The following is a 57,036-nucleotide window of genomic DNA, read 5'->3' on the forward strand; positions in this document are numbered from 1 at the left end:
CAGGAGTTCCTGCAGGCATCCTGGGCGGCCACCGCGAGCGGCGGCGAGGCCCCCATCGACCTCGACGCGGCCTCCCTGTGGTCCATCGCCGACGTCCGCGACCGCGCGCGCGAGCTGGACATGATGTGGTGGTCGGTGTCGCCGTTCGCGGCAGACCTCGAAACGGACGCCGACACCCTCAAGCTCGGCATGCACGCGCCCGAGACCTACCGCGGCGACATCGCGCGTGCCCTCGCCGACACCAAGGGCTGGCTCGCCGACGGCTGGCGCACGGTGTTCGTCACCGAGGGCCACGGACCGGCCGCCCGCACGGTCGAGGTGCTCGGCAACGAGGGCATCGCCGCCCGCCTGGACGTCGACCTCGACGACCTGAGCCCCTCCCTGGTCCACGTCTCCTGCGGTTGCATCGACTACGGCTTCATCGACCCGGCGCTCAGACTCGCCGTCCTCACCGAGACCGACCTCACCGGCCAGAAGGCCGCCGGCCGGGACGGCGCCCGCATGCCGGCCCGCCGCCGCAAGACCATCGACCCGCTCACCCTGGAGCCGGGCGACTACATCGTCCACGAGCAGCACGGCGTCGGCCGCTACATCGAGATGGTGCAGCGCACCGTGCAGGGCGCCACCCGCGAGTACCTGGTCGTCGAGTACGCGCCCGCCAAGCGCGGCCAGCCCGGCGACCGGCTGTACATCCCGACCGACCAGCTGGAGCAGATCACCAAGTACGTCGGCGGCGAGGCACCCACCCTGCACCGGCTCGGCGGCGCCGACTGGACGAAGACCAAGGCCCGCGCGAAGAAGGCCGTCAAGGAGATCGCCGCCGACCTGATCAAGCTCTACAGCGCGCGCATGGCCGCCCCCGGCCACGCCTTCGGCACCGACACGCCGTGGCAGCGCGAGCTGGAGGACGCCTTCCCGTACGCGGAGACCCCCGACCAGCTCACCACCATCGCCGAGGTCAAGGAGGACATGGAGAAGTCGATCCCCATGGACCGCCTGATCTGCGGCGACGTCGGCTACGGCAAGACCGAGATCGCCGTACGGGCCGCCTTCAAGGCCGTACAGGACGGCAAGCAGGTCGCCGTCCTCGTTCCCACCACCCTGCTGGTGCAGCAGCACTTCGGCACGTTCTCCGAGCGGTACGCGCAGTTCCCCGTGAGCGTGAAGGCGCTCTCCCGCTTCCAGACCGACACCCAGGCCAAGGCCGTACTGGAGGGCCTGCAGGACGGCGCGGTGGACATCGTCATCGGCACGCACCGCCTGTTCTCCTCGGAGACCAAGTTCAAGGACCTCGGTCTGGTCATCGTCGACGAGGAGCAGCGGTTCGGCGTCGAGCACAAGGAGCAGCTGAAGAAGCTCCGCGCCAACGTGGACGTGCTGACGATGTCCGCGACCCCGATCCCGCGCACCCTGGAGATGGCGGTCACCGGCATCCGCGAGATGTCCACGATCACCACGCCGCCGGAGGAGCGGCACCCGGTGCTGACCTTCGTCGGGCCGTACGAGGAGCGGCAGATCGGCGCCGCCATCCGCCGCGAACTGCTGCGCGAGGGCCAGGTCTTCTACATCCACAACCGGGTCGAGTCCATCGACCGCGCGGCGGCCCGGCTGCGCGAGATCGTCCCCGAGGCGCGCATCGCCACCGCCCACGGCCAGATGTCGGAGACGGCGCTGGAGCAGGTCGTCGTCGACTTCTGGGAGAAGAAGTTCGACGTTCTGGTGTCGACCACGATCGTCGAGTCCGGCATCGACATCTCCAACGCCAACACCCTCATCGTGGAACGCGGCGACACCTTCGGCCTGTCCCAGCTGCACCAGCTGCGCGGCCGCGTCGGCCGGGGCAGGGAGCGGGGCTACGCCTACTTCCTCTACCCCCCGGAGAAGCCGCTCACCGAGACCGCGCACGAGCGCCTGGCGACCATCGCCCAGCACACCGAGATGGGCGCGGGCATGTACGTCGCCATGAAGGACCTGGAGATCCGCGGCGCCGGAAACCTGCTCGGTGGCGAGCAGTCCGGCCACATCGCGGGCGTCGGCTTCGACCTGTACGTCCGCATGGTCGGCGAGGCCGTCGCCGACTACCGGCGCCAGCTGCAGACCGGCGAGATCGAGGAGGAGCCGCCGCTCGAGGTCAAGATCGAGCTGCCCGTCGACGCGCACGTCCCGCACGACTACGCGCCCGGCGAGCGGCTGCGTCTGCAGGCCTACCGGGCCATCGCCTCCGCCAACTCCGAGGAGGACATCAGGGCCGTCCGTGAGGAACTCACCGACCGCTACGGCAAGCTGCCCGAGCCGGTGGAGAACCTGCTGCTGGTGGCCGGACTCCGGATGCTCGCACGCGCGTGCGGCGTCGGCGAGATCGTGCTGCAGGGCACCAACATCCGTTTCGCACCGGTGGAGTTGCGCGAGTCGCAGGAGCTGCGGGTCAAGCGGCTGTACCCGGGCACGGTCATCAAGCCGGCCGCGCACCAGCTGCTGGTCCCGCGCCCGAAGACCGCGAAGGTCGGCGGCAAGCCGCTGGTCGGCCGGGAACTGCTGGGCTGGGTGGGCGAGTTCCTCGCCTCGATCCTGGGGTCGTAGGAAGTCCGGTACGGGGACGGGGGCGCGCGTGCGGATCGGTGAACTGGCAACGGCGACCGGGGCGACACCGCGCGCCCTGCGCCACTACGAGCAGGCGGGGCTGATCACCTCCGGCCGCGCCGCCAACGGCTATCGCGAGTACGACGCCCGTACGGCCGTACGCGTCCGCAACATCCGCCGGCTGCTGGAGGCGGGCCTCACCCTGGACGACGTACGGGTGTTCCTGCCGTGCCTGGACGGCGATGTCACCGCCGGGCCCGCCTCCGCCAGGGGCCTCGGGGTCGCCCGGGACCGGCTCGCGGTGCTGGACGCGCGGATCGCGGCGCAGACGGCGGTACGGGACCGGCTCGCGGCGGCGCTGCGGGAGGCGGGGGACGCGGCTCTTTGAGCGGGCCGGCTCAGGCGACGACCGCCCCGCCGTCCACCGGCAGCACCACCCCCGTCACGAACGACGCCTGCGGGGAGGCGAGCCGGGTGATGGCCCAGGCGACCTCCTCGGGGCGGCCGATCCGGCCGAGCGGCGTGTGCTCGAGCTGCCACCCGCGGATGGCGGCGCGCTGCTCGGGGGTGTAGCCGGAGTGATCGGCGATCGGGGTGTCGATCGCGCCCGGGGCCACGGCGACCACCCGGATGCCGTGCGGCGCCAGTTCCACCGCCCAGCTGCGGGTCAGCACCTCCAGGGCCGCCTTGCCCGCGGCGTACAGGGAGTTGCCCGGCCAGCCCCGCTGGCCCACCGACGTCGTCACGTTCACCACGACACCCCGGCTCTCCGCCAGCGCGGGGAGCGCGGCCTGGGTGAGCAGGACGGGCGCGAGGAGGTTCGTCTCCAGCAGCGGCCGTACGGAGGCGCGGGTGTACGTGCGCAGGGACTCGGTGCTGACGACCGCCGCGTTGTGGACGAGCACGTCGATCCGGCCGTACCGCTCCACCGTGGCGCGTACGACGGTCCCGGGCCCGTCCTCGGCGGTGATGTCGGCGGACAGGGGCGTGATTCCGGGATGTCCGTCGGCGGTCTCGGCCAGCGGTGCCGTCCGGCGGCCGACGGCGACGACCTGTGCGCCTTCGGCGGCGAACGCGCGTGCGGTGGCGCGGCCGATGCCGGTGCCGGCGCCGGTGACGAGGACGGTACGAGGACGCTGGGTGCGGTGGGTCTCGCTCATGCCGGGATCGTCGGACCCTGACGCCGGTGACAAGGTCAAGTCCCCTAGCGGGCCGAACACCTCTTCGGGGCCGGCCCACTTGCCCCTGTATCACCCCTTTACCGCCCATCTGTTGGGAAAGGAAAGGCGGTTACCGTGGGAAGCGGAACGATCCGCCCGCACCCGGGGGCGGACCAGGGTGAGCGAGGGGGACGGCATCGTGACGCGTCTGAGGGGCGGGGCGGTCACCGCGGTGGCCGTGCTGGTCGCCGTGGCCGGCTGCAAGTCCGAGCAGAGCAAGGGAGCCACCGGGCCCGAGGGGAGCGGCAACGGGGGCGCGGCCCTGACCGCCGCGAACGCACTGACCGTCAAGGGTCGCGCACCCAAGACCGGTTACTCCCGCACCCGTTTCGGAACCGCCTGGGCGGACACCGACTCCAACTCCTGCGACACCCGTGACGACATACTCAAACGCGATCTGCGGGAGGTGAGGTTCAGCGGCGGCACCTGCAAGGTCTCCTACGGCCGGCTCGATCCGGACCCGTACTCCGGCAAGGACATCACCTACCGGCGCGGCCGCAGCCAGGTCGACATCGACCACGTCGTCGCCCTCTCGGACGCCTGGCAGAAGGGCGCCAAGTACTGGGACCCCGGCAAGCGCATAGCGCTGGCCAACGACCCCCTCAACCTCATCGCCGTCGACGCGAGCACCAACCGCGGCAAGGGAGACGGAGACGCGGCCACGTGGCTCCCGCCCAGCAAGGCCTACCGCTGCACCTATGTCGCCGCGCAGGTGGCGGTCAAGAAGAAGTACGGCCTGTGGGTCACCGCCGCGGAGAAGGCCGCGATGAAGAAGGTCCTCGCCACCTGCCCGGACCAGAAACTTCCCTCGGGCGGCAACCCCACCAAGGCACCGGAGCGCTTCCGGGCCCACTGAACGGCCGGACGACCGGTCGATTCCCAACCCCCGCACGGTGCGCGCCGCCTGCCGTGGTGCGCATGAACGTCAGCGTGAGCAGCATCGCCGAGCGGCCCGACCGGCTGCCGGCGGTGCTGGAGATGGCCGACACCTGGCCGGAGTTCGCGGCACCGCCAACAACCGGCAGGCCAGCAGCTACGCCTCCACCGCGACCCGGCTGGACGTGCGCCGTCTGCAGTTGCCCCGGCTCCCGCTGGAGGAACAACGGCGCTTCGGCGCGCGCTTCCGCGCACTCGACGAGTTCGAGCGGGCGCTGCGCCAGGCGAGCCGGCTCGGGGAGCAACTCGTGCGCGGGATGTACGACGGACTCACCGACGGCACGGTCGCGCCCGGCTGATCCCTGACCGCCCGGTGACCGACCGCCGGGCGACCGTGGCGCCGGACAACGGTTCGGTACAGCCCGGGCCGCTTGTCCGTGCCGGGCCATATGCTCGAAGCGACAATGGCCCGACCGGCGTTGCCCGCACCGCCGCGCACGTCGGGCGGACACGTACGCCCACCTCAGGCAACAGGAGCAGCCATGCACGGCCACGGCTACGGACAGCCGGTGAAGCAGCCGCCGCACACCGGGTGGCTGGTCTTGCTGCGCGTGCTGTTCGTGGTGCTCGGGTTCTTCAGCATCGGTTTCCTCGCCTGGGCGATGCTGCTGCGGCTGGCGGCCGTCACGCGCCGGTCGCTGGACTGGGGCCTGTTCGTCGCGGTGCTCGCGGCCGACATCCTCAGCATCGCGCTGATAGCGAACGAGCCCGGCGACGAGATCCACACCACCGGCGGCTATGTGGGCATCCTGCTGCTGTTCGGCACGCTCGTGTGCGCGACGGCGTACTACCTGGCCGCGGACATCCGCCACTTCATGGTGCGGCAGCAGGCGTACGCGGCCCAGCGGCCGGCTCCGGCGTACGGCTACCCCGGCCCCGCGAGCCCGTACACCGCGACGACCGCGCCGAGCGTCCCCTTCCGTCCCACCACGCCGACGGCCCCGGCCGTCCCGCACACCCTGCCGCCGATGCCGCACACGCCCGTGCCCCAGCCCCCGCTGCCCGCCCCGCCGTCCCAGCGCCCGGCGCCCGCCCGGATCGACCAGGTACGGGCCGAACTGGACGAGCTGAGCGACTACCTGCGCCAGCACGACAGCCGGCACGACAGCGACGGCGGCCGGCACGGCGGCCGGCCGGGCGACCGGCCCGACGGCCATGACAACGGCAGGCAGGACGCCGGGCACGAGGGCGGCCGGTGACCGTGGCGGCAGGACGTGTCGTCGCCGGCCGGTACGAACTGTCCACGCTCATCGGACAGGGCGGCATGGGCCAGGTCTGGACGGCCTACGACCAGCGGCTCGACCGGCGCGTGGCGGTGAAACTGCTGCGTCCCGACAAGGTGGCGGGCCAGGAGGCCGACGAGCTGCGCCGCCGGTTCGTGCGCGAGTGCCGGGTGACCGCGCAGGTCGACCACCCCGGCCTGGTCACGGTGCACGACGCGGGCAGCGAGGGCGAGGAGTTGTTCCTCGTCATGCAGTACGTGGACGGCGCCGACCTCTCCGACCACCTCGCCGAGCACGCCCCGTACCCGTGGCAGTGGGCGGTCGCGGTGGCCGCGCAACTGTGCGCCGTGCTGAGCGCCGTGCACGCCGTGCCGATCGTCCACCGCGATCTCAAGCCGCGGAACGTGATGGTGAAGCAGGACGGCATGGTCACTGTCCTCGACCTGGGCGTCGCCTCGGTCATGGACACCGACACCACCCGCCTGACCCACACCGGCTCACCGATCGGCTCGCCCGCCTACATGGCGCCCGAGCAGGCGATGGGCGGCGCGGTCGGCCCGTACACCGACCTGTACGCGCTGGGCGTGCTGCTGCACGAACTGCTCAGCGGTGACGTGCCGTTCGCCGGTTCCACGGCGCTCGGAGTGCTGCACCGGCACCTGTACGAGCCGCCCCTGCCGGTGCGCCGTATCCGCCCCGAGGTCCCTGAGGCGCTCGAGACCCTCGTCCTGCGGCTGCTCGCCAAGGACCCGCAGCACCGGCCGGCGTCCGCACAGGAGGTGTACGAGGACCTGGCCCTGCTCCTGCCCGCGCGGGGGATGCCCACCGGGGCGCCCTTGGACCCCATGCGCCCCTTCCTGCGCCCGCACGCGCCCTGGCCGGACCGCGCACGGACCCCCGCGCCCCAGCCCGCCTCCGTGGCGCCCGCGCCGCCGGTGGCCGACAAACCCGATGTCGCCGCGGCCGTGGACGAGGTCAAACGCCTGCTGGGGGAGGGACGCATCACCCAGGCCGTCGACATCCTCGGCACGATCCTGCCCGCCGCCGCCGAGCAGCACGGTGAGCACTCCCCGGTGGTGCGCACCCTGCGCAAGCAGTACGCGGCCACGCTCATGGACGACGGCCAGTACCGGCGCGCGCTGCCCGAACTGCGCCGTCTCGCCGACGAACGCGCGGCCGAGGCCGGCCAGGCCGATCCGCAGTCACTGCGCTTCCGCTACGAGGCCGCGCAGTGCCTGGAACAGCTCGGCGAACCGGCGGCGGCGCTCGCCGAGTACCGCGCGCTGCTGCCGTACTACGAGAACCGGTACGTCTCCGGCGACCCTCAGCTCGCCCACGAGGTCCGGCGGCGCATCGGCCACCTGCTGCTCGCCCTCGGCGACCGGTCGGCCGCGCACGACACGCTCGCCCGGCTGGTGATGGACGTGGAGCGGGTGCACGGTCCCGGCCATCCGATGGCCGTGGAGATCCGGCGCACCCTGCAATGGCTCGGACAGGTGCGCGGGTAGATTTCGCTCTTGCCCGGGAGATCGTGAACTCCCGGCGCACGACATCAGACACACAGCAGGGGTGGGGTTCATGGCCGGCCATCGGCAGTCGAAGAAGCACAGACACATCACATGGGCGGTGGCCGGCGCGGCCGTCGTGGCAGGGGGCGGCATAGCCGCGCAGACGTCCATGGCCGCCACCACGTGGCCCGCCCAGAAGACCTTCACGGGGCGCGCGTTCGACACCTGCACCGCGCCCTCCCTGTCGGCGATGAAGGCCTGGCACACCGGTTTCTACGGCGCCGCCGCCGTCTACGTGGGCGGCAAGAACCGCGGTTGCGGCCAGCCCAACCTCACCGCCTCCTGGGTGAAGTCGGTCAGCTCCCTCGGCTGGAAGCTCATCCCGATCTACGTCGGCGCCCAGCCGCCCTGCCAGTCCGGTTCCAGCCCGGAGAAGCTGACCGCCTCCACCGCCGCCTCCCTGGGGGCGAAGGACGCCGGCGACGCCGTGGCCAAGGCGTCCGCGCTGGGGATGAAGGCGGGCAGCCCGATCTACCTGGACATGGAGGCGTACGACATCACGAACAGGGCGTGCAACGACGCCGTGCTGACGTACGTACGCGCCTTCGGCAAGGGGCTGCGCGCCAAGACCTACCGGGCCGGCTACTACGGCTTCAGCAGCTCCAGCGCCAAGGCCATCGCCACCGCCAAGGACAAGACGGACCTTCCGGGCAATCTCTGGTACGCGCTGTGGGACAAGCAGAACACGACCACCGCGGACTGGCCGTGGGGCTCCACCCAGTTCACCGGCCACAGCCGTGGCCACCAGTACCTGGTCAACAGCAAGGAGACGCACGGCGGCGTCACGCTCACCGTCGACCGTGACGCCTGGGACGCCCCGGTGGCCGTCACCGGCTGACCCGGAACGCCTTCCGGCCGGGCGCGGCGGTGCCCGAAGCGCGCGCGAATCGTTGGTCGAATGGGTTGGCCACAGCCTGCCCACTGCCTAACATCGATCACCGCAAGACCTTGTGCCCCGCCGCACAATCTCCCCCTGGAGGTTTCCTTGCACCGCCGCCGTCGCACCGCGCTCGTCCTCACCGCCGCGATCGCCGCCGCGGCGCCCGTCCTCACCGCCTGCGGAAACGATGCGCACCCGGGCGCGGCGGCCGTCGTCGGCGGGCAGCGGATCACCGTCTCCCAGCTGGAGAGCCGGGTCAACGAGGTCCGCAAGGCCCAGCGGGCCGCGGTACCGGACGAGACCCAGTACCAGCAGGTCGTCGCCTCCACCGGCAGCCTCACCCGCGACACCCTGCACAACATGGTCCTCGATCAGGTGCTGCACCGTGCCGCGCGGGACGAGGGCATCTCGGTCACCCGCAAGGAGATCCAGCAGATGCGCGCGGGTCTGCAGCAGCAGGCCGGCGGCGCCAAGGGGCTGGAGACGGCCTGGCTGCAGAAGTACGGCATCGCCCCGGCCCGCCTCGACGACAACCTCCGCCTCCAGCTGGAGGCGCAGAAGCTCGCGGCCAAGCTCGGCACCGACACCACCCAGCCCGCCTTCTGGAAGACCCTGTCCAAGGCCTCCGAGGAACTCCACGTCGACCTCAACCCGCGCTACGGCTCCTGGGACGTGCAGAAGAGCAGCCGGGTGGACGCCAGGACGCCATGGGTGCGGGAGGTCACGGCAGCCGGCGACCAGCCGCTGACGGCATAGCCGCAGCACCGGGGCGCTCGCTGCCGGAACGGCGTGGCTGCCGGAACGGCGTGGCTGCCGGACGGTACGGCAGCCGGAACGGCCTGGTGGGGAGCGGCAGGGCGGCGTGCGTCGGTCATACGATCACATGAACCCCTCGGTCCTGTGGACAACGGAATCCGCTCCCTTCCGCCGTGGGTTACGTTCGGATCGTGAACGCATCCAGCCCCGAAGCCACCGCCCCCGGCCCCACGGGTCACGAAGCCCCCGGCCGCGTCGTCCTGCTCACCACCAGCCACCGCGTCGCCCCCGGCCTGCTGTCCTGGCCCGCCTGGCAGGCCCTGCACGCCGCGGATGCCGTGCTGTGCGCGGACGGCGCGCACCCGCAGCTGCCGTATCTGCGGGAGGCCGGGATAGTCGTGGAGAACACGTCCCCCACCGCGCAGGAACTGGTCGACGCCTGCGCCGGCGGGCGGACGGTGGTGGTCGTGGCGGCCGGCGAGGGCGAGCCCGCGCTCACCGACGGCCTGGCCCGGCTCGCCGGTTCCGGGCGGGTCTCCATGCCGGAGCTGGAGCTGCTGCCCGCCTCCTACGACCTCCCCGGCGCCCGCCTCCTGGACCTCGTCCAGGTCATGGACCGCATCCGCGCCGAATGCCCGTGGTCCTCCCGGCAGACCCACCAGGGCCTGGCCAAGTACGGCATCGAGGAGGCGTACGAACTGGTCGAGGCGATCGAGGCCGGTGACCGCGAGGAACTGCGCGAGGAACTGGGCGACGTCCTCCTCCAGGTCGTCTTCCACTCCCGCATCGCCGAGGAGCACCCGGACACGCCGTTCTCCATCGACGACGTGGCCGGTGGCATCGTCGCCAAGCTCATCCACCGCCACCCGCACGTGTTCGGCGACGAGAAGGCCGAGACCCCGGAGGACGTCAAGGCGCACTGGCTGCGCACCAAGGCCGAGGAGAAGCGGCGCACCTCGGTCACGGAGGGCGTCCCCCTCGGCCAGCCCGGCCTCGCCCTCGCCGCCAAGCTCGCGTCCCGCGCTCGCACGGCGGACCTGGACGTGCCTCTCCCCCAGGGAGAGGGCGTCGGTTACGAGCTGCTCGCACTGGCGGTCCGCGCCGAGGCGGCCGGCGTCGATCCGGAAGCGGCGCTGCGGGCGGCGGCACGGGTGTACCGGGACGCGATACGGGCGACGGAGGGAACGGCACCGGAGAAGGGGAACGGCTAGCACGGCCGGCCCTGCGAGGCCGCCCACCGGTGCCCCGCCCACCGGGGCCCGGCCCGCCGGCCACGCCCGCCAAAGCCCCGCGGGCTGTGGCCGGATACCGTCGAGGGGTGACCGACCAGCCCCCTCACCCGACCGCCGCGGACTCCGAGCCCGACCTCTTCACCTGGGAGTTCGCAGCCGATCCCTATCCCGCCTACGCCTGGCTGCGCGAGCACGCGCCCGTGCGCCGGACGCGGTTGCCCAGCGGGGTCGAGGCCTGGCTGGTCACCCGGTACGCCGATGCCAAGCAGGCCCTGGCCGACCAGCGGCTGAGCAAGAACCCGGCGCATCACGACGAGCCCGCGCACGCCAAGGGCAAGACCGGCATCCCCGGCGAGCGCAAGGCCGAGCTGATGACGCATCTGCTGAACATCGACCCGCCGGACCACACCCGGTTGCGCAGGCTCGTCAGCAAGGCGTTCACACCCCGCCGGGTCGCCGAGTTCGCGTCCCGGGTGCAGGAGCTGACCGACCACCTCATCGACCAGTTCGCGCAGCGGGGTTCCGCCGACCTCATCCACGAGTTCGCCTTCCCGCTGCCCATCTACGCCATCTGCGACATGCTCGGCGTCCCCCGCGAGGACCAGGACGAGTTCCGGGACTGGGCGGGCATGATGATCCGGCACGGTGGCGGGCCCCGGGGCGGGGTCGCCCGGTCGGTGAAGAAGATGCGCGGTTACCTGGCCGAGCTGATCCACCGGAAGCGCGCGGCCCTGCCCGCCGAGCCCGCGCCCGGCGAGGACCTCATCTCCGCCCTCATCCGCGCCTCCGACCACGGCGAGCACCTCACCGAGAACGAGGCCGCCGCCATGGCCTTCATCCTCCTGTTCGCCGGCTTCGAGACGACCGTCAACCTCATCGGCAACGGCACCTACGCCCTGCTCACCCACCCCGAGCAGCGCCGCCGGCTGCAGGAGTCCCTGGCGATGGGGGAATGGGGCCTGCTGGAGACCGGCGTGGAGGAACTGCTCCGTTTCGACGGGCCGGTGGAGCTGGCCACCTGGCGGTTCGCCACCGAACCGCTCACCATCGGCGGGCAGGACATCGCGCCGGGCGACCCGGTGCTCGTCGTGCTCGCCGCCGCGGACCGGGACCCGGAGCGGTTCGCCGACCCGGACGTGCTGGACCTTGCCCGCCGCGACAACCAGCACCTCGGCTACGGCCACGGCATCCACTACTGCCTGGGCGCGCCGCTCGCCCGCCTGGAGGGCCAGACCGCGCTCGCCACCCTGCTCAGCCGCCTGCCCGACCTGCGGCTCGCCGCGGACCCGGACGAGCTGCGCTGGCGCGGCGGGCTCATCATGCGCGGTCTGCGCACCCTGCCGGTGGAGTTCACTCCGCTCCCCGGCGAGGCCGTAGAACGGTAAACATGACAGGCGTTCAACTTCGTGATCTTCACGTGATCTGCGCGGCATGAACTTGTGACAAGTGATCGTCTGCCTATACGTTCACCCATCAGCGCGGCGACAGGCTTCATCCGCCGCGCCGGTCCTGCTGTCGCACGAAAGGCTTCCGCATGCTCTCCGGGAACGGTCGTCACCGTCGCCCCCGTCAGGCTCCGGCCCTCCTCGTCGCGGCCGGCGTGACAGGCTCCGCCATCGCCATCCCCCTGCTCGGCGCCGCGAGTGCCAACGCGGCCGACGGCACCACGTGGGACAAGGTGGCCGAGTGCGAGAGCGGCGGTTCCTGGAGCGCGAACACCGGCAACGGGTACTACGGCGGCCTGCAGATCCCGCAGGACGACTGGGACAAGTACGGCGGTGGCCAGTACGCCGACAGTGCCGACGAGGCCAGCCGTTCGCAGCAGATCGCCGTGGCCGAGAAGATTCTCGCCGACCGGGGCACCACCCCCTGGGCCACCTGTGCGCTGCTGTCCGGCCTGACCTCGAACTCCGGCTCCGTGGACGTCGACACGGGGGTCGGCGGCTCCGGTGACGCCAACGGTTCGGGCGACTCGTCCGGTTCGGCCGACAACTCCGACTCGTCCGGTCTGCCGGATTCAGCCTCGCCCTCCGGCTCTGGTTCCGGCTCCGACTCCGCTGCCGACGCCGGCTCCGGCTCGGCTTCGGGCTCGGATTCCTCCACGGGTTCGGCCACCACGCCGACGCCCGGTCCGGGCAAGGACGTCACCGCGGATCCCGGTGCGGACACCGGTTCCACCGGTTCCACCGGTACCAACGCTCCGAAGTCCGACAGGTCGGTCTCGCCCGAAACCGGAAACTCGCAGGGGGACGGCAGCACGCCTGCGGCCACCCCCAGTGTCGGAAACTCGGACAATTCCCAGCAGAGTGCCGGTTCCTGGAGCCTCGTCGACACCGGCGCCCTCATCAGTGGTGGACGTCACCGTGGCGGGAGCGCGGACGAAAACGTGACAAACAGTCAGGATGCCGCGACGTCCGGCCGTCACGCCTCCCGTGAACCGGGCACCTACACCGTCCGCGAGGGCGACTCCCTCGTCTCCATCGCCGACTCGCTCGAGGTCGACGGCGGATGGCGCGCGCTCTATGCCGGAAACAAGAAGGACATCGGCGCCGATCCAAACCACATCACCGCCGGTCAGACCCTGGAAGTCGGTGCCTAAACGGGCGAAAAGCGGCGGGAGTTGACGCCCTGTTTCGTGGCTGATGTCCGGTTTGGCGAAAGTGTGGGATGAGTCTCAGAAGCCCTGATCGTCTTTGAAATTCCGTCGATCGCCTGTCTACGGTCGAGATCGCTCGTCACCACGAGCCCCGGCAGTCGCAACGCCGAATCCTGCCAGCGGATGCCCGGGAACAGTCGTCGCGTCAAGCGCCGTAGGCAGGAGCGGGGGACCCAAGGTAAGTGCCGGAACCAGCAGTTGAGCTGGCGCCGGCTGGGGGTGAAGCCGCACCTCGCGCAAGCGGGAGTGCGGCCGGGCAACTCAACCGGCCCGAACCCGACAGCTCACCTCGCAGGCGTCGGTGAGGGGATCGATCCATGCTGTTTTCCGGCAAGGGCAAGCACCGTCGTCCGTCCAAGGCCACTCGTGTCATCGCGCTCGCCGGTGTCACCGGTGCCGCCGTCGCCGCCCCGCTGATGGCGGCCGGCAACGCCTCCGCCGCCACCGCCTCCGAGTGGGACGCGGTCGCCCAGTGCGAGTCCGGCGGCAACTGGTCCATCAACACCGGCAACGGCTACTACGGCGGCCTGCAGTTCTCGGCCTCCACCTGGGCCGCGTACGGCGGCACCCAGTACGCCGCCCAGGCCAACCAGGCCGGCAAGGCGCAGCAGATCGCCGTCGCCGAGAAGGTCCTCGCCGCCCAGGGCAAGGGTGCCTGGCCGGTCTGCGGCACGGGCCTGTCCGGCGCCGCCTACAACGGCTCCGCCCCGAGCAGCAGCTCCTCGAACAGCAGCTCCTCCAGCAGCTCCTCGAACAGCACCTCGTCGAGCAGCACCACCACCCGCTCCACCGGCCGGCAGGCCGCCTCCCGCTCCGCCGAGCGTCCGGCCGCGACCAAGACCGTCACCACCCCGACCGGCAAGAAGGTCAAGAAGGGCGACGGCGAGTACAAGGTCGCCGCGGGTGACACCCTCAGCTCCATCGCCGAGAAGCACGGCGTCAAGGGTGGCTGGAAGAAGCTGTTCGACCTGAACAAGGACATCGTCGAGGACGCCGACCTCATCTACCCGGGCCAGCAGCTGCACCTGAAGTGACGCCCGGCTCCCACGCGAACCACAGCGCCCTCACCTCCCCGGTCCGCACGCTGAAGGCCTCGTGAGGGCCACCCCCCGTCCCCACGGGCTCCCCGCCCCGGTGCGTATTCCCCCGTACGCACCGGGGCGGGGTTTTCTGTTTTCCCGTTCTTCGGCCAGGTCTCACCCGCACCCCCCTTTGTTCCCAGCCTGAACAATGGGTACCGTCTGCGTGTCCCTCCTGTCCACGGGACGGTCGGTCGGTGGCCGACGCCCCTGGGACGGTTAGGCTCTAGTCGCAAGGCCCAGCCGCAAGGCGGCCGGCCCCGCACTTCCAGCGTCACATCCAAGAAGGAGATGCTCGTGCCGTCCATCGACGTCGTCGTAGCCCGGGAAATCCTCGACTCGCGAGGGAACCCCACCGTCGAGGTCGAGGTCGGCCTCGACGACGGCAGCACGGGTCGTGCCGCCGTCCCGTCCGGCGCCTCCACCGGTGCCTTCGAGGCCATCGAGCTGCGTGACGGTGACCCCAACCGCTACCAGGGCAAGGGTGTCGAGAAGGCCGTCCTCGCGGTCATCGAGCAGATCGGCCCGGAGCTGGTCGGCTACGACGCCACCGAGCAGCGCCTGATCGACCAGGCCATGTTCGACCTGGACGCCACCGACAACAAGGGCTCGCTCGGCGCCAACGCCATCCTCGGCGTTTCCCTCGCCGTCGCCCACGCCGCCTCCGAGGCCAGCGACCTCCCCCTCTTCCGCTACCTGGGCGGCCCGAACGCGCACCTGCTGCCGGTGCCGATGATGAACATCCTGAACGGCGGCTCGCACGCCGACTCCAACGTGGACATCCAGGAGTTCATGATCGCCCCGATCGGCGCGGAGTCCTTCTCCGAGGCGCTGCGCTGGGGCACCGAGGTCTACCACACGCTGAAGAAGGTCCTGAAGAGCAAGGGCCTGTCCACCGGCCTCGGCGACGAGGGCGGCTTCGCCCCGAACCTCGGCTCCAACCGCGAGGCCCTCGACCTCATCCTCGAGGCCGTCAAGGAGGCCGGCTACACCCCCGGCGAGCAGATCGCCCTCGCGCTCGACGTGGCCGCCTCCGAGTTCTACAAGGACGGCAAGTACCTCTTCGAGGGCAAGGAGCGCTCCGCCGCCGAGATGACGGAGTACTACGAGGAGCTGGTCGCGGCCTACCCGCTCGTCTCCATCGAGGACCCGCTGTTCGAGGACGACTGGGACGGCTGGAAGATCATCACCGACAAGCTCGGTGACAAGGTCCAGCTCGTCGGCGACGACCTGTTCGTCACCAACCCCGAGCGCCTCGCCCGCGGCATCGAGGAGGGCGCCGCCAACGCCCTGCTGGTCAAGGTCAACCAGATCGGCTCGCTGACCGAGACCCTGGACGCCGTCGAGCTGGCTCAGCGCAACGGCTTCAAGTGCATGATGTCCCACCGCTCCGGTGAGACCGAGGACGTCACCATCGCCGACCTGGCCGTCGCCACCAACTGCGGCCAGATCAAGACCGGCGCCCCGGCCCGCTCCGAGCGCGTCGCCAAGTACAACCAGCTGCTGCGCATCGAGGAGATCCTCGACGACGCCGCGGTGTACGCCGGTCGCAGCGCGTTCCCGCGCTTCAAGGGCAACCTCGAGATCTCCGAGGGCTGAGCCAACCCGGGCTGTCCTAGCCAGTCGTACGTACGTCCCCGTACCCGGTCCCGTACCGTGTCCGGGGACGTACGCGCGTGTGTGATCGGGAGGCGGGGAAGATGGCCGTGAAGGACCGTGACCGGTTCTCCACCGCGACCAGGCTGCGGCTGCTCGGCGAGCAGACGGCGGCCCGGGTCTACCGCTCCCAGACCAAGCGGCAGGCCCGCCGCTCCCGGCTCACCGGCCGCGCGGCGCTGCTCGCGCTGGTGCTGTGCACGATGATCGTCGCGCTCGCCTATCCCATGCGGCAGTACGTCTCGCAGCGCGCCGAGATCGCCGACCTCCGGCGGCAGCAGGAGCAGGCACGCCACCGTGTCGAACAGCTGCGCGACCTCAAGGCGCGCTGGCAGGACGACGCCTACGCCAAGCAGCAGATCCGGCGCCGGCTGCACTATGTGATGCCCGGGGAGACCGGGTACGTCGTCATCGACCCGGGCGCGGCCAAGCAGTCCCGCGCCGACGTCGGGGCCGCCCACCGGCCCTGGTACGCGAACGTCTGGGACGGGGTCGACAAGTCCGACGCCTCCGACCAGTAAGCCGGCCGCCCGGCCGGTGTCCGACAGAAAGCCACCCTGAAAGCAGTCATGGAAACGCCTCCGCCGCCCACTCCGCGCACCGAGCCCACCGACGCGGACGTCGAGGCCTTCAAGCAGCAGCTCGGCCGCCCGCCGCGGGGCCTGAGGGCCATCGCGCACCGCTGCCCGTGCGGCCAGCCGGACGTCGTGGAGACGGCGCCCCGGCTGCCCGACGGCACGCCCTTCCCGACGACGTACTACCTGACGTGCCCGCGCGCCGCCTCGGCGATCGGCACGCTGGAGGCGAACGGCGTCATGAAGGAGATGACGGAGCGGCTGCGGACCGACCCGGAACTGGCCGCCGCCTACCGGGCCGCCCATGAGGACTACATCCGGCGCCGGGACGAGATCGAGGTCCTGGAGGGTTTCCCGAGCGCGGGTGGTATGCCGGACCGGGTGAAGTGCCTGCACGTCCTGGTGGGCCACTCCCTGGCCGCGGGGCCGGGTGTGAACCCGCTCGGCGACGAGGCGATCGCGATGCTGCCGGAGTGGTGGAGCAAGGGCCCGTGCGTCGTGCCCGACGCCGACGCCGCCGAGGAGTGACCGCCGGACCGCTCCCGCCCCAGGGGCTCCGCCCCCTCGGCCCCCCGTCCTCGCCCACCACCACCCGACCCGGTCGGCTGCCCAGAGCGCTGTGAAAGAAGGACCTGCCCATGCCCCGCGTCGCCGCCATCGACTGCGGTACGAACTCCATCCGGCTCCTCGTCGCCGACGCCGACCCCGAGACCGGTGAACTGGTCGATCTGGACCGGCGGATGACGATCGTTCGGCTCGGCCAGGGCGTCGACCGCACCGGCCGGCTCGCGCCCGAGGCCCTGGAGCGCACGTTCGCCGCATGCCGCGAGTACGCGCGGGTCATCAAGGATCACGGCGCCGAGAAGCTCCGCTTCGTCGCCACCTCCGCCTCCCGCGACGCCGAGAACCGGGACGACTTCGTGCGGGGGGTCGTCGACATCCTCGGCGTCGAGCCGGAGGTCATCACCGGTGACCAGGAGGCCGAGTTCTCCTTCACCGGGGCGACCAGGGAACTGAAGGGCCGCGACGACCTCGCCAAGCCCTATCTCGTCGTGGACATCGGTGGTGGTTCGACCGAGTTCGTCGTCGGTGAGGACCACGTGCGCGCCGCGCGCTCCGTGGACGTCGGCTGTGTGCGGATGACCGAGCGGCATCTGGTGCACGACGGCAAGGTGAGCGACCCGCCCGGTGAGGAGCGGATCGCCGCCATGAGGGCCGACATCGAGGCCGCCCTGGACCTCGCCGAGCAGACGGTCCCGTTGCGCGAGGCGCGCACCCTGGTCGGCCTCGCCGGCTCGGTCACCACCGTGTCCGCGATCGCCCAGAACCTCCCCGAGTACGACTCCGCGCGCATCCACCACTCCCGCATCTCCCACGACCGGGTCCGCGAGATCACCGAGTGGCTGCTGCGTTCCACGCACGCCGAGCGCGCCGCGGTGCCGTCCATGCACCCGGGCCGGGTCGACGTCATCGGCGCGGGCGCCCTGGTCCTCCTCGCGATCATGGAGCGCATCGGCGCCGAGGAGGTCGTGGTGAGCGAGCACGACATCCTGGACGGCATCGCGTGGTCCGTAGTACGCGAGTCGTGTTGAGGTCCTGCGGGGTGCGGTAGACGTCCCGCCGGTCGCCCACCCGGAGAGACAGGGGCGTTTTCCGGCCCGTTTGCTACTGGTCGGTAGTCTCCGGTGAGCAGGTTGGATAACGTGTGAGCGGGCCGTCCGGAGGTGCCGATGACGTCCCGTCGGAAAAGTTCGTGAAGTTCTTCACAAGGAATTCGGCCCTGGCGAGGGATCAAAGGGCTCTCATTGACCCGTGGGAGGGCCGAACAGCCCTCGGGAGGCGCTCGCGAGGGTGTCCGGCGGGTCTTCCCGGGGGGTCGGCCAGGACGCTGGCCGGGGTGCCTCACAGGGACCCGAAAGGGCCGGAGAGGCAGCTCACGCGGCATTGGCAACGGGTCGAACCGACTCGCGGTTCCCTTTCGGCCGCATGACCTGCGTCACGCGGGCCGCGGAGTTTAGCACAGTGCCTGTCGGACCTTGTGAAGGGGCGCACGAGCAGCCCCCCTCAGGCGGGTGGATACTCGATGGCATGAGCACCACGGAGCGTCCCAGGATCCTCGTAGTAGGCGGTGGGTACGTAGGCCTGTACGCAGCTCGGCGCATTCTCAAGAAGATGCGCTACGGCGAGGCGACCGTCACGGTCGTCGACCCCCGGTCGTACATGACCTACCAGCCCTTCCTCCCCGAAGCCGCCGCCGGCAGCATCTCCCCTCGCCACGTCGTCGTCCCGCTGCGACGCGTGCTGCCGAAGGCGGAGGTCCTCACCGGCCGGGTCACCACCATCGACCAGGACCGCAAGGTCGCCACGATCGCCCCCCTGGTGGGCGAGGCGTACGAGCTGCCCTTCGACTACCTGGTCATCGCGATGGGCGCGGTCTCCCGCACCTTCCCGATCCCCGGCCTCGCCGAGCAGGGCATCGGCATGAAGGGCATCGAGGAGTCCATCGGCCTGCGCAACCACGTCCTCGAGCAGCTGGACAAGGCCGACTCGACGAACGACGAGGAGATCCGCCGCAAGGCGCTCACCTTCGTCTTCATCGGCGGTGGCTTCGCGGGTGCGGAGACCATCGGCGAGGTCGAGGACATGGCCCGGGACGCGGCCAAGTACTACAAGAACGTGTCCCGTGAGGACATGCGCTTCGTTCTCGTCGATGCCGCCGACAAGATCCTTCCCGAGGTCGGCCCCAAGCTCGGCCAGTACGGCAGGGAGCACCTGGAGAGCCGGGGCGTGGAGATCTACCTCTCCACCTCCATGGACTCCTGCGTCGACGGTCACGTCGTGCTGAAGAACGGCCTCGAGGTCGACTCCAACACCATCGTGTGGACCGCCGGCGTCAAGCCGAACCCGGCTCTCTCCCGCTTCGGCCTGCCCCTCGGCCCGCGCGGCCACGTCGACTGCGAGCCCACGCTCCAGGTCAAGGGCACGGACTACATCTGGGCCGCCGGTGACAACGCACAGGTCCCGGACCTCGTCGGCCGCAAGGCGGGCAACGAGAACGCCTGGTGCCCGCCGAACGCCCAGCACGCGCTGCGCCAGGCGCGCGTCCTCGGTGACAACGTGATCTCCGGTATGCGGGGCTTCCCGCAGAAGGAGTACGAGCACGCCAACAAGGGCGCGGTCGCCGGTCTCGGCCTGCACAAGGGCGTGGCGATGATCGTCATGGGCAAGGTGAAGATCAAGCTCAAGGGCCGCCTCGCCTGGTACATGCACCGTGGCTACCACGGCATGGCGATGCCGACCTGGAACCGTAAGATCCGTGTCTTCGCCGACTGGACGCTCGCCATGTTCCTCAAGCGCGAGGTCGTTTCCCTCGGCGCCATGGAGAACCCGCGCGAGGAGTTCTACGAGGCCGCCAAGCCCGCCCCGGTCGCCGCCGCGAAGACCGAGGAGAAGGCCAAGGCCTCCTGACCTCCGGTCACTGAAACACCCTCGAAGGACCTCCCGCCATCCGTGGTGCGGGAGGTCCTTCGGCGTTGTACGAGGGACCAAAGTGTATGCATGGTACAGCTATTTGCCCAGTTGTAACTCCTTTGCGGGACTGCGCTGAGCGCTTCACGGTGTTTACGTGGTGAACGGACATCCGGGATCGTCGTCTTGGAGGTGTGCGCCATGGCCGACGCCGCGTCGCGGCTGAGGAGTCTTGCCGAACAGATGCTGGGAACACCGCTTCCCCTGCGGGTACGGGCGTGGGACGGGTCCCAGGCCGGACCGCCGGACGCGCCGGCGCTCGTGATCCGCAACCGCCGCGCCCTGCGCCGCATGCTGTTCAAACCGGGGGAACTGGGACTTGCCCGCGCCTGGGTGGCCGGTGACCTGGACATCGAGGGTGACCTGTACACCGTGCTGGAGGTGATGGCCGGGCTGGTGTGGGAGCGCGGGGAGGACGCCCGGACCCTGGTCGAGGCGATGCGCGATCCGGACGTCCGCGCCGCCGCCCGCGAACTGCTGAGACTCGCCGGACCGCCCGTCCCGCCGGCCCCGCCCCGCGAGGAGGTCCGCAGACCCCGCCGGCGTCTGCACACCCGGCGCACCGACAAGCGGGCCATCAGCCACCACTACGACGTCGGCAACGACTTCTACGAGATCGTCCTCGGCCCCTCCATGGTGTACTCCTGCGCGTACTGGGAGGACGGCGGTACCCTGGAGTCGGCCCAGCGCGACAAGCTCGAACTCATCTGCGCCAAGCTCGGCCTGACGGCCGGTCAGCGGCTGCTGGACGTCGGCTGCGGCTGGGGCTCCATGGCCATCCACGCGGCCCGCGAGCACGGCGTGAGCGTCGTCGGGGTGACGCTCTCCCAGGAACAGGCCGCCTACGCCCGTAAGCGCGTCGCGGACGAGGGCCTGGCCGACCGGGTGGAGATCCGCGTCCAGGACTACCGGGACGTCGGGGACGCCCCCTTCGACGCGATCTCCTCCATCGGGATGGCCGAACACGTCGGTGCCGAACGCTATCTGGAGTACGCGAACCAGTTGTACGCCCTGCTGCGGCCCGGCGGGCGGCTGCTCAACCACCAGATCGCCCGCCGCCCCCAGGGGGACGAGTCGGCGTACGAGGCGGATCCGTTCATCGACGCCTACGTCTTCCCCGACGGCGAACTCGCCCCCATCGGCACCACCGTCACCCAGCTGGAGCGCGCCGGCTTCGAGGTGCGGGACGTGGAGTCCATCCGCGAGCACTACGCCCGCACCCTGCGCCAGTGGGTCGCCAACCTGGAGGCGGACTGGGGCCGCGCGGTCCGGCTCGCCGGCCCCGGCCGCACCCGCGTCTGGCGCCTGTACATGGCCGCCTGCGCGCTCGCCTTCGAACGCAACCGCATCGGTGTCAACCAGGTCCTGGCGATCCGCACCCCGGAGGCCGGGAAGTCCGGCCTGCCGTTGCGCACCCGCGTCTGGAACGGCTGACACGGCAAGGCCCCGCCCTGCGCACGCAGAGCGGGGCCCGTCGTCGTACCACTACTCGGCCTTGATCGCCGCCAGCATGTTCAGCCGGGCCGCGCGCCGGGCCGGCCACAGGGCGGCCAGCATGCCGACCGTGCCCGCGAGCAGCAGGAAGACCGCCATCCGGCCCCACGGCAGGACCAGTTCGTACGTCGGCATCTTCGTGCCCAGCAGCTCCCCGGCAGCCCAGCCGAAGAACACGCCGAGGCCGATCCCCAGCACGCCGCCGAACAGGGAGATCACCAGGGACTCCAGGCGCACCATCCGCTTGATCGCCTTGCGGTCCAGGCCGATCGCACGGAGCATGCCGATCTCCTGGGAGCGCTCGAAGACCGACATCGCCAGGGTGTTGATGACCCCGAGCACCGCGACGATCACGGCCATGCCGAGCAGGCCGTAGACCATGTTCAGCATCAGCGTGAACATCTTGGCGATCTCGTTGGAGATGTCCTGCTTGTCCTGGATCTTGATCGCCGGGTTGGTGCCGAGGACCTTCACCAGCTCGTCCTTGGCCGTGCCGGACGCGCCGTCCGCCGTCTTCACCATGACCTGCATGTCGGCGGGATCGGTCAGGTGCGGGGTGAGGACCTTGTTGTCGAGCATGATTCCGTTGATCATGTCGTTGCCCTCGTAGACCCCGGCGACCGTCAGCCTCCGCGCCTTGCCGTCCTCGAAGTGCGCGGTGAACCGTGAACCGGCCTTCCAGCCGTACTCCTTGGCCTGGTCCTCGTCCACGACGACCTGCGAACCCCCCACCGTGAAGGAACCGTCGTCCACCTTCAGGTCCGTCAGCTTGCCGATCGCCGAGCCGTCGACACCGGTCAGGAACTCCGTCTTGCCGTCGATACGGGACTCGCCGTTGCGCAGCGGGCTGCTGGCGGTCACACCGTCGGCGGCGGCGAGCTTGCGCGCCACGTCCGGGGAGAGCGGGCCGCGGTTGGCCATCGAGACGACGTAGTCCGCGCGGATCGCCGCGCCGGCCATCTTGTCGATCGACGTCTGCAGGCTGCCCGCCATCACCGTCATGCCGGTGATCAGGGTCAGGCCGATCATCAGCGCGGAGGCGGTGGCCGCCGTACGGCGCGGGTTACGCACCGAGTTCTGGCGGGCCAGCTTGCCCGAGACACCGAACACGCGCAGCACCGGGGCGGTGGCCGCGATCAGCGGGCGGGACAGCAGCGGGGTCAGCACGAACACGCCGATGATCAGCAGGACGGCACCCAGGCCCATCGGGCCCTGGGCGGCGTCGGCGTCCATCGTCGTGGCCATGAGGACCACCGCGACGCCGCCCGCAGAGAGCAGCGCGCCCAACGTGTTGCGCAGCACCAGCGACTTGGCGGTGGCCTTGGCGTGCACGCTGCTCATCGCCGCCACCGGCGGGATCTTCGCGGCCCGCCGGCCGGGCAGCCAGGCGGCCAGCATGGTGATGAGGATGCCGACCGCGAGGGCGGTCACCACGGTGCCCGGGCTGATCACCAGGGGCCCGTCGGGCACGCTCGCGCCGAAGGCGCCCAGCAGGCCGCGCAGGCCCGCGCCGATGCCGATACCGGCGGCCAGACCGGCCACACCGGCGACCGCGCCGACCGCGAACGCCTCGACGAGCACCGAACGGGTGACCTGGCGGCGGGAGGCGCCGACCGCCCGCATGAGGGCCAGTTCCCGGGTGCGCTGGGCGACCAGCATGGTGAAGGTGTTGGCGATGATGAACGTGCCGACGAACAGGGCGATACCGGCGAACACCAGAAGGGTCTGCCGCAGCCCGCTCATCGAGGCGGAGATGGCCCGCGCCTGGTCGTCGGCGAGCTGCTTGCCCGTGGTGGTCTCCACGAGGCCGGACGGCAGGGCCCTGTCCAGCGCGGCCTTCAGCGCCGACTGGCTGGTTCCGGCCGCGGCCCGCACGTCGATCTCGTCGTACGTGCCCTTCTTCCCGAACAGCGTCTGCGCGGTCGGCGTGTCGAACAGGGCGAGGCTGCCGCCCGCGGCCACGTTGCCGTCGTCGGTGGTGAAGACGCCGGCGACGGTCGGGGTGAGAACCGGGCCGTCGACGGACAGGCGCACGGTGTCGCCGACCTTGTAGCCGGCGCGCTCGGCGGTCCTGGAGTCGAGCAGCACCTCGTCCTTGCCGTGCGGGGCGTGACCGCTGACCAGCGGGTACCGGGCGTCCTCGGCGCCCCAGTAGTTGCCGCCCGCGGACTGCCAGTCGCCGCCGACCAGCTTGCCGTCCTTGTCGGCGACGGCGGTGAAGCCGGTGACGACCCCGGTGGCGGAGGCGGCGCCCGGGACCTTGGCGGCCTTGTCGAGCAGCGCCCGGGTCAGCTCGGGAGTCCTGCCGACCTTGTCGCCCTCGGAGTCCTGGTACTCGGGCTGTACGGCGACGTCGACCCGGTCGAAGCCCTTGGCGGAACTCTTCTGGTAGGCGTCGGAGATGGTGTTGGTGAAGACCAGCGTCCCGGAGACGAAGGCCACGCCGAGCATGACGGCGAGTACGGTCATCAGGAGCCGGGCCTTGTGCGCGAGGACGTTGCGCAGGGCGGTGCGGAACATCAGCTGGTACGGCCCTTCGCGTCGAACTCGGGAGTCTGGGGGTTCCCCCCGGGAAGATGGCGCATGAGGTCGAGGACGGAGTCGGCCGTCGGAGCGTGCATCTCGTCCACGATCTGCCCGTCCACCAGGAAGACGACGCGGTCGGCGTATGCCGCCGCCACCGGGTCGTGGGTCACCATGACCACCGTCTGGCCCAGCTCGCGCACGGAGTTGCGCAGGAAGCCCAGCACCTCGGCGCCGGAGCGCGAGTCGAGGTTTCCGGTCGGCTCGTCACCGAAGATGATCTCGGGCCGGGAAGCCAGGGCGCGGGCGACGGCCACGCGCTGCTGCTGGCCACCGGAGAGCTGCGAGGGCCGGTGGCTGAGCCGCCCGGACAGCCCGACCATCTGGATCACCCGGTCCAGCCACGCCTTGTCCGGCTTCCGCCCGGCGATGTCCATGGGCAGGGTGATGTTCTCCAGCGCGGTCAGCGTCGGCAGCAGGTTGAAGGCCTGGAAGATGAAACCGATCTTGTCCCGGCGCAACTTGGTCAGCTGCTTGTCCTTCAGGGACCCCAGCTCGGTGTCGCCGATGCGCACGGACCCCGAGGAGAAGGTGTCGAGACCGGCCACGCAGTGCATCAGCGTGGACTTGCCGGAGCCGGACGGACCCATGATCGCGGTGAACTCGGCCTGCCGGAAGTCGACGGAGACCCGGTCCAGGGCGACCACCCGGGTCTCACCCTGCCCGTAGATCTTCGACAGCTCCGTGGCGCGTGCGGCCACGGCGGTGGTCCGGCCGGCGGTGGGTGTGGTGGTCACGGGAAGGTGCTCCTGTCGGGACGACGTGCGTTCGTGGGGACTGATTCATCGTCCCGGCCGCGAGCGCCCGTGTAGTCAGTCGCTGTTCCGGTTCACGGGGGCGACTCCGGTCGGACGGCGCGGGCCCGTGTCATACCTGGGGAGGACGGGCGACCCTGACGCCCGGGATGACGAGAACGGGTGGAGCGCCCTCGTTCGGTAGGTGAAATTCCGTCATTCCGTGTGCGCCCGCACGCACGTCACGTCACGCTGTCTGGCAAGTGCGGATGGCTTGTTCCATGGGCTGATGCACCCTCAGGCGCCAATAAAATAAGACAACATGGGTCCGCCCGTCCGCTGTTCGGAGGATGCCTCCCGATAGGCTCGAATCTCGAAGCGGAGCCCATGGCCTGCCCGGATGGTGGAATGCAGACACGGCGAGCTTAAACCTCGCTGCCCCTTCGCGGGCGTGCCGGTTCAAGTCCGGCTCCGGGCACCACCTCCCCCGGACATCCCCTCTCACCGAGGCGCTGTCACGCGCCGAGGAAGACAGTCGCGCGGGGAGTCGGGGGGCCGTTGACAGCCGTACGGGTGCGGTCGGAGGCTCAGGCCCAAATCAGTGAAGAAAACTTCACCTACGGACATGGCGGCGCTCGGCGGTTCGAGGGAAGGGGACGGCCGATGCGCACCACCGTCGGGATCATCGGAGCGGGGCCTGCCGGGCTGCTGCTCGCACGGCTGCTGCACCGCGCCGGCATCGAGTCGGTCGTCCTGGAGAGCCGCGACCGGGCCTACGTCGAACAGCGGCAACGGGCCGGGATCCTGGAGCAGGGTACGGCCGACGTGCTGCGCGCCGCGGGGGCCGGGGAGCGGATGGACCGGGAGGGGCTGCGGCACGACGGCATCGAGCTGCGCTTCGACCGGCGCCGCCACCGCGTCGACTTCGCGGCGCTCACCGGCGGCCGGTCCGTGACCGTCTACGCCCAGACCGAGGTCTGCAAGGACCTCATCGCCCTCCAGTTGAAGGAGGGCGGCCCGCTGCTGTTCGAGGTGGAGGCGCTGGCGGTGGAGGGCGCCGGGGGCGACCGGCCGCGCGTCCCGTTCCGGCACCAGGGCCGCGAGGACGTACTGGAGTGCGACTACGTGGTCGGCTGTGACGGCTTCTGGGGGGTGGCCCGAAAGGCCTTCCCGGCCGGCCTCTCCCGTGTGTTCGAGCGGTCGTACCCCTACGCCTGGCTCGGCATCCTCGCGGACGTGGCGCCCTCCCACGACGAGCTGGTCTACGCCCGCCACGACCGCGGCTTCGCCCTGCTCTCCATGCGCCCGCCCGTCACCCGCCACCGCCCCTCCGGGGTCGCCGCGCTCCCCCCTGCGTCTTTCGTCTCCCGCCTCTACCTCCAGGTCCCGGCCGGGACGGACGCCGGGGACTGGAGCGACGAGGAGATCTGGGACGAGCTGGAGCGCCGCCTCGAGACCGCCGACGACTGGACGCTGCGCCGCGGTCCCCTCACCCGGAAGACGGTCACACCCATGCGCTCCTTCGTGCACGAGCCGATGCGGCACGGCCGGCTCTTCCTCGCGGGCGACGCCGCCCACATCGTGCCGCCCACCGGCGCCAAGGGGCTGAATCTCGCCGTCGGCGACGTCGTCACCCTCGCCCGGGCACTGCTCCACGAGAAGGAGACCGGCTCCCCGGAACTGCTCGACGGCTACTCCGCGACCTGCCTGCGCCGGATCTGGCAGGCCGAGCGGTTCTCCCACGACATGACGGCCCTGCTGCACCGCGCCCCGGACGCCACCGCCTTCGACACCCGTCTGCAGCAGGCGCGGCTGGAACGGATCGTCTCCTCCCGGGCGGCCGGGACCGACCTGGCCGAGGCCTACACGGGGTTTCCTTTCGATCGGGTAGCAGGTTCGTCATGGAACGAGATCATCCATGGCCGGGAATGACCCTTCCGCGTAGCGTGTTGCGCAGCACGGCGGGGGAAAGATCCTCCCCAGGTATTACGGACGATCCTTTGCCAATCCATTACTCTTGAGCCCAAGGCCACGCGAGGTGGCCATGGAGGAGTGAAATGAGGAGCAGTAACCCGGTCTTCTCGCGACGGGGGTTCAGCCGCGACAACGGCTACGCCGGCTTCAACACCGCACCGCAGGCCGGGTATGCACAGGGCAACCCGTACGCGCAGAACCCCTACGCGCAGAACCCGTACGCCCAGCAGGACGCGCAGTACGGCGCCCCGCCGCAGGCCCCGGTCACCACCGACCGGATGACCATGGACGACGTCGTCGTCCGCTCGGCCCTCACGCTCGGCACGGTCGCCGTCGGCGCCGTCCTCGCCTGGGCGCTGCTGCCGGTCTCGACGACCAGCTACGGCCTGGCCGTCGGCGCGGCGATCGTCGCGTTCGTCCTGGCCATGGTCCAGAGCTTCAAGCGCACCCCGGTGCCCGCGCTGATCCTCGGGTACGCCGCCTTCGAAGGCGTCTTCCTCGGCGTCATCAGCGAGATGTACAACAGCCGCTGGAGCGGCGCGCCCTTCCAGGCGGTGCTCGGCACCATGGCGGTCTCGGGCGCGACCCTGCTGGTCTACAAGGCCGGCTGGATCCGCGTCACCGCCCGCTACGCCCGCGTCGGCATCGCCATCGCGATCGCCTTCATGGTGGTCATGGCGGTCAACCTGCTGCTGGTCGCGTTCGGCGTCGCCGAAAACGGCGGTCTGCGCAGCTTCGGCCCGCTCGGCGCGCTCGTCGGCATCATCGCGATCCTGCTCGGCGCGTTCTTCCTGACCCTCGACTTCAAGCAGATCGAGGACGGCATCGCCTACGGCGCCCCGCGCAACGAGTCCTGGCTCGCCGCGTTCGGCCTCACCATGACCCTGGTGTGGATCTACGTGGAGATGCTGCGGCTGGTGGCGATCTTCAGCAACAACGACTAGCCCGTCCGCCGGTCGTAGGCAGGGGCCCCGGGCAACGCGCCCGGGGCCCCTTGCCGTTCAGAGCAGCTTGCGGGCCGCCCTCCTCAGGTCGTACTCGTGCACGAGCGCCTTCGCGTGGCCGTACGCCAGGTCGTACTCGTGCCGGAGCCAGCTGACCTTCTCCTCGAAGCGGAACAGGGCCGGGCCTTCTTCGACGGTGCGCAGCCAGTCGGAGACTTCACGACCGGTGCAGTGGGGGATGCGGGCGAGCAGGTTGCGGTGGGTCTCCTCGGAGAAGACTTGGGACATCGGCGCCTCCGAACGCAAAGGGGATGTAAGCCGGTCCTTCAGGTCACCGTGCCTGAGCGTTCGCGTATTGGCAACAGTGCGGCGCGTTACGCTCGGCGCGTGCTCGATACGACGCCCTTGACCCAAGCAGTGGATCACTTCGCCGACCGGTTGCGGGCGGCACCGCAGAGCCGGCTGCAACGCAGCGCGGCGGCCGAGGCGCTGGCGCTGGCCCGGGAGTTCGCCCGGTGGGCGCAGCGGGTGGAGGAGCCGGGGACCGAGCCCCGGGAGATGCCGGACGCGGGGATGTTCGCCGCGGCCGACCAAATCCTCGTCGCCGCGCACGACTTGGCGCTGGTGCTGAAGAACGACGACGAGGTCGCCGAAGCCGTGCGCTGCGTGGAGGCGGCGCGGCAGCGCGCGGGGGTGTGAATCAGAGAGACGCGATGACCCTGTCGGCCAGGATGTAGACCGTGTCCTGGCCGCACGCGAACGTGAGGGTGTAGGCGCCGGAGATGCCCGAGCCGCCGAGCAGGTGCGGCGTCTCGCCCGCCTCCAGGGCCGCTGCCAGGCGCTCCGCCGTCTCGCGGTGACCCGGCGTCATGCACAGGGTGGTGCCGTCGGCGAAGACGTAGACGTCGAGGGTGCCGAGCGGGCCGGGGCGGACGTCGGCGAGTTCGACGCGCTCGGCGGCCAGCTGCTCCAGCGTGGTCACCGTGCGCTCGTGGTCGTGCACGGCCGGCGACTGCACGGGGACGAAGTCCGGGTGGGAGGGGTGGCGGCGACGGGCCGCGGCCAGCTCCGGGGACTCCCCGGAGAACTCGTCGGTGTCGGCCGTCGGCTCGGACACCGGCTCCAGCCCCACGAAGTCGGTCTGCCGGGGCAGGAACAGATCGGCTTCCGGCAGGCCGAGCAGCGAGGGCGCGTCGGAGGCGTCCCGGGCCTCCTGTGCGGCCCAGAACGCACGCGCCTCGGCCAGCTCCCGCTCCCGCTCCTCCGCCAGCGCCTCGGCCACGGCCACGCGTATCTGGTCGCCGTCGGCGGCGCTACGGGCGTGCGGCAGCAGCGCGCGCATGGCGGCGGCGTTGCTGTCGGCGAGCTGGCTGTGCAGCTCCGCGATCTGGCGGCGCAGCTTCAGGACGGTGCGCAGGACGGCGACGCCCACGGCGCCCGTGGCGGCCGTGGTGAGCAGCAAGGCGATCGGCATGGCGCTCACTGACGTACTCCCGGTTCAAGGTCGACCCCCGACTTCCTACATCAGCTTGAAGGGCGGACTAACCAGCTGTCAGTGCGTAACGTCACGAAACGGGCAGGACTTTGGTCGCGGGGTTTCGGACGGAACGGCGCTGACCTGCGTGGATGCCCCTGACGAGGGAGATAGGTCACATCCTGGGGGAGATTGGATCACAGAACGGCCCGGAACCCAGGGGCTTCTCGGGTTCCGGGCCTTTTTCTGACGCAACGTGCCTGAGTCGCTACCGGTGGTGGGTCAGCTGAGGCGCTCGATGACCATGGCCATGCCCTGGCCGCCACCGACGCACATGGTCTCCAGGCCGAACTGCTTGTCGTGCCACTGCAGCGAGTTGATGAGCGTGCCGGTGATACGGGCGCCCGTCATGCCGAAGGGGTGGCCGATGGCGATGGCGCCGCCGTTGACGTTCAGCTTGTCGAGGTCGATGCCGAGGTCCTGGTAGGAGGGGATCACCTGGGCGGCGAAGGCCTCGTTGATCTCGACCAGGTCGATGTCGGCGATGGTCAGGCCGGCGCGGCGCAGCGCCTGCCGGGAGGCCTCGACCGGGCCGAGGCCCATGATCTCCGGGGACAGGCCGGACACGCCGGTCGACACGATGCGGGCGAGCGGGGTGAGCCCCAGCTCCCGGGCCTTGGTGTCCGACATGATGACGAGCGCGGCGGCGCCGTCGTTGAGCGGGCAGCAGTTGCCGGCGGTGACCAGCCCGTCCGGGCGGAAGACCGGCTTGAGGCCCTGGACGCCCTCCAGGGTGACGCCGGCGCGCGGGCCGTCGTCCTTGCTGACCACGGTGCCGTCGGGGAGCGTGACGGGAGTGATCTCGCGCTCCCAGAAGCCGTTCTTGATGGCTTCCTCGGCGAGGTTCTGCGAGCGGACGCCGAACTCGTCCATGTCCTGGCGGGTGATGCCCTTGGTGCGGGCCAGGTTCTCGGCGGTCTGGCCCATCGCGATGTACGGGTCGGGCAGCAGGCCGTCCTCGCGCGGGTCGTGCCAGGTGGAGCCCTCGGACTGGGCGACGGCCTCGGTGCGGGCCTGTGCCTCGGCGAACAGCGGGTTGTAGGTGCCCGGCATGTCGGAGCTGCCGCGGGCGTAGCTGGAGACCATCTCGACACCGGCCGAGATGAAGACGTCGCCCTCACCGGCCTTGATGGCGTGCAGCGCCATGCGGGAGGTCTGGAGGGAGGAGGAACAGTAGCGGGTGACCGTGCAGCCCGGCAGGTGGTCCATGCCCATCTGTACGGCGACGATCCGGCCGAGGTTGTGGCCCTGCTCGCCGCCGGGAAGGCCGCAGCCGAGCATCAGGTCGTCGATGTCCTTGGGGTCCAGCTCGGGGACCTTGGCGAGGGCGGCCTGGACGATCGTGGCCGCCAGGTCGTCGGGGCGCAGGTCCTTCAGGGAGCCCTTGACGGCGCGGCCGATGGGGGAGCGGGCGGTCGAGACGATGACGGCTTCGGGCATCACGGCTCCAGTGGCGTACGGGGATGTGGGCAGGGCCGCTTGGGAAGTTACCCGGCCGTATGGGCTGGGTCACTGGTGTTGTGGTGTGAGACAGACCGCAGTTTCTAAGCGCTTGCTTGGTCACGGTCCCGCCCGCCGGCCCAGAGGGGCCCGGCGAGCGGGAGGAGGCGGTCACAGCGAGGGGGTAGCGGGCTCGGCCTCGGGCACCCGGCGCCGCCGCCTCCGCTTGAGCAGCGCCCACGGCCCCCGAGGTCCCGTGGGCATCGCCGCCGTCACCTCCGTACCGGCCTCCGAAGCGGCCTCGGCCGCCGCGCGGGCGACGGGCAGGAACCCCTCCCGGCGCGACGCGTCCGGCCGCTCCTCCTCCGCCGGCCACAGCCCGAGCGCCGCGCACACCGTCGGCAGGACGGCCATCGCGGCCGTCGCGTACCCCTCCGCCGAGGGGTGGTAGTTGTCCGGTCCGAACAGCTCCCGCGGGTTCGCCTCGAACTCGGGGCCCAGCAGATCGCCCAGGGACACCGTCCGCCCGCCCTGCTCGACCGCGCCGATCGTCTGGGCCGCCGCCAACTGCCGGGACGCCCGCCGCGCCAGCCACCGCAGCGGCTGCTGCACCGGCTCGATGGTGCCGAGGTCGGGACACGTGCCGACCACCACCTCCGCACCGGCCGTCCGCAGCCGCCGCACCGCCGCCGACAGGTGCCGTACCGAGCGCGTCGGCGGCATCCGGTGCGTCACGTCGTTCGCACCGATCATGATCACGCAGATGTCCGGGACGGGAGCCGCGGACGAAAGCACCAGCGCCACCTGGCGGTCCAGGTCGTCGGACTGGGCCCCGGGCAGGGCGACGTTGCGCAGCTCCACCGGCCGTTCCGCCACCGCCGCCAGCCCCGACGCCAGCAGCGCCCCCGGGGTCTGGCCCGCCCGGTGCACGCCCTGCCCCGCGGCCGTGGAGTCGCCGAGCATGGTCAGCCGGAGGGGCGGCTCACCGGGGATGTCGTACGCATGGCCGTACACACCGTCGGCCACCGGCACCCGGCCGCCGCTGCCGTTGCCCACATGGCGCCGGGCCAGCCGCAACTCCGCCAGCAGCACCCCGACCGCGGCCGCACCGGCCAGTCCGACCCCGCCGCCGCCGTACGCGGCCCCGGCCGCGATGCGCCGGGCCACCCTCGCCCTCGACATGCTCGTCATGCCTCGCCGCCACCTCCTCGTAGCCGTACATCCACTCCTTGCCCCGTACCGACCGTCCGCCAATCTCAACGGGGAGTGAACGCCCGTCCCGCGTCACCCGGGGGCCTTAGGCTGGCGACACCACTACGACCACTGTTTTTGCAAGCAACCGGAGACAACGGTGCGATTTCACGACTCGATGATCAGCCTCGTCGGCAACACCCCGCTGGTGAGGCTCAACAACGTGACCAAGGGCATCCAGGCGACCGTCCTGGCCAAGGTGGAGTACTTCAACCCGGGCGGCTCCGTGAAGGACCGCATCGCCCTGCGCATGATCGAGGCGGCCGAGGAGAGCGGCGCGCTCAAGCCCGGTGGCACGATCGTCGAGCCGACCAGCGGCAACACCGGCGTCGGCCTCGCCATCGTGGCGCAGCAGAAGGGGTACAAGTGCATCTTCGTGTGCCCCGACAAGGTGAGCACCGACAAGATCAACGTGCTGCGCGCGTACGGCGCCGAGGTCGTCGTCTGCCCGACCGCCGTGGACCCCGAGCACCCGGACTCCTACTACAACGTCTCCGACCGGCTGGTGCGGGAGACCCCCGGCGCCTGGAAGCCCGACCAGTACTCCAACCCCAACAACCCGCTCTCGCACTATCACTCGACCGGCCCCGAATTGTGGGAGCAGACCGAGGGGAAGATCACCCACTTCGTGGCGGGCGTCGGCACCGGCGGCACCATCTCCGGCACCGGCCGCTACCTGAAGGACGCCAGCGACGGCAGGGTCCAGGTCGTGGGCGCCGACCCCGAGGGATCCGTGTACTCCGGCGGGTCCGGGCGGCCGTACCTGGTCGAGGGCGTCGGTGAGGACTTCTGGCCGACCGCCTACGACCGCACCGTCGCCGACGAGATCGTCCCGGTCTCCGACAAGGACTCCTTCCAGATGACCCGCCGCCTGGCCAAGGAGGAGGGCCTGCTGGTGGGCGGCTCCTGCGGTATGGCCGTCGTCGCCGCGCTGCGGGTCGCCGAGCGGCTCGGTCCCGACGACGTCGTGGTCGTCCTGCTCCCGGACAGCGGCCGCGGCTACCTCAGCAAGATCTTCAACGACGAGTGGATGGCCGACTACGGCTTCCTGGAGGACGAGGGCCCCAGCGCCCGCGTCGCCGACGTCCTCGACGACAAGGCGGGCGGCTCCATCCCGTCCCTGGTGCACATGCACCCGGACGAGACCGTCGGCCAGGCCATCGAGGTCCTGCGCGAGTACGGCGTCTCGCAGATGCCCGTCGTCAAGCCGGGCGCCGGCCACCCGGACGTCATGGCCGCCGAGGTCGTCGGCTCGGTGGTGGAACGAGAGCTGCTGGACGCCCTGTTCAGCCAGCGCGCGTCCCTCGACGACCCGCTGGAGAAGCACATGTGCCCCCCGCTGCCCCAGGTCGGCTCCGGTGAGCCGGTCGGCGACCTGATGTCGGTGCTGGGTTCGGCCGACGCGGCGATCGTCCTGGTCGAGGGCAAGCCGACCGGTGTGATCGGCCGGCAGGACCTGCTGGCCTTCCTGGCCAAGGGCGGCAACAAGTGACCAACGCCCGGTGAACTGCCCGTGACCCCGGCGAACTTGTGGTGACATCGGCCGATCGAGCCGCTCCGGAAGTGGTACGAGGGTGTCACGTGCGCGCAGCACCCGCTTAACACGGGCCCGGCAGAGTAGGGGGTGTCGGCAGGGGCGGGAGCGGCTCCCCGCCCAGGCCGGCACCGAACGGCGCCAAGGACCTCCGGAGCGGCTCCCGGACCTCCATGGACGCCACGGACGCGCAAGCCCGGCCTGACCCGGCTCGCGTCCCTCGCGGGGACCGCCGTCGTCCCGCCCCCCGGAAACGGGGGTGCGGCGGTCCCCGCGCACCTCTCCTCCCACCGGGGGCCGATCCGCACCGTACGGCGGACGAGCCGGCTCAGTGGACCGAGAAACCGCCGTCGACGAAGATCGACTGCCCGGTGATGTACGCGGACGCCCGGCCGGCGAGGAACACCGCCGCGCCCTCGAAGTCCTCGGCCAGTCCGTTGCGTCCGGCCATCGTCCGCGCGGCCAGCGCCGCCACCCGCTCGGGGTCGGACGACAGGCGTGCGTTCAGAGGCGTCATCACGAAACCCGGCACGAGGGTGTTGCAGGTGACGCCGTGCCGCGACCACGCCTCGGCCTGCGAGCGGGCCAGCGACTCCAACGCCCCCTTCGAGACGCCGTAGGCGCCGCTCTGCACGAAGGCCCGGTGGGCCTGCTGGGAGGTGACGTGGATGATCCGGCCGAAACCGCGCTCGGCCATCCCCGGTCCGAACCGCTGCCCCAGCAGGAACGGGGCCTCCAGGTTCACCGCCATGGTGGTGTCCCACACGTCCTCGTCCAGCTCGCTCATCGGCGGCCGGAGGTTGATCCCGGCGCAGTTGACGAGGATGTCGGGCTCCCCGAACACGCCGGCCGCCTCCTCGGCCGCCGCACGCACGCCCTCACGGTTACCCAGATCCCCGCTCACCCAGGCCGCCCGGCACCCACCGGCGCGCAACTCGCCTACGGTTTCCTCCAGTTGCTCCTTGTTCCGGGCCATGACCACCACGCTCGCCCCGGCCCGCGCCAGTGCACCGGCGATGGCGCGCCCGATGCCGGAACTGCCTCCGGTCACGAGCGCGACACGGCCGTCGAGCGAGAACAGGTCGCAGAGATAGGCCTTCGATGTCATGTCCGGAGCGTAGACGGCACGAGCCGGCCCGCCGCCCGGCACCGGGCCGCGATCGTAGGCTGCGGCTCATGAGCATCATCGGAGTCGGGATCGACGTCGCCGAGATCGATCGGTTCCGGGCGTCGTTGGAGCGGACGCCGGGGCTGGCGGACCGGTTGTTCGTGGAGCGGGAACTGCTGCTGCCCAGCGGGGAGCGACGGGGGATCGCCTCGCTCGCGGTCCGGTTCGCCGCCAAGGAGGCGTTGGCGAAGGCGCTGGGCGCGCCGCCGGGGCTGCACTGGACCGACGCCGAGGTGTACGTCGAGGACAGTGGGCAGCCCCGGTTGCGGGTGAAGGGCACCGTGGCCGCGCGCGCGGCGGAGTTGGGGGTGCGGGCCTGGCACGTGTCCCTGAGCCATGACGCGGGGGTGGCCTCGGCCGTGGTGGTCGCGGAGGGGTGAGCGACCCGGGTGTGGCGGCCCGTGGTTCCGGGGCAGACTCGGTGTCATGCGTACTGCGTACAGCGTGGAGACGGTAAGGGCGGCTGAACGGGCGCTGATGGCACGGCTGCCGGAGGGCGCGCTGATGCAGCGGGCGGCGGCGGGGCTGGCCGCCGCCTGCGCGGAGTTGCTCGGGCGGGTGTACGGCAGCCGGGTGGTGCTGCTCGTCGGCAGCGGGGACAACGGCGGGGACGCGCTGTACGCGGGGGCACGGCTGGCGCGGCGGGGGGCCGGGGTCACGGCCGTACTGCTCTCTCCTGAGCGGGTCCATGCCGGCGGGCTCGGTGCCCTGCGGCGGGCCGGCGGATCCGTCGCCGCGGACGGCGCCGCCGAGGAGCTGATCCAGCGCGCCGATCTGGTGGTCGACGGGATCGTCGGGATCGGCGGCAAGGGCGGGCTGCGGCCCGATGCCGAGCGGCTCGCGGCGGTGGTGGAGCGGTCCCGGGCCGCCGTGGTGGCGGTGGATCTGCCCAGCGGGGTCGAGGCCGGCACCGGGGAGGTGCGCGGGGCCGCTGTCCGGGCCGACCTCACCGTCACCTTCGGAACGTACAAGCCCGGCTTGCTGGTCGATCCCGCGCGCGAGTACGCCGGGGTGGTGCGGCTCGTCGACATCGGGCTGGAACTGCCCGCCCAGGGTGAGCTGGAGGCCTTGCAGCACGCGGATGTGGCGCGGCTGCTGCCGTTGCCGGCGGCCGAGAGCGACAAGTACCGGCGGGGGGTCGTCGGGATCGCCGCCGGCTCGGCGCGGTATCCGGGCGCCGCCGTGCTCGCCGTCTCCGGGGCCCTGCGCGGCGGGGCGGGAGCCGTGCGGTACGTCGGGCCCGCCGGGGGCGCGGTCCTCGCGCGCTTCCCGGAGACGCTCGTGTCCGAGGACGGGCCCGCCAAGGCCGGGCGGGTACAGGCCTGGGTGGTCGGGCCGGGGGCGGGGGACGACGCGGCGACCGTGGCGGAGGTGCTGGGGGCGGATGTGCCCGTGCTGATCGACGCGGACGGCCTGCGGCTGGCCGAGCGGGACGTGGTGCGGGGGCGTACGGCGCCGACGTTGATGACGCCTCACGCGGGGGAGGCCGCCGCGCTGCTGGGGCTGCGGCGGGAGGAGGTCGAGGGGGCACGGCTGGCCGCGGCACGGGAGTTGGCGGCGGTCTACCGGGCGACCGTGCTGCTGAAGGGGTCGACGACGCTGGTGGCCGGCTTCGGCGGCGGTGCCGTGCGGGTGAACGCCACGGGCACGTCGTGGCTGGCCACGGCGGGGAGCGGGGACGTGCTGTCGGGGCTCGCCGGGTCGTTGCTGGCGGCGGGGCTGCCGGCCGTGGACGCCGGGAGTGCCGCGGCGTATCTGCACGGGCTCGCCGGGCGGTTCGCGGCGGACGGGGCGCCGGTCGGCGCACATGACGTGGCGGCGCGTATTCCGGAGGCCTGGCGGGACGTCCGGAGCTGAACCCGGGGCACGACCGCCCGCAGCCGAGTGGCGCCCCACGGGCACGGGGAACCGCGCGACCAGCCCACCACGTGCTCGCCGCCGGGTGGCACAGCGGAGGCGTAACCGCATCCATCCCTCGGGTGACCCGTCCGCGCGGCGGCGTCGGCCCGCGAGAACCGCGCGTTCGGCTGATCGCATGATCAGCGGACGAAGCGCGGACCGGGGTGCCGCGGTGCTGTTCCCCACCGCGACGGCCCTCCCGGCCGCCGGGGCCGCCGTACCGGCGATCGGCGCCGTGGAATCCGCCGTACCCCCGGCCACCGCGGCCGCCCCCCGGGCCACCCTCGTGCCACCCGCCCCCGGCCTCGTGCCCGGGGTGGCGGCCGGCCCCACGGGTGGGGGCGGCGGCCGGGTACCTGACACGGCACCCGGGGCCCGTACGGCCCTCTGAGAGACTGGGGGCGCCATGAGTGAGACTGCAACTGTGCCGACCGCCCCCCTGCGCGCCCGCGCCGAGATCGACCTGGGCGCCCTGCGCGCCAATGTGCGGGCGCTGCGCGCCCGTACGCCGGGCGCGGCCCTGATGGCCGTCGTCAAGTCCGACGGATACGGCCACGGGGCGGTGCCGTGCGCCCGTGCGGCCCGCGCGGCGGGGGCGAGCTGGCTCGGCACGGCCACGCCCGAGGAGGCCCTCGCGCTCCGTGCGGCCGGCCTGCCCGGGCGCATCCTGTGCTGGCTGTGGGTGCCGGGCGGTCCCTGGCGGCAGGCGATCGAGGCCGACATCGACGTCTCCCTGAGCGGGCTGTGGGCCCTGCGGGAGGCCGTCGCGGCCGCCCGGCAGGCGGGCCGGGCCGCCCGGGTGCAGCTCAAGGCGGACACAGGGCTCGGCCGCAACGGCTGCCAGCCCGCCGACTGGCCCGAGCTGGTCGCCGAGGCCCTGCGCGCCGAGGCCGCCGGGCTGGTCCGGATCACCGGACTGTGGTCCCACCTCGCCTGCGCCGACGAGCCCGGGCACCCCTCCATCGCCGCCCAGCTCGACCGGTTCCGGGAGATGCTCGCCCATGCCGAGGGCCAGGGCGTGCGCCCGGAGGTGCGGCACATCGCCAACTCACCGGCCACCCTCACCCTGCCCGAGACCCACTTCGACCTCGTCCGCACGGGCATCGCGATGTACGGCGTCTCGCCCAGCCCGGAGCTGGGCACCCCGGCCGACCTCGGGCTGCGCCCCGTGATGACGCTGAGCGCCTCGCTGGCCCTGGTCAAGGACGTCCCCGGCGGGCACGGCATCAGCTACGGCCACCACTACGTCACCCCCGGCGAGACCACCCTCGGCCTGGTGCCGGTCGGCTACGCGGACGGCATTCCCCGGCACGCCTCCGGCACCGGCCCGGTGCTGGTCGACGGCAAGTGGCGGACGGTCGCCGGGCGGGTCGCCATGGACCAGTTCGTGGTGGACCTCGGCGGGGACGAGCCCGCGGTGGGCAGCGAAGCCGTGCTGTTCGGGCCCGGCGATCGGGGCGAGCCCACCGCCGAGGACTGGGCGCAGGCCTGCGGCACGATCGCGTACGAAATCGTCACGCGCATCGGAACCCGCGTTCCCCGCGTCTATGTGAACGGGGAAGAACTCGGGTAACCCGTCAGGGGGCGGCAGCGTCACCTGGGCAACGTCAGCCTTCCGGTACCACTGCGGCATCATCCGTTTCACCCACACAGGCGAACTGCAGTACGGCGAAGAGGAGCGGTACGTGAGCGAGAGCAGCGCGGAGGCCGTGGCGGACGTCGTTCAGGACGTCGTGGCCTCCGCGGCCGTCGCCACCGCCGCGGGGGCGGCCGGCTGGCGCAGGGCGACCGGTATCGCCGGTGCCGCGATAGGCGTGCTCGCCGCGGGCGCGGCGGCCGGCGTCGCCATCGAGCGGATGACGGTGGGCCGCGGAATGCGGCGCAGGGCCCGGCTGGCGCTGGACTCGGCCGGCCCCTACGGCACCCTGCGGGGCACCCCGGGCAAGGCGTACGCCGACGACGGCACCGAGCTGTACTACGAGGTCGACGAGACCGATCCCGATCCCGGTCCGCACGTCTCCCCGCGCCGGCGCCGGCTCTTCGGACGCAAGGCGCCCGTCCCGGTCACCGTCGTCTTCTGCCACGGCTACTGCCTCAGCCAGGACTCCTGGCACTTCCAGCGTGCCGCCCTGCGCGGGGTCGTCCGGACCGTGCACTGGGACCAGCGCAGCCACGGGCGGTCCGGGCGGGGCGTGGCCCAGACCCGGGACCGGGTGCCCCTCACCATCGACCAGCTCGGCCGCGATCTCAAGGCGGTCCTGGACGCCGCCGTACCGGACGGGCCGGTGGTGCTGGTCGGGCATTCCATGGGCGGGATGACCATGATGGCCCTCGCCGACCAGTACCCGGAGCTGATCGGGGACCGGGTCGTCGCCACCGCCTTCGTGGGCACGTCGTCCGGGCGGCTCGGCGAGGTCAACTTCGGTCTCCCGGTGGCCGGCGTCAACGCGGTGCGCCGCATCCTCCCCGGTGTGCTGAAGGCGCTCGGGCAGCAGGCGGAGCTGGTGGAGAAGGGGCGCCGGGCCACCGCCGACCTGTTCGCCGGGATCATCAAGCGGTACTCGTTCGCGGGGCGGGACGTCGACCCGGCCGTCGAGCGGTTCGCCGAGCGGATGATCGAGTCCACGCCGATCGACGTGGTCGCCGAGTTCTACCCGGCCTTCACCGACCACGACAAGACCGAGACCCTGCCCTGCTTCCGGGACATGCCCGTGCTCGTGCTGGCCGGGGTGCAGGACCTGGTCACGCCCAGCGAGCACAGTGAGGCCATCGCCGACCTGCTCCCGGACGCCGAGTTGGTGCTCGTGCCGGACGCCGGGCACCTGGTGATGCTGGAACACCCGGAAGTGGTCACCGACCGCCTGGCCGACCTGCTCACCCGCGCGGGTGCCGTGCCCGCAGGGGCTACCGTAAGTGGCTATGGAACGACCAGCGACACCGCACCACCCCGCTGAGACCCGGCTGACGATCACCGCTCCCGAACAGATGCGGGAACTGGGCCGCCGGCTGGCCAAGCTGCTGCGCGCAGGCGACCTGGTGATGCTCAGCGGGGAACTCGGCGCGGGCAAGACCACGCTGACCCGCGGGCTGGGCGAGGGGCTGGGCGTGCGCGGCGCGGTCACCTCGCCGACCTTCGTGATCGCCCGCGTGCATCCCTCCCTCGGTGACGGGCCGCCCCTGGTCCACGTGGACGCGTACCGGCTCGGCGGCGGCCTGGACGAGATGGAGGACCTGGACCTCGACGTCTCGCTGCCCGACTCGGTGATCGTCGTGGAGTGGGGCGAGGGCAAGGTGGAGGAACTGACCGAGGACCGGCTCCAGGTCGTCATCCACCGGGCCGTCGGTGACACCACCGACGAGGTACGGCACGTGACGCTGACCGGGCTGGGTGAGCGCTGGGCGGACGCCGGCCTGGAGACCGTCGCGGCCTGATCCGGCCCGGTTTTCCGACAAGCTGTCGGCACCGTATTGCGCAGGACGTGCCGGGCGTGGTCACATGGTGTCCAGCCCGTGGTTAGGTCTGCCTAACTACGCCCGCCCCCGCACCTCAGGAGGCGTCCATGACCGCTCCCCGCCCCACGGAGCAGCCCCGTCCGGCCGTGCTCACCGGGACGTCCATGCGCGATCTGCTGGCGTCGTGCGCGGCCGCGGACGCGGTCTCCCGGCCACCGCGGGACCCGGAACCCCGGCAGCGGGCGCCCGAGCCCGCCGGCGAGCGGCGCGCGGCCGCCTAGCGGATCACGACCACCCGTACGCCGATCGTCGCGAACGTCCACATCACGTTCCCGTCCGCCCGCGTCTCCCGGATGCCGCCCGTCTTCACGCTCGGGTCGGCCGCCGTGGCCGGGCCGTCGCCCACCGCCGCGCTGAAACCGATCGCCACCCCGTCCACGCTGGTGAACCGCACGACGTGCTCGATGGGGAGACCGTCGCTGCCGGTGACCGCGTTCGAGCGGGACGACACCCAGTACGTGCCCGGCAGCGGGTCGAGGTTGCCCGGCTTCACCTTGAAGGTGCGCTGCACCCGGCCCCGCTCGTCGATCAGCCAGACCCGGTCGTCGTCCACCGAGTACACGACCCGTTCACCCGCACCGGACCCGCTCGGCAGGGCGGCCGGATTGTGCCGGTCCCGGGGCGCCTTGCTGGCGGCCGCCGCCGCGGAAGCGCTCGGCCCGGGCCTGCCGCCCAGGCTCGCGGGGACGGTCGCCTGGGCCTGGTAGGCGAGGAAACCGACCGCTCCGACGGCCGCCGCGGTGAGGCCGGCCACGATCGCCGAGCTGGTCCCAGCCACGTGCACCACCTCTGTCTCGTGCGATATGTCGTACTTCGTACAGACCGTAGCAGTCGGTGATCGTACGACCCGGACGGCCATGCTGGAGCCGCGGGCGCCGTAGGCTGTTCGCGTGCTCTTGCTCGCTCTGGATACCGCAACACCCGCCGTCACCGTCGCGCTGCACGACGGCACGGACGTCATCGCCTCGTCGACCCAGGTGGACGCGCGCCGGCACGGGGAGCTGCTGCTGCCGGCCGTCGACCGGGTTCTCGCCGTGGCCGGGCTCAGACTGGAGGCGGTCACCGGGATCGTCGTCGGCATCGGCCCCGGCCCCTACACCGGTCTGCGGGTCGGTCTCATGACCGCCGACACCTTCGGCCTCGCGCTCGGCGTCCCCGTGCACGGCGTGTGCACGCTGGACGGGCTCGCCCACGCCGCCGACATCGAGAAGGGCCCCTTCGTCGTGGCGACCGACGCCCGGCGCAAGGAGGTCTACTGGGCCAAGTACGCCGACTCGCACACCCGGCTGACCGACCCGGCCGTGGACCGGCCGGCCGACATCGCCGAGCAGGTCGCGGGACTCCCGGCGGTCGGCGCGGGCGCGCTGCTCTACCCGGACACGTTCCCGAGCGCCCACGAGCCCGAGCACGTGTCCGCCGCCGCCCTCGCCTCGCTCGCCGCCGGGAGGCTGGCCGCGGGTGAGGAACTGCCGGCGCCCCGCCCGCTGTACCTGCGCCGCCCCGACGCGCAGGTCCCCAGGAACTACAAGGTGGTCACGCCCAGGTGACCGCGCCGCAGACCCCCCGACTGCGCGAGATGCGCTGGTGGGACATCGACCCGGTCCTGGAGCTGGAGAAGGACCTGTTCCCCGAGGACGCCTGGTCCCGGGGAATGTTCTGGTCCGAACTGGCCCACTCCCGGGGCCCCGAGGCCACCCGGCGCTATCTCGTGGCCGAGTCCGACGGCCGCATCGTCGGGTACGCCGGCCTCGTCACCTCCGGTGAGCAGGCCGACGTCCAGACCATCGCCGTAGCCCGTGACCAGCAGGGCACCGGCCTCGGCGGGCGCCTGCTCGCCGAGCTGCTGCGCGCGGCGACCGCGTTCGAGTGCCACGAGGTGCTGCTCGAGTGCCGGGTCGACAACGTCCGCGCCCAGAAGCTCTACGAGCGCTTCGGCTTCGTGCCCATCGGCTTCCGGCGCGGCTACTACCAGCCGGGCAACGTGGACGCCCTGGTCATGCGCCTGACCACAGCATCCGACAGCGGCACCGCCACGGGTTCTCCCCCAGCACAAGGAACCGAGATCAATGACTGACGAACCCCTCGTCCTCGGCATCGAGACCTCCTGCGACGAGACCGGCGTCGGCATCGTCCGCGGCACCACCCTGCTGGCGGACGCCATCGCCTCCAGCGTCGACGAGCACGCCCGCTTCGGCGGTGTCGTACCGGAGGTGGCGTCCCGGGCGCACCTGGAGGCGATGGTCCCGACGATCGACCGCGCGCTGAAACAGGCGGGCGTCTCGGCCAGGGACCTCGACGGCATCGCGGTCACCGCGGGGCCCGGCCTCGCGGGCGCCCTCCTGGTCGGCGTCTCGGCGGCCAAGGCGTACGCCTACGCCCTCGGCAAGCCCCTGTACGGCGTCAACCACCTCGCCTCCCACATCTGTGTGGACCAGCTGGAGCACGGCCCGCTGCCGGAGCCGACGATGGCCCTGCTGGTCTCCGGCGGCCACTCCTCCCTGCTCCTGTCCGCGGACATCACCTCCGACGTCCGCCCGATGGGCTCGACCATCGACGACGCGGCCGGCGAGGCCTTCGACAAGATCGCCCGCGTGTTGAACCTGGGCTTCCCCGGCGGCCCGGTCATCGACCGGTACGCCAAGGAGGGCGACCCGCAGGCGATCGCCTTCCCGCGCGGCCTGACCGGCCCGCGCGACCCCGCCTACGACTTCTCCTTCTCCGGCCTCAAGACGGCCGTCGCCCGCTGGATCGAGGCCAAGCGCGCGGCCGGCGAGGAGGTCCCGGTCCGCGACGTGGCCGCCTCCTTCCAGGAGGCCGTCGTCGACGTCCTGACCCGCAAGGCCGTCCGCGCCTGCAAGGACGCGGGCGTCGACCACCTGATGATCGGCGGCGGTGTGGCCGCCAACTCCCGGCTGCGCGCCCTGGCCCAGGAACGCTGCGAGGCGGCCGGCATCCGGCTGCGTGTCCCGCGCCCCAAACTGTGCACGGACAACGGTGCGATGGTGGCCGCGCTCGGCGCCGAGATGGTCGCCCGCAACCGGGTCGCCTCCAGCTGGGACCTGTCGGCGGACTCCTCCCTGCCGGTGACCGACCCGCACGTCCCGGGTCACGACCATGTGCACGAGGTCAGCGCGGAGAACCTCTACCCATGACCGTCGCCCTGATGTGGGAGGCGCGGGCCGCCGAGGGGCGGGGCGAGGAACTGCTGAGCTGGGTGCGGAAGCAGGACCTCGCCCGGGAGCCGGTGCGCCGGGAAACCCTCCGCGCGCCGCAGGACCGGGTGCTGGTCATCACCTGGTGGGACGCGCCGTACGACGCCTCCCTCCCCGAACTGCCCGAACCGGACGCGCAGTTGGTGACGCGAGCCGTGCACCGGTGGCGGTTCGAGTCGGTGGCGGACGGCTGAGCTTGGGGGAACCGCTCCGACTGCGCTATGATCATCACACGCGAACGGCCGGAAGTCCGGTCCGAACGCGGTGCGTTGGTGGTCCAAGGAAAGACGCCCCGCTTCCTGCGGGGAAATGCAGGTGCAAGGCCTGCCCGGCGCTCCACAGACACCCCGCCCCCGGGTCTCCGGGGGCGGGGTGTTCGCGTTGCGGCTCAGCCCGCGCCCAGGAAGACCTCGCAGTGCAGCCGCCGGTCCGTCCCCAGCACGCGCGGGGGCCCCGTCAGCCGCAGCCGGGCGGTGTGCCGTACCTCCGCGCTCGACGTGCCCAGCCGCAGCTCCAGCGCCCCCGGCTCCACCACCCGCGCGCCCGTGCGGTCGGTGAAGGACGACAGGTCCGCGTGGAAGCGGAAGGTCACGCGGCGGGACTCGCCGGGGGACAGCTCCAGTCGCCGGTAGCCGATCAGGCGTACGTCCGGGCGGGTCACCGATGCCACCGGGTCGTGCAGATACAGCTGGACGACCTCGGCGCCCGCGCGGTCACCCGTGTTGCGGACCGTCAGCGAGAGGTCGTACGAGCCGTCCGTACCGATCTCCGTGACGCCGGCGCCCGTGCAGTCCTCCCAGGCGAACGTCGTGTACGAGCGGCCGTGGCCGAACGGGTACAGCGGGGTCGGGTCGAGGCTGCTGACCTCGCCGGCCAGGCCCAGCGGGGGCTGGAGGTAGGTCCAGGGCTGGCCCCCGGGCGCGCGCGGCACGCTCACCGGCAGGCGGCCGGAGGGGTTCACCCGGCCGGACAGGACCCCGGCCACCGCCGGGCCGCCCTCCTCGCCGGGGAAGAAGGTCTGCACGACCGCGCCGAGCCGGCCGTGCCAGCGGCCCAGTGCGTAGGGGCGGCCGGTGAGCAGGACGAGGACGACCGGGACGCCCGTCGCGACGAGCGCGTCCAGCAGGTCCGCCTGGACGCCCGGGAGGTGGAGGTCGGCCACGTCGCAGCCCTCGCCGGAGGTGCCCCGGCCGAACAGGCCCGCACGGTCGCCGAGCACCGCCACGCACACGTCCGCCTCCGCCGCCCGGGCCACGGCCTCCGCGAAGCCGCCCGGGTCCGGGTCCGAGACCCCGCAGCCGTCCGCGAACGTCACCTTGGCGTCGGGGAATCCGGCGCGCAGGGAGTCCAGGAGGGTCGGGATCTCGATGCCGAGCGGGACCCCGGGGTGGTGGGTGAGGACGTGGGACGGGAAGGAGTAGCAGCCCAGCATGGCGAGCGCGTCCGCGGCGCGCGGCCCCACGACCGCGATCCGGCCGTCGGGGGCCAGGGGCAGCAGCCCGTCGGGGTTGTCCAGCAGGACCACCGACTCCTCCGCGAGACGGCGGGCGAGGGCCCGGTTCTCCGCGGAGTCCAGGTCGACCGGGCCGTCCGGCTCCGGACGCCAGTCCTCGTCCAGCAGGCCCAGTTCGCACTTCTGGAGGAGCACCCGGCGGGCCGCGCGGTCCACCAGGGACTCGGGGACGCGGCCGTCCCGTACGGCGGCGACGAGCGGTGCGCCGTAGCACTTGAGGGTCGGCAGCTCGACGTCGATGCCCGCGGCCAGGGTCAGTCGGGCCGCTTCCGCCTCGTCCGCGGCGACGCGGTGCAGGGACTGCAGGAAGCCGATGCCGAAGTAGTCCGCGACCACCGTGCCGGTGAAGCCCCACTCCTCGCGCAGCAGGCCGGTCAGCAGGCGCGGGTCGGCGGAGGCGGGCACGCCGTCGGTCTCGGTGTAGGCCGCCATCACCGAGCGGGCCCCGCCCTCGCGCAGCGCCATCTCGAACGGCGGCAGGGTGATGTCCGCGAACTCCCGTACGCCCGCCCGGACCGGTGCCAGGTTCCGTGCGCCGGCCGAGGAGGCGTACCCGGCGAAGTGCTTCAGCGTGGCCACGACCCCGGCCGACTCCAGTCCGCGGACGTAGGCCGTGCCGACCGTGCCGACCAGGTACGGGTCCTCGCCGATCGTCTCCTCGACCCGCCCCCAGCGCGGGTCGCGGACCACGTCCAGGACGGGCGCCAGGCCCTGATGGACGCCGGCCGAACGCAGGTCCCGGCCGATGCGGCGGCCTATCCGGGCCACCAGCTCCGGGTCGAAGGAGGCGCCCCAGGCGAGCGGGACGGGGTAGGCCGTCGCGCGCCAGGCGGTGAAGCCGGCCAGGCACTCCTCGTGGGCGACCGCCGGGATGCCGAAGCGGTTCGCGGCGGCGATGCGCCGCTGGGCGCGGGCGAGGGCCCGGGCGGCGAGGGCCGGTTCCACGGGGGCGGTGCCGAAGGAGCGGGTCAGCTGGCCGAGGCCGAGGGTGATCAGCTCGTCCCAGTCGTGCTCGGCGGCCATCTCCCGCTGGAGCGGGGCGACCCCGTCGCCGTCCGTGGCGGCCCCCACCCAGACGCCGTACAGCTGGGCGGTCTTCTCCTCCAGGGTCATCCGGGAGAGCAGGTCGTCGACGCGGGCGGCGGCGGGCAGGGCGGGGTCGCGCCAAGGAGCGGTGGTCATGGAACTCCCGTCTCGACTCTGCTCCGAATGTTTCGGATGGAGCGCCGAATGTTCCGGGAACCTATGGTGGGACAACGCCTTCGTCAAGAGGTCCTGCGGGGATACGATCGCGGGCATGAAGCCTTCGAAGCCCACAGAAACGCAGACGGCGACCCTCGCCGAAATCGCCCGTGAGGCCGGGGTGTCCGCTCCGACTGTTTCGAAGGTGCTCAACGGCCGCGCCGACGTCGCCCCCGCGACCCGGACCCGCGTCGAGGAACTGCTGCGCGCCTACGGCTACCGGCGCCGGCGCGCCGAGGCATCCCGCTCCCCGCTGATCGACCTGGTCTTCCACGAGCTGGAGAGCGCCTGGGCGATGGAGGTCATCCGGGGTGTGGAGAACGTGGCCCGGGACGCCGGGCTGAGCGTCGTGCTGTCCGAGTCGGCCGGGCGGCTCACCCCCGGGCGCACCTGGGCCGACCAGGTCGCCGCCCGCCGCCCGCACGGGGTGGTGCTCGTCCTGTCCGGGCTCGACGAGTCCCAGCGGGCGCTGCTGACCAGCCGGTCCATCCCGTTCGTGGTGATGGACCCGGCCGGCGACCCGGGCCCGGACGTGCCCTCCATCGGTGCCACCAACTGGCAGGGCGGCCTCGCCGCCACCCGTCACCTGGTGGAACTCGGTCACACCCGGATCGGCGCGATCAGCGGCCCGTCCCGGATGATGTGCAGCCGGGCCCGGGTCGACGGCTACCGGGCGGCGCTGGAGACGGCCGGGCTGCCGGTCGACCCCTCGCTCATGGTGACCGGCGACTTCCACCATGACGCCGGCTACCGCCTGGGCCTGGAGCTGCTGCGCCGCTCGGACCGGCCGACCGCGGTCTTCGCGGGCAACGACCTGCAGGCGCTCGGCCTGTACGAGGCGGCCCGTGAGCTGGGACTGCGCATCCCGGAGGACCTCAGCGTGGTCGGCTTCGACGATCTGCCGGTGGCCCGCTGGGTCGGCCCGCCGCTGACGACCGTACGGCAGCCGTTGACCGAGATGGCCGAGGCCGCGGCCCGGCTGGTGCTGGAGCTGGGGCGCGTGCCGGAGGAGCGGGCGGCGACCCGGGTGGAGCTGGCGACCAGCCTGGTGGTGCGGTCGAGCACGGCGGCGCCCGCGAAGGGGTGACGCCGGTGGCCGGAAGCTGACATATTGACGAGTGGGGTGCGCGCCCCCACACTCCTCCGAAGTCAATCGGTAATTCGACCGAAACTTTCGGAGGCGCTCGCGGTGAGATCTCTGAGAATCGGCTTACCCCTCACATCCCTGGTGACCGGGGCCGCGCTGCTGCTGACGGAGCCCGCCGCGCACGCCGCCGACACCCCCCTGATGTCGGCGCCCGCTCGGACACCGCGATGGTGGTGCACATCGACGCCGGCCGTACGCGGGCCACCGTCGTCAGCATCCCGCGCGACACCCTCGTCACCCGCCCGTCCTGCCCGCTCGCCTCCGGCGGCTCGACGGCGGTGGCGTACAACACCATGTTCAACAGCGCCTACGCCGTGGGCGGGCCGGTGTGCGCGGTGAAGACCGTCGAGTCGGTCACGAACATCCGCATGGACCACTACGTCGAGATCGACTTCTCCGGCTTCGCCAGGCTGGTGGACGCGCTCGGCGGCGTCGACGTCACCACCGACCAGGACATCGACGACGACAAGAGCCATCTGCACCTCGAGGCCGGCGCCCACCACCTCGACGGCACGCGGGCTCTGGCCCTCGCCCGCACCCGGCACGGCATAGGCGACGGCAGCGACCTGGGCCGCATAGGCCTGCAGCAGAAGGTGGTCAAGGGACTGCTGGCGCAGATCGCCGCCACCGACCTGCTCACCGACCCGGCCAAGCTGTACCGGGTCGCCAACGCGGTCACCGCGAGCCTCACCACCGACACCGGCCTCGACTCCCTGAAGGAGCTGACGAACCTGGGCCGGAGCCTCGGGGGCCTGACGGCCGACCGGGTGAAGACGGTGATGATGCCGGTCGTCACGGCACCCTCCGACCCCAACCGGGTGGTGGCGAAGGAGCCGGCGGCGAGCGACCTGTGGGCGTCCCTGCGGTAGGCCGGGCGGGGCAGGCCGCGGTGCCGCCGCCGGCCACCGGGGCCGGAAGAGACCGGGCCGGAAAGACCGGGCCGGAAAGACCGGGCCGGAAAAAATCCCCGGGAAAATCCGGCGAGGGTGTCGAGTGGGGTGTCTCCCGTTCGACGCATGGGTGAGCGGCGGGGAACGGTCCCGCCGCCCCGACCGAAGGAGTCACCATGCCCCGCTACCTGTCGCTCGTGCGCATCGACGAGTCCTCCGCGCCCGCCGAGGGCCCCAGCGAGGAGCTGATGCGGCGGATGGGTGAACTGATCGAGGAGATCACCAAGGCCGGCGTCATGCTCGACACCGCCGGGCTGACGCCTTCCGCCCAGGGCGCCCGGGTGCGCTGGGAGGGCGGGCAGATCTCCGTCACCGACGGACCCTTCACCGAGTCCAAGGAGGTCGTCGGCGGCTACGCGCTCATGCAGTGCAAGGACATGGCCGAGGCCCTGGAGTGGACCAAGCGGTTCCTGAAGACCCACGAGGAGCACTGGACGGTGACCTGCGAGGTGCGGGAGATCGCCGAGGGCTGATCGCGCTTGGCCCGGGGCTGTCCGGGGGTGTTGCATGGTGGGCTGTGGAACCACAGCCCACCGCGGCGCGCGCGATCGAGACCGTCTTCCGTCTGGAGTCACCACGGCTGATCGCCGGCGTCGCCCGGATCGTCCGGGACGTCGGCATCGCCGAGGATCTGGCCCAGGACGCGCTGGTCGCCGCCCTGGAGCGGTGGCCCCGGGACGGTGTGCCCGACAACCCCGGCGCCTGGCTCATGGCCACCGCCCGGCACCGCGCCGTCGACCTGATCCGGCGCCGCGAGACCTACGCCCGCAAACTCGCCGAGATCGGCCGGGACCTCCCCACCACCGCCCCGCCCGAGGAGCCCGCCGACCCGGAAGGTATCGACGACGACCTCCTCCGGCTCGTCTTCACCACCTGCCACCCGGTGCTGTCCCCCGGGGCCCGCACCGCGCTCACCCTGCGCCTGCTCGGCGGCCTGACCACGGCCGAGATCGCCCGCGCCTGTCTGGTCCCGGAGGCCACGATCGCCCAGCGCATCGTCCGGGCCAAGCGGACCCTCGCCACGAGGAACGTCGCCTTCGAGGTGCCGTACGGGCCCGACCGCGAGGCCCGCCTCGGATCCGTCCTGGACGTGATCTACCTGATCTTCAACGAGGGTTACGCGGCCAGCGCCGGCGACGACTGGCTGCGCCCCGCGCTGTGCGAGGACGCCCTGCGCCTGGCCCGCGTGCTGTCCGCGCTGATGCCCAAGGAGCCGGAGGTGCACGGCCTGACCTCGCTGCTGGAGTTCCAGGCGTCCCGGGCCGCCGCGCGCACCGGCCCCGACAGCACACCCGTGCTGCTGAGGGACCAGAACCGCCGCCGCTGGAACCGCATGCTCATCGCCCGCGGCATCCGGGCCCTCGCCCGCGCCGACGCCACGGCCTCCGGCGCTCCCGGCCGCTACGCCCTGCAGGCGGCCATCGCCGGGTGCCACGCGCACGCCTACACCTACGAGGAGACCGACTGGCGCTCCATCGCCACCCTGTACGGCGTGCTGGCGGCCCGGTTCCCGTCCCCGGTGGTCGAGCTGAACCGCGCGGTCGCCGTGTCGATGGCTCAGGGACCGGAACCGGGACTGGCCATCGTCGACGCCCTGGCCACCGAACCGGCCCTGCGCGACTACCACTTGCTCCCCAGCGTGCGCGCGGACCTGCTCCAGCGCCTCGGCCGTACGACGCAGGCGCGGGCGGAGTTCCAACGGGCGGCGGCGCTGGCCCGCAACCAACGGGAGCGGGAGCTTTTGCTGCGCCGGGCGGGACAGTGCGGCTGAGCGTCACCGCGGAGCCGTCCCGCGCCGGTCAGGGCAGCCGGTGCCCCGCCGGACGGCCGATCAGCATCGTCGGTGCCCCCGCGACGCGGGTCAGGAACACGGTCGCCGCGTTCGGTCCCTGCGGCCTGACCTTCCGGCGCAGTTCCTCCGGCTCGACCGCGGAGCCGCGCTTCTTCACGGTCAGCGTGCCGACCTCGCGCTCCCGCAGCAGCGCCTTCAGCTTCTTGACGTTGAAGGGCATCTGGTCGGTGATCTCGTAGGCCGTGGCGAAGGGGGTGGGCCGCGGCTCGTCGGCGGTGATGTACGCGATCGTCGCGTCGACGAGTCCGCCGCCGACCTCCTCGGCCACCTCCGCGACCAGGTGCGCCCGGATCACGGCACCGTCGGGCTCGTACAGGTACCGCCCCACCCGCCGCACGCCGGGGTCGGGCAGCCCCCGGCCGAGCAGCGTGCGCGGGCCGGGCAGCAGCGTGGCCCGTACCGCGCCCGGCGCCCCGGTGCCGAACCACAGCACCGCCTCCTTCACATCCCCGCCGTCGGAGATCCACTCGGCCTCGGCCTCGGCGGGCACCGCCTCGTGCGGGATGCCCGGAGCGATCTTCAGGGCCGCGTGGGGTGCCGTACGGGCCGCGCCGACCGCCCAGGACAGCGGCGGCGAATAGGCCTCGGGATCGAAGATCCGGCCCCGCCCGCCCCGCCGGGCCGGGTCCACGAACACCGCGTCGTACCCGGCGGTGTCCACCCCCGTGACGTCGGCCTCGCGCACCTCGATCAGGTCCGCCAGCCCCAGCGCCTCGGCGTTCGCCCGCGCCGCCGCCGCCGTCAGCGGGTCCCGGTCCACGGCCAGCACCCGGATCCCGGCCCGCGCCAGCGCGATCGCGTCCCCGCCGATGCCGCAGCACAGGTCGGCGACCGAGGTCACGCCCAGGTCCTTCAGCCGCCGCGCCCGGTACGCGGCCACGCCGGCCCGCGTCGACTGCTCGACCCCGTTCGGCGTGAAGAACATCCGTCCGGCGTCCTCGGCCCCGAACTTCGCCACCGCCCGCTGCCGCAGCCGGGCCTGGCCGAGTGCGGCCGACACCAGCTCGGCCGGGTGGTCGCGGCGCAGCCGGGTGGCCACGGCCAGCTCCTGTGCGGGTTCGGTGTCGCGCACCTCGTCGAGGAGGGCGCGGCCTTCGGGGGTGAGGAGGAGGGCGAGGTCGTTCACCGGGTCATTGTGGGCCAGTCGGTGGATGGTGCGCCTCCGGCGGCGGTGTCTGACCGGGTTCCGGGCCGGGGCCTGGGAGGATCCGGCACCATGCGAGCAGTAGTACAAAATGACAAAAATCGGTCTTGGGCTCGGCCTCGGTTCCGGTCCCGGTCGCGCTCCCGTTTGCGGTCCCTGCCCCTCGGCCGCGGAGCCACCGCGCTGGCCTGCGCCGCACTCCTCTCCGGCTGTGCGGACTCCGCCGGCAGGGCGCCCGGCCAGGGCGGCCCCGCCCAGGCCCGCCAGGGCGGCCAGGCCGCCGAACACGCCCGTCTGGTGGCCGCCGCCCGCCGCTGGAAACTGGACCAGGTCCCGCTGACGCCTCCGCCGCCGCCCGCGGCGAAGCCGAAGATCACCGCCCGCGCCGGGTTCGAGGTGGACCACCAGGACGACTGGGGCCTGCCGCCGGTCTTCACCACGATCCCCACCAGGCAGAAGGTCGTCTTCCTGACGATCGACGACGGCGCGGAGAAGGACCCGAGGTTCCTCGCCATGATGCGGGACCTGAAGATCCCGTACACCGCCTTCCTCAGCAACTACCTGGTGAAGGACGACTACACCTACTTCCGCACGATGAAGTCCTACGGCAACACCCTCAACAACCACACCCTGCACCACCCCTACCTGCCCGGCCTGTCCTACGAGGAGCAGAAGGACGAGATCTGCGGCATGCAGGCCGTCATGAAGAGGCAGTTCGGCAAGGCGCCCACCGTCTTCCGCCCTCCGTACGGCAACTACAACCAGGACACCCTGGTCGCCGCCAAGTCCTGCGGCATCAAGTACGCGCCGATCTGGAACGAGGAGGTCTACGTCGACCACTGGGAGTACCGCGAGGACGACCAGCGGCTGCGCCGCGGCGACATCGTCCTCACCCACTTCCGCGGCCGGGACGACTGGGACGGCACGATGGTCGACGACATGCGCCGCTTCCTGAACAAGGTCACGCGCGAGGGCTACGCCGTGGCCCGCCTGGAGGACTACCTGTGAGGCGGGCGCGGGGGCCGGCCGCGCTCCTCGCCTCCGCCCTCCTCCTCGCGGGCTGCGCGCAGTCCGTGGACCCCATCGAACGCCTCGGCAAGAAAGCGGCCCAAGGGGTACGCCCGAACGGCCCCGCCGCCGACCGGGCCTACCGGCACTGGGGCCTGGCCGAGCCCCTGCGCCGCCCGCCCCGCCCCGCCACCCGGCCCCTCGGCCTCGGCCCCCACACCGGGGGCCACACCCTGCCCCGCGTCGTGGACCACGTCCCCACTCACGACCGGGTCGTCTTCCTCACCTATGACGACGGCGCCGAGAAGGACCCGCGCTTCGTCGACATGGTGCGCGAACTCCGGCTGCCCGTCAGCCTCTTCCTCACCGACAGCGTCGCCGGTCCCGGGTACGGCCACTTCGCCCGGCTGCACAGGCTGGGCGCCGGCATCCAGAACCACACCCTCGACCACCGCGCGCTCGCCGGACAGCCCTACGCCGGGCAGCGCGCCGAGATCTGCGGCCAGCAGGCGCGGCTCGACGCCCGCCTCGGTGTCCGCCCCCGCCTCTTCCGCCCGCCCTACGGCGCGTACGACACCACCACCCTGCGCGCGGCGGCCGACTGCGGAATCTCCACGGTCGTCCTGTGGCGCGCCGCGATGACCCCGGCCGACCTCGTCTTCACCCGGGGCGACCACCGCCTGTGCCCCGGCGACATCGTCCTGGTCGGCCCCGACGAGTCCACGGGCCCGCCGCTGAGGGAACGCACGACCCGGGTCCTGCGGCGGGTGCAGCAGCGGGGGCTGACGGTGGGGCGGCTCGAGGACTACCTGAACTGAACGAACCGGCCGCGAAGACAGCGAAGACGGCCAAGGCGATGAAGACAGCGAGGACGGCGGGGCGAACACCGGCCGCCGGACACCCCGACGGGCCCGAACGCGGCCGACGCGCCGCACCGGATTGGCACTCCGCTTGACCGAGTGCTAACCCCGGTCATAGTCTCGGCTCTGGCACTCAGCAGGTGAGAGTGCCAACAAAGCGACGGGCAGGTCCGGCACCCGCGACGACGGATCCACCTGGTCGCCACCTCAGACAGTTAACCCCGTGAGATCTCCGAAGGGGGAGGTCGGATCGTGACGACCACCAGCTCCAAGGTTGCCATCAAGCCGCTCGAGGACCGCATTGTGGTCCAGCCGCTCGACGCCGAGCAGACCACCGCCTCTGGCCTGGTCATCCCGGACACCGCGAAGGAGAAGCCCCAGGAGGGCGCCGTCCTCGCCGTGGGCCCGGGCCGCTTCGAGAACGGCGAGCGTCTTCCGCTCGACGTCAAGGTCGGCGACGTCGTGCTGTACAGCAAGTACGGCGGCACCGAGGTGAAGTACAACGGCGAGGAGTACCTCGTCCTCTCGGCTCGCGACGTCCTCGCGATCATCGAGAAGTAATCACCTCGAGCACTCAGTTGCTCCCAGCTGCGCCCCTGGCCCCCGCGACCACCTAAGAAGCCGGGCGCCCGGGGCGCAGTTCGTTTTTTCACCCACAGATTTCGAGAGGGCTCCCGCTGTCATGGCGAAGATCCTGAAGTTCGACGAGGACGCCCGTCGCGCCCTCGAGCGCGGCGTCAACAAGCTGGCCGACACGGTGAAGGTGACGATCGGCCCCCGTGGCCGCAACGTCGTCATCGACAAGAAGTTCGGCGCCCCGACCATCACCAACGACGGTGTCACGATCGCCCGCGAGGTCGAGATCGAGGACCCGTTCGAGAACCTCGGCGCCCAGCTGGTGAAGGAGGTGGCCACCAAGACCAACGACATCGCTGGTGACGGCACCACCACCGCCACCGTGCTGGCCCAGGCGCTCGTCCGCGAGGGCCTGAAGAACGTCGCCGCCGGTGCCTCCCCGGCCGCCCTGAAGAAGGGCATCGACGCCGCGGTCAAGGCCGTCTCCGACGAGCTGCTCGCCACGGCCCGCCCGATCGACGAGAAGTCCGACATCGCCGCCGTGGCCGCGCTGTCCGCCCAGGACCAGCAGGTCGGCGAGCTGATCGCCGAGGCGATGGACAAGGTCGGCAAGGACGGCGTCATCACCGTCGAGGAGTCCAACACCTTCGGTCTGGAGCTGGACTTCACCGAGGGCATGGCCTTCGACAAGGGCTACCTGTCGCCGTACTTCGTGACGGACCAGGAGCGCATGGAGGCCGTCCTCGACGACCCGTACATCCTGATCACGCAGGGCAAGATCTCCGGCATCGCGGACATGCTGCCGCTGCTGGAGAAGGTCATCCAGGCGGGTGCCTCCAAGCCGCTGCTCATCATCGCCGAGGACGTCGAGGGCGAGGCCCTGTCGACCCTGGTCGTCAACAAGATCCGTGGCACCTTCAACGCCGTCGCGGTGAAGGCCCCCGGCTTCGGCGACCGCCGCAAGGCGATGCTGCAGGACATGGCCGTCCTCACCGGCGCCACCGTCATCTCCGAGGAGGTCGGCCTCAAGCTCGACCAGGTCGGCCTCGAGGTGCTCGGCTCCGCCCGCCGCGTCACCGTCACCAAGGACGACACCACGATCGTCGAGGGTGCCGGCAAGTCCGAGGACCTGACGGGCCGCATCGCGCAGATCAAGGCCGAGATCGAGAACACCGACTCCGACTGGGACCGCGAGAAGCTCCAGGAGCGCCTCGCGAAGCTGGCCGGCGGCGTGTGCGTGATCAAGGTCGGCGCCGCCACCGAGGTGGAGCTGAAGGAGAAGAAGCACCGTCTGGAGGACGCCATCTCCGCGACCCGCGCCGCGGTCGAGGAGGGCATCGTCTCCGGTGGTGGCTCCGCCCTGGTCCACGCCGTGAAGGTCCTGGAGGGCAACCTCGGCAAGACCGGTGACGAGGCCACGGGTGTCGCGGTCGTCCGCCGCGCCGCCGTCGAGCCGCTGCGCTGGATCGCCGAGAACGCCGGCCTCGAGGGCTACGTCATCACCTCCAAGGTCGCCGAGCTCGACAAGGGCCAGGGCTTCAACGCCGCGACCGGCGAGTACGGCGACCTGGTCAAGGCCGGTGTCATCGACCCGGTCAAGGTCACCCGCTCCGCCCTGGAGAACGCCGCCTCCATCGCCTCCCTGCTGCTCACGACCGAGACCCTGGTCGTCGAGAAGAAGGAAGAGGAAGAGCCGGCCGCCGCGGGCCACAGCCACGGCCACGCCCACTGAGCGCCACGCTGAACTGAGCCCAGCCACGATGCCCAGTGCCCTTACGGGGGTGCTGGGCATCGTGCTTCCACCCTGCCGGGTCGCTGCCGGGTCGCTGCCGGGCACGTCGCCACCGGCCGCCGCGGGGTCAGGCAGGGCGGGGTCCCTGGGGCGACCGCCACCACGGCCCAGACCGTCTTGCCAGGAGCGCCGGGCCGAGGGACCACGCCCCAGTCATCGGCGAGCGCGGCCACGAGGAGGAGACCGCGCCCACCGTCAGCGTCGGGTCTGTCACTCCGAACGCGGACAGGAAGCCGTGCGCCGCGCGCGTCACTCACCTCGATCCGGACGCGACCGGTGCCGTCGAGCCGGGTGAGACGCAGATGGGCGTCCCGGCCCGGCAGCCGGCCATGAGTGACGGCGTTGGCGGCCAGCTCGGCGACGACGAGTTCCACGACGTCGTTCGCCGCGCCGACCGCCCCACCTCTCACGTCTCCAGCGCGTCCAGCGCCCCCAGCTGCTGCATCAGCCCCAGCTGGTCGTGCTGCCACCAGGTCTCGGCGATCTTGCCGCTGTCCGCGAACCGGAACAGCGTCATCCCGGTCATGGTGACCCGCCTTCCGGTGGGGCCGATCCCCAGGAAGTCACCCGTGTGCGCGGCGTTCCAGGTCCACCGCGCACAGGCCCTCTCGCCCTGGGCGAGCACATCCTCGAGCGTGAACGTGAAGTCGAAGGCACCGCGCCACATCCGGAACTCGGCGCGGACGTTGTCCAGCCCGATGGTGTCCTGCGGGTTCACCGGGTCGTGACTGTGGATGTCCTCGTCCAGGAGGTCGTTGAGCGGAGGCAGCTCGCCCGGCGTCGCCAGCGCCTCGAAGAACCGCCGTACGGTGTCCTCGGCCAGCCGCTCGTCCCGCACGACGTCCAGGTCGGTGAACGTCGGCATCTCGTCGCACAGGGCGACCATCCCCTGGAAGATCTTGTCGGTCTCCGGGAGGTTCGAGTTCCGCATCGCGTCCTCGTACGACGCGAACTCCACCACTTCGACGACGTGCGACGCGTCCGACCGGTCCGTGCCGACCAGCGCGTGCGTCGCCGTCCGCTTCCCCTTGGTCTGCGCGACCCAGTCGTCGATGAGCCGGTTCATCTCGTCCAGCCGGCTCGTCCTGCACTCGATGAGCTGCACGAAGGTCATGACGCCGCCTCCCGGCCCCCCTGGCCCGGTTCCGTCACCCTCATTTTCGCACCGGGACGGCAGCGCCACCCCTCCGCTACTGCGGCCCGTACTTGCGCCCGGTCCTGGAGGAGACCCCGCCCAGCAGGCCCCGGGGCGTCACCTTCACCAGACCCATCAGCGCCTTGTACCGAGGGTCCGGGATGGACAGCGACTTGCCGCGCGCCAGGTCCGCCAGCGCCGCCGCGACCAGCTTGTCGGCGTCCAGCCACATCCACCCCGGGATGTTGTCCGTGCCCATCCCGGCCCGCTGGTGGAACTCGGTGCGCACGAAGCCCGGGCACAGGGCCATCAGCCGCACCCCGCTGCCCGCCAGGTCCTTCGCCGCGCCCTGGGTGAACTGCACGACCCAGGCCTTCGACGCCCCGTACGTGCCCCGCGGCACGAAGGCGGCCACCGAGGCGACGTTGACGACACCGCCCCGCCCGCGCTCGCGCATCGCCGCGGCCGCCGCCGACGTCAACCGGAGCACCGCCTCGCAGTGCACCTTGAGCATCTTCAGCTCGTCCGTCATGGACACGTCGAGATAGCGGCCCTTGTTCCCGAAGCCGGCGTTGTTGATCAGCAGGTCGACCGGGTTCTTCCGGTCGCCGAGCCGGTCGGCGACCGCCTCGATGCCCTTGTCCTCGG

53 protein-coding genes, 1 tRNA gene, 2 pseudogenes and 1 riboswitch (2 of these 57 running past the window's edge) are annotated in these 57,036 nt (G+C 71.9%); of the genes and pseudogenes, 42 read left to right on the forward strand and 14 right to left on the reverse strand.

All coding sequences use genetic code 11. The features are described 5' to 3' along the window. Positions 1-2,580: the 3' portion of a transcription-repair coupling factor gene (mfd, locus tag AC07C1_RS24705; protein WP_478942273.1), read on the forward strand. Its footprint begins 954 nt before the window's first position; 2,580 of the gene's 3,534 nt are visible here — the last part of the coding sequence; the start codon falls outside the window, past its left edge; its stop codon occupies positions 2,578-2,580. A gap of 28 nt (positions 2,581-2,608) precedes the next feature. Continuing rightward, entirely contained in the window at positions 2,609-2,968 is a 360-nt protein-coding gene (locus AC07C1_RS24710) for a MerR family transcriptional regulator (RefSeq protein WP_478942274.1), read from the forward strand. Between the two features lie 10 nt (positions 2,969-2,978). Here the strand turns inward: AC07C1_RS24710 and AC07C1_RS24715 are convergent, their stop codons facing one another. Beyond that, positions 2,979-3,740, reverse strand: coding sequence for an SDR family NAD(P)-dependent oxidoreductase (locus AC07C1_RS24715; protein WP_478942276.1), 762 nt, complete (start codon positions 3,738-3,740; stop codon positions 2,979-2,981). Between the two features lie 199 nt (positions 3,741-3,939). On the opposite strand from AC07C1_RS24715, the gene AC07C1_RS24720 reads away from it, so the two are divergent. The 16 genes and pseudogenes from AC07C1_RS24720 to AC07C1_RS24795 all read left to right on the forward strand — a co-directional run bounded on the left by AC07C1_RS24720 (position 3,940) and on the right by AC07C1_RS24795 (position 21,323). Continuing rightward, positions 3,940-4,656, forward strand: coding sequence for an HNH endonuclease family protein (locus AC07C1_RS24720; RefSeq protein WP_478942278.1), 717 nt, complete (start codon positions 3,940-3,942; stop codon positions 4,654-4,656). 127 nt (positions 4,657-4,783) lie between these two features. Then, positions 4,784-5,035: pseudogene (locus tag AC07C1_RS24725) on the forward strand (SAM-dependent methyltransferase); the annotation flags it as partial. A 183-nt stretch (positions 5,036-5,218) separates the two neighbouring features. Beyond that, positions 5,219-5,935, forward strand: coding sequence for a hypothetical protein (locus tag AC07C1_RS24730; protein ID WP_478942280.1), 717 nt, complete (start codon positions 5,219-5,221; stop codon positions 5,933-5,935). A gap of 38 nt (positions 5,936-5,973) precedes the next feature. Continuing rightward, the gene (locus AC07C1_RS24735) at positions 5,974-7,467 is read left to right on the forward strand and encodes a protein kinase domain-containing protein (protein WP_478942402.1); all 1,494 of its coding nucleotides are present in this window, start codon (positions 5,974-5,976) and stop codon (positions 7,465-7,467) included. 70 nt (positions 7,468-7,537) lie between these two features. Continuing rightward, positions 7,538-8,365, forward strand: a complete 828-nt coding sequence (locus tag AC07C1_RS24740) for a glycoside hydrolase domain-containing protein (protein WP_478942282.1) — start codon at positions 7,538-7,540, stop codon at positions 8,363-8,365. Positions 8,366-8,512: 147 nt separating this feature from the next. Beyond that, on the forward strand, positions 8,513-9,163 hold the full coding sequence (locus tag AC07C1_RS24745; RefSeq protein ID WP_478942284.1) for a SurA N-terminal domain-containing protein: 651 nt from the start codon (positions 8,513-8,515) through the stop codon (positions 9,161-9,163). A 191-nt stretch (positions 9,164-9,354) separates the two neighbouring features. After that, the gene (locus tag AC07C1_RS24750) at positions 9,355-10,374 is read left to right on the forward strand and encodes a nucleoside triphosphate pyrophosphohydrolase (RefSeq protein ID WP_478942286.1); all 1,020 of its coding nucleotides are present in this window, start codon (positions 9,355-9,357) and stop codon (positions 10,372-10,374) included. A 107-nt stretch (positions 10,375-10,481) separates the two neighbouring features. Then, positions 10,482-11,780, forward strand: a complete 1,299-nt coding sequence (locus tag AC07C1_RS24755; protein WP_478942287.1) for a cytochrome P450 family protein — start codon at positions 10,482-10,484, stop codon at positions 11,778-11,780. Between the two features lie 149 nt (positions 11,781-11,929). Continuing rightward, complete coding sequence (locus AC07C1_RS24760) at positions 11,930-12,994, forward strand: transglycosylase family protein (protein ID WP_478942289.1); 1,065 nt, start codon at positions 11,930-11,932, stop codon at positions 12,992-12,994. A 197-nt stretch (positions 12,995-13,191) separates the two neighbouring features. Then, positions 13,192-13,364: riboswitch (cyclic di-AMP (ydaO/yuaA leader) on the forward strand. 4 nt (positions 13,365-13,368) lie between these two features. Further along, the gene (locus AC07C1_RS24765) at positions 13,369-14,085 is read left to right on the forward strand and encodes a transglycosylase family protein (protein WP_478942290.1); all 717 of its coding nucleotides are present in this window, start codon (positions 13,369-13,371) and stop codon (positions 14,083-14,085) included. Positions 14,086-14,427: 342 nt separating this feature from the next. After that, positions 14,428-15,729: a phosphopyruvate hydratase gene (gene eno / locus AC07C1_RS24770; protein ID WP_478942292.1), complete on the forward strand. Its 1,302-nt coding sequence runs from the start codon at positions 14,428-14,430 to the stop codon at positions 15,727-15,729. Positions 15,730-15,830: 101 nt separating this feature from the next. After that, positions 15,831-16,307 (forward strand): FtsB family cell division protein, encoded by a 477-nt coding sequence (locus tag AC07C1_RS24775; protein WP_478942294.1) that lies wholly within the window; start codon positions 15,831-15,833, stop codon positions 16,305-16,307. Positions 16,308-16,355: 48 nt separating this feature from the next. Next, a complete protein-coding gene (locus tag AC07C1_RS24780; RefSeq protein WP_478942296.1) occupies positions 16,356-16,889 on the forward strand; it encodes a DUF501 domain-containing protein in 534 nt (177 codons plus the stop codon). 110 nt (positions 16,890-16,999) lie between these two features. Beyond that, positions 17,000-17,953 (forward strand): Ppx/GppA phosphatase family protein, encoded by a 954-nt coding sequence (locus AC07C1_RS24785; RefSeq protein WP_478942298.1) that lies wholly within the window; start codon positions 17,000-17,002, stop codon positions 17,951-17,953. Positions 17,954-18,449: 496 nt separating this feature from the next. Continuing rightward, positions 18,450-19,829 carry an NAD(P)/FAD-dependent oxidoreductase gene (locus tag AC07C1_RS24790; RefSeq protein ID WP_478942299.1) on the forward strand — a complete coding sequence of 460 codons (1,380 nt, stop codon included), beginning with the start codon at positions 18,450-18,452 and terminating at the stop codon, positions 19,827-19,829. A gap of 201 nt (positions 19,830-20,030) precedes the next feature. Further along, positions 20,031-21,323, forward strand: coding sequence for a class I SAM-dependent methyltransferase (locus AC07C1_RS24795; RefSeq protein WP_478942301.1), 1,293 nt, complete (start codon positions 20,031-20,033; stop codon positions 21,321-21,323). A 51-nt stretch (positions 21,324-21,374) separates the two neighbouring features. Here AC07C1_RS24795 and AC07C1_RS24800 read toward each other — a convergent pair whose 3' ends face one another. Next, complete coding sequence (locus AC07C1_RS24800; RefSeq protein ID WP_478942303.1) at positions 21,375-23,903, reverse strand: ABC transporter permease; 2,529 nt, start codon at positions 23,901-23,903, stop codon at positions 21,375-21,377. After that, positions 23,903-24,703 (reverse strand): ABC transporter ATP-binding protein, encoded by an 801-nt coding sequence (locus AC07C1_RS24805; protein ID WP_478942305.1) that lies wholly within the window; start codon positions 24,701-24,703, stop codon positions 23,903-23,905. The genes AC07C1_RS24800 and AC07C1_RS24805 overlap by 1 nt, the downstream gene beginning before the upstream one ends. Before the next feature lie 391 nt (positions 24,704-25,094). Between AC07C1_RS24805 and AC07C1_RS24810 the strand changes: the two genes are divergently transcribed. From AC07C1_RS24810 to AC07C1_RS24820, 3 genes are all read left to right on the forward strand, one after another. After that, positions 25,095-25,181, forward strand: a tRNA-Leu gene (locus AC07C1_RS24810). Positions 25,182-25,363: 182 nt separating this feature from the next. Beyond that, positions 25,364-26,632: a 4-hydroxybenzoate 3-monooxygenase gene (locus tag AC07C1_RS24815; RefSeq protein ID WP_478942307.1), complete on the forward strand. Its 1,269-nt coding sequence runs from the start codon at positions 25,364-25,366 to the stop codon at positions 26,630-26,632. A gap of 125 nt (positions 26,633-26,757) precedes the next feature. Next, positions 26,758-27,618 (forward strand): Bax inhibitor-1/YccA family protein, encoded by an 861-nt coding sequence (locus tag AC07C1_RS24820; RefSeq protein WP_478942308.1) that lies wholly within the window; start codon positions 26,758-26,760, stop codon positions 27,616-27,618. Positions 27,619-27,675: 57 nt separating this feature from the next. On the opposite strand, the gene AC07C1_RS24825 is transcribed toward AC07C1_RS24820, so the two are convergent. Further along, positions 27,676-27,906 (reverse strand): DUF4287 domain-containing protein, encoded by a 231-nt coding sequence (locus AC07C1_RS24825; RefSeq protein ID WP_353600518.1) that lies wholly within the window; start codon positions 27,904-27,906, stop codon positions 27,676-27,678. Positions 27,907-28,005: 99 nt separating this feature from the next. Here AC07C1_RS24825 and AC07C1_RS24830 point away from each other — a divergent pair, with 99 nt between their 5' ends. Then, complete coding sequence (locus AC07C1_RS24830; protein WP_478942310.1) at positions 28,006-28,317, forward strand: hypothetical protein; 312 nt, start codon at positions 28,006-28,008, stop codon at positions 28,315-28,317. A 1-nt stretch (position 28,318) separates the two neighbouring features. Here AC07C1_RS24830 and AC07C1_RS24835 read toward each other — a convergent pair whose 3' ends face one another. The 3 genes from AC07C1_RS24835 to AC07C1_RS24845 all read right to left on the reverse strand — a co-directional run bounded on the left by AC07C1_RS24835 (position 28,319) and on the right by AC07C1_RS24845 (position 31,783). After that, complete coding sequence (locus AC07C1_RS24835; protein ID WP_478942312.1) at positions 28,319-29,101, reverse strand: hypothetical protein; 783 nt, start codon at positions 29,099-29,101, stop codon at positions 28,319-28,321. A 273-nt stretch (positions 29,102-29,374) separates the two neighbouring features. Then, entirely contained in the window at positions 29,375-30,592 is a 1,218-nt protein-coding gene (locus AC07C1_RS24840; RefSeq protein ID WP_478942314.1) for an acetyl-CoA C-acetyltransferase, read from the reverse strand. Between the two features lie 171 nt (positions 30,593-30,763). After that, entirely contained in the window at positions 30,764-31,783 is a 1,020-nt protein-coding gene (locus AC07C1_RS24845; protein WP_478942316.1) for an SGNH/GDSL hydrolase family protein, read from the reverse strand. 160 nt (positions 31,784-31,943) lie between these two features. On the opposite strand from AC07C1_RS24845, the gene AC07C1_RS24850 reads away from it, so the two are divergent. Further along, entirely contained in the window at positions 31,944-33,335 is a 1,392-nt protein-coding gene (locus tag AC07C1_RS24850; RefSeq protein ID WP_478942318.1) for a cystathionine beta-synthase, read from the forward strand. Positions 33,336-33,705: 370 nt separating this feature from the next. Here AC07C1_RS24850 and AC07C1_RS24855 read toward each other — a convergent pair whose 3' ends face one another. Then, positions 33,706-34,485 carry an SDR family NAD(P)-dependent oxidoreductase gene (locus tag AC07C1_RS24855; protein ID WP_478942319.1) on the reverse strand — a complete coding sequence of 260 codons (780 nt, stop codon included), beginning with the start codon at positions 34,483-34,485 and terminating at the stop codon, positions 33,706-33,708. Between the two features lie 68 nt (positions 34,486-34,553). On the opposite strand from AC07C1_RS24855, the gene AC07C1_RS24860 reads away from it, so the two are divergent. The 7 genes from AC07C1_RS24860 (at position 34,554) to AC07C1_RS24890 (ending at position 40,178) form a co-directional block, all read left to right on the forward strand. Then, on the forward strand, positions 34,554-34,925 hold the full coding sequence (locus AC07C1_RS24860; protein ID WP_121787355.1) for a holo-ACP synthase: 372 nt from the start codon (positions 34,554-34,556) through the stop codon (positions 34,923-34,925). Between the two features lie 46 nt (positions 34,926-34,971). After that, complete coding sequence (locus tag AC07C1_RS24865) at positions 34,972-36,402, forward strand: NAD(P)H-hydrate dehydratase (protein ID WP_478942321.1); 1,431 nt, start codon at positions 34,972-34,974, stop codon at positions 36,400-36,402. Positions 36,403-36,580: 178 nt separating this feature from the next. Further along, the gene (locus AC07C1_RS24870; protein ID WP_478942323.1) at positions 36,581-36,835 is read left to right on the forward strand and encodes a hypothetical protein; all 255 of its coding nucleotides are present in this window, start codon (positions 36,581-36,583) and stop codon (positions 36,833-36,835) included. A gap of 15 nt (positions 36,836-36,850) precedes the next feature. Beyond that, entirely contained in the window at positions 36,851-38,017 is a 1,167-nt protein-coding gene (gene alr, locus AC07C1_RS24875) for an alanine racemase (RefSeq protein WP_478942325.1), read from the forward strand. Between the two features lie 112 nt (positions 38,018-38,129). Continuing rightward, on the forward strand, positions 38,130-39,398 hold the full coding sequence (locus AC07C1_RS24880; protein WP_478942327.1) for an alpha/beta fold hydrolase: 1,269 nt from the start codon (positions 38,130-38,132) through the stop codon (positions 39,396-39,398). Continuing rightward, positions 39,364-39,876: a tRNA (adenosine(37)-N6)-threonylcarbamoyltransferase complex ATPase subunit type 1 TsaE gene (tsaE, locus tag AC07C1_RS24885; protein WP_478942329.1), complete on the forward strand. Its 513-nt coding sequence runs from the start codon at positions 39,364-39,366 to the stop codon at positions 39,874-39,876. The genes AC07C1_RS24880 and tsaE overlap by 35 nt, the downstream gene beginning before the upstream one ends. Positions 39,877-40,004: 128 nt before the next feature. Then, positions 40,005-40,178, forward strand: coding sequence for a hypothetical protein (locus AC07C1_RS24890; RefSeq protein ID WP_478942331.1), 174 nt, complete (start codon positions 40,005-40,007; stop codon positions 40,176-40,178). On the opposite strand, the gene AC07C1_RS24895 is transcribed toward AC07C1_RS24890, so the two are convergent. Then, positions 40,175-40,735 carry a hypothetical protein gene (locus AC07C1_RS24895; RefSeq protein ID WP_478942333.1) on the reverse strand — a complete coding sequence of 187 codons (561 nt, stop codon included), beginning with the start codon at positions 40,733-40,735 and terminating at the stop codon, positions 40,175-40,177. The genes AC07C1_RS24890 and AC07C1_RS24895 overlap by 4 nt on opposite strands. A 112-nt stretch (positions 40,736-40,847) precedes the next feature. Between AC07C1_RS24895 and tsaB the strand changes: the two genes are divergently transcribed. The 4 genes from tsaB to AC07C1_RS24915 are packed head-to-tail and all read left to right on the forward strand — an operon-like array spanning position 40,848 to position 43,363. Further along, on the forward strand, positions 40,848-41,504 hold the full coding sequence (gene tsaB, locus AC07C1_RS24900) for a tRNA (adenosine(37)-N6)-threonylcarbamoyltransferase complex dimerization subunit type 1 TsaB (protein WP_478942335.1): 657 nt from the start codon (positions 40,848-40,850) through the stop codon (positions 41,502-41,504). Positions 41,505-41,533: 29 nt separating this feature from the next. Beyond that, entirely contained in the window at positions 41,534-42,031 is a 498-nt protein-coding gene (rimI, locus tag AC07C1_RS24905; protein WP_478942404.1) for a ribosomal protein S18-alanine N-acetyltransferase, read from the forward strand. Further along, a complete protein-coding gene (gene tsaD / locus AC07C1_RS24910) occupies positions 42,024-43,109 on the forward strand; it encodes a tRNA (adenosine(37)-N6)-threonylcarbamoyltransferase complex transferase subunit TsaD (protein ID WP_478942337.1) in 1,086 nt (361 codons plus the stop codon). Before rimI ends, tsaD begins: the two co-directional genes overlap by 8 nt. Then, complete coding sequence (locus AC07C1_RS24915) at positions 43,106-43,363, forward strand: hypothetical protein (protein ID WP_478942339.1); 258 nt, start codon at positions 43,106-43,108, stop codon at positions 43,361-43,363. Before tsaD ends, AC07C1_RS24915 begins: the two co-directional genes overlap by 4 nt. Positions 43,364-43,557: 194 nt before the next feature. On the opposite strand, the gene AC07C1_RS24920 is transcribed toward AC07C1_RS24915, so the two are convergent. Next, positions 43,558-45,864, reverse strand: coding sequence for a beta-xylosidase/alpha-l-arabinosidase (locus tag AC07C1_RS24920; protein ID WP_478942341.1), 2,307 nt, complete (start codon positions 45,862-45,864; stop codon positions 43,558-43,560). Positions 45,865-45,979: 115 nt separating this feature from the next. Between AC07C1_RS24920 and AC07C1_RS24925 the strand changes: the two genes are divergently transcribed. From AC07C1_RS24925 to AC07C1_RS24940, 4 genes and pseudogenes are all read left to right on the forward strand, one after another. Beyond that, positions 45,980-47,011 carry a LacI family DNA-binding transcriptional regulator gene (locus AC07C1_RS24925; RefSeq protein ID WP_478942343.1) on the forward strand — a complete coding sequence of 344 codons (1,032 nt, stop codon included), beginning with the start codon at positions 45,980-45,982 and terminating at the stop codon, positions 47,009-47,011. A 206-nt stretch (positions 47,012-47,217) separates the two neighbouring features. Continuing rightward, positions 47,218-47,940 (forward strand): annotated as a pseudogene (locus AC07C1_RS24930) (LCP family protein); the annotation flags it as partial. A gap of 197 nt (positions 47,941-48,137) precedes the next feature. After that, positions 48,138-48,494, forward strand: a complete 357-nt coding sequence (locus tag AC07C1_RS24935; RefSeq protein ID WP_478942345.1) for a YciI family protein — start codon at positions 48,138-48,140, stop codon at positions 48,492-48,494. A 44-nt stretch (positions 48,495-48,538) separates the two neighbouring features. Continuing rightward, the gene (locus AC07C1_RS24940; RefSeq protein WP_478942346.1) at positions 48,539-49,792 is read left to right on the forward strand and encodes an RNA polymerase sigma factor; all 1,254 of its coding nucleotides are present in this window, start codon (positions 48,539-48,541) and stop codon (positions 49,790-49,792) included. Positions 49,793-49,820: 28 nt separating this feature from the next. On the opposite strand, the gene AC07C1_RS24945 is transcribed toward AC07C1_RS24940, so the two are convergent. Then, positions 49,821-50,999, reverse strand: coding sequence for a THUMP-like domain-containing protein (locus AC07C1_RS24945; RefSeq protein WP_478942348.1), 1,179 nt, complete (start codon positions 50,997-50,999; stop codon positions 49,821-49,823). A gap of 90 nt (positions 51,000-51,089) precedes the next feature. Between AC07C1_RS24945 and AC07C1_RS24950 the strand changes: the two genes are divergently transcribed. The 4 genes from AC07C1_RS24950 (at position 51,090) to groL (ending at position 55,193) form a co-directional block, all read left to right on the forward strand. Then, positions 51,090-52,025: a polysaccharide deacetylase family protein gene (locus AC07C1_RS24950; protein ID WP_478942350.1), complete on the forward strand. Its 936-nt coding sequence runs from the start codon at positions 51,090-51,092 to the stop codon at positions 52,023-52,025. Continuing rightward, positions 52,022-52,843: a polysaccharide deacetylase family protein gene (locus AC07C1_RS24955; RefSeq protein WP_478942352.1), complete on the forward strand. Its 822-nt coding sequence runs from the start codon at positions 52,022-52,024 to the stop codon at positions 52,841-52,843. Before AC07C1_RS24950 ends, AC07C1_RS24955 begins: the two co-directional genes overlap by 4 nt. A 294-nt stretch (positions 52,844-53,137) precedes the next feature. Continuing rightward, the gene (gene groES, locus AC07C1_RS24960) at positions 53,138-53,446 is read left to right on the forward strand and encodes a co-chaperone GroES (protein WP_020132158.1); all 309 of its coding nucleotides are present in this window, start codon (positions 53,138-53,140) and stop codon (positions 53,444-53,446) included. Positions 53,447-53,567: 121 nt separating this feature from the next. Further along, on the forward strand, positions 53,568-55,193 hold the full coding sequence (groL, locus tag AC07C1_RS24965; RefSeq protein WP_478942354.1) for a chaperonin GroEL: 1,626 nt from the start codon (positions 53,568-53,570) through the stop codon (positions 55,191-55,193). Positions 55,194-55,234: 41 nt separating this feature from the next. On the opposite strand, the gene AC07C1_RS24970 is transcribed toward groL, so the two are convergent. The 3 genes from AC07C1_RS24970 to AC07C1_RS24980 all read right to left on the reverse strand — a co-directional run. Beyond that, entirely contained in the window at positions 55,235-55,723 is a 489-nt protein-coding gene (locus tag AC07C1_RS24970) for an ATP-binding protein (protein ID WP_478942356.1), read from the reverse strand. Beyond that, positions 55,660-56,367, reverse strand: a complete 708-nt coding sequence (locus AC07C1_RS24975; protein ID WP_478942357.1) for an ester cyclase — start codon at positions 56,365-56,367, stop codon at positions 55,660-55,662. The genes AC07C1_RS24970 and AC07C1_RS24975 overlap by 64 nt, the downstream gene beginning before the upstream one ends. A 76-nt stretch (positions 56,368-56,443) precedes the next feature. Further along, positions 56,444-57,036, reverse strand: the 3' portion of a protein-coding gene (locus AC07C1_RS24980; protein ID WP_478942359.1) for an SDR family NAD(P)-dependent oxidoreductase. Its footprint extends 181 nt past the window's final position; the window shows 593 of its 774 coding nt (coding positions 182-774); the start codon falls outside the window, past its right edge — the gene reads right to left on this strand; the stop codon is at positions 56,444-56,446.

It is taken from the genome of Streptomyces sp. NPDC045022 (assembly GCF_056432605.1).

Coding starts and splice junctions, on each gene's coding strand:
- AC07C1_RS24715 (WP_478942276.1), bottom strand. CDS start 3,740: ATGAGCGAGACCCACCGCACCCAGCGTCCTCGTACCGTCCTCGTCACC.
- AC07C1_RS24730 (WP_478942280.1), top strand. CDS start 5,219: ATGCACGGCCACGGCTACGGACAGCCGGTGAAGCAGCCGCCGCACACC.
- AC07C1_RS24740 (WP_478942282.1), top strand. CDS start 7,538: ATGGCCGGCCATCGGCAGTCGAAGAAGCACAGACACATCACATGGGCG.
- AC07C1_RS24760 (WP_478942289.1), top strand. CDS start 11,930: ATGCTCTCCGGGAACGGTCGTCACCGTCGCCCCCGTCAGGCTCCGGCC.
- AC07C1_RS24765 (WP_478942290.1), top strand. CDS start 13,369: ATGCTGTTTTCCGGCAAGGGCAAGCACCGTCGTCCGTCCAAGGCCACT.
- AC07C1_RS24775 (WP_478942294.1), top strand. CDS start 15,831: ATGGCCGTGAAGGACCGTGACCGGTTCTCCACCGCGACCAGGCTGCGG.
- AC07C1_RS24780 (WP_478942296.1), top strand. CDS start 16,356: ATGGAAACGCCTCCGCCGCCCACTCCGCGCACCGAGCCCACCGACGCG.
- AC07C1_RS24785 (WP_478942298.1), top strand. CDS start 17,000: ATGCCCCGCGTCGCCGCCATCGACTGCGGTACGAACTCCATCCGGCTC.
- AC07C1_RS24790 (WP_478942299.1), top strand. CDS start 18,450: ATGAGCACCACGGAGCGTCCCAGGATCCTCGTAGTAGGCGGTGGGTAC.
- AC07C1_RS24795 (WP_478942301.1), top strand. CDS start 20,031: ATGGCCGACGCCGCGTCGCGGCTGAGGAGTCTTGCCGAACAGATGCTG.
- AC07C1_RS24800 (WP_478942303.1), bottom strand. CDS start 23,903: ATGTTCCGCACCGCCCTGCGCAACGTCCTCGCGCACAAGGCCCGGCTC.
- AC07C1_RS24815 (WP_478942307.1), top strand. CDS start 25,364: ATGCGCACCACCGTCGGGATCATCGGAGCGGGGCCTGCCGGGCTGCTG.
- AC07C1_RS24820 (WP_478942308.1), top strand. CDS start 26,758: ATGAGGAGCAGTAACCCGGTCTTCTCGCGACGGGGGTTCAGCCGCGAC.
- AC07C1_RS24825 (WP_353600518.1), bottom strand. CDS start 27,906: ATGTCCCAAGTCTTCTCCGAGGAGACCCACCGCAACCTGCTCGCCCGC.
- AC07C1_RS24840 (WP_478942314.1), bottom strand. CDS start 30,592: ATGCCCGAAGCCGTCATCGTCTCGACCGCCCGCTCCCCCATCGGCCGC.
- AC07C1_RS24845 (WP_478942316.1), bottom strand. CDS start 31,783: ATGACGAGCATGTCGAGGGCGAGGGTGGCCCGGCGCATCGCGGCCGGG.
- AC07C1_RS24855 (WP_478942319.1), bottom strand. CDS start 34,485: ATGACATCGAAGGCCTATCTCTGCGACCTGTTCTCGCTCGACGGCCGT.
- AC07C1_RS24860 (WP_121787355.1), top strand. CDS start 34,554: ATGAGCATCATCGGAGTCGGGATCGACGTCGCCGAGATCGATCGGTTC.
- AC07C1_RS24865 (WP_478942321.1), top strand. CDS start 34,972: ATGCGTACTGCGTACAGCGTGGAGACGGTAAGGGCGGCTGAACGGGCG.
- AC07C1_RS24870 (WP_478942323.1), top strand. CDS start 36,581: ATGATCAGCGGACGAAGCGCGGACCGGGGTGCCGCGGTGCTGTTCCCC.
- alr (WP_478942325.1), top strand. CDS start 36,851: ATGAGTGAGACTGCAACTGTGCCGACCGCCCCCCTGCGCGCCCGCGCC.
- tsaE (WP_478942329.1), top strand. CDS start 39,364: ATGGAACGACCAGCGACACCGCACCACCCCGCTGAGACCCGGCTGACG.
- AC07C1_RS24890 (WP_478942331.1), top strand. CDS start 40,005: ATGACCGCTCCCCGCCCCACGGAGCAGCCCCGTCCGGCCGTGCTCACC.
- rimI (WP_478942404.1), top strand. CDS start 41,534: ATGCGCTGGTGGGACATCGACCCGGTCCTGGAGCTGGAGAAGGACCTG.
- tsaD (WP_478942337.1), top strand. CDS start 42,024: ATGACTGACGAACCCCTCGTCCTCGGCATCGAGACCTCCTGCGACGAG.
- AC07C1_RS24915 (WP_478942339.1), top strand. CDS start 43,106: ATGACCGTCGCCCTGATGTGGGAGGCGCGGGCCGCCGAGGGGCGGGGC.
- AC07C1_RS24920 (WP_478942341.1), bottom strand. CDS start 45,864: ATGACCACCGCTCCTTGGCGCGACCCCGCCCTGCCCGCCGCCGCCCGC.
- AC07C1_RS24925 (WP_478942343.1), top strand. CDS start 45,980: ATGAAGCCTTCGAAGCCCACAGAAACGCAGACGGCGACCCTCGCCGAA.
- AC07C1_RS24935 (WP_478942345.1), top strand. CDS start 48,138: ATGCCCCGCTACCTGTCGCTCGTGCGCATCGACGAGTCCTCCGCGCCC.
- AC07C1_RS24950 (WP_478942350.1), top strand. CDS start 51,090: ATGCGAGCAGTAGTACAAAATGACAAAAATCGGTCTTGGGCTCGGCCT.
- groL (WP_478942354.1), top strand. CDS start 53,568: ATGGCGAAGATCCTGAAGTTCGACGAGGACGCCCGTCGCGCCCTCGAG.
- AC07C1_RS24975 (WP_478942357.1), bottom strand. CDS start 56,367: ATGACCTTCGTGCAGCTCATCGAGTGCAGGACGAGCCGGCTGGACGAG.